This window comes from Pseudomonas sp. L-22-4S-12, assembly GCF_009799935.1.
Classification (GTDB): Bacteria; Pseudomonadota; Gammaproteobacteria; order Pseudomonadales; family Pseudomonadaceae; genus Aquipseudomonas.
In genome coordinates, this window is record NZ_WELL01000002.1 from 490,204 (window position 1) to 545,294 (window position 55,091).

51 protein-coding genes, 4 tRNA genes and 2 pseudogenes (2 of these 57 only partly in view) are annotated in these 55,091 nt (G+C 66.2%); 38 read left to right on the forward strand and 19 right to left on the reverse strand.

The window, feature by feature from the left end; all coding sequences use genetic code 11:
• From F3I16_RS08895 to F3I16_RS08905, 3 genes and pseudogenes are all read right to left on the reverse strand, one after another.
• Positions 1-139, reverse strand: the 5' portion of a protein-coding gene (locus F3I16_RS08895) for a nickel/cobalt efflux transporter (protein ID WP_160493345.1). It extends 995 nt beyond the left edge of the window; the window shows 139 of its 1,134 coding nt (coding positions 1-139); the start codon lies at positions 137-139; its stop codon lies beyond the left edge, outside the window.
• 6 nt (positions 140-145) lie between these two features.
• A complete protein-coding gene (locus F3I16_RS08900) occupies positions 146-433 on the reverse strand; it encodes a metal-sensing transcriptional repressor (protein WP_160493346.1) in 288 nt (95 codons plus the stop codon).
• 92 nt (positions 434-525) lie between these two features.
• Positions 526-747 (reverse strand): annotated as a pseudogene (locus F3I16_RS08905) (FKBP-type peptidyl-prolyl cis-trans isomerase); the annotation flags it as partial.
• Between the two features lie 590 nt (positions 748-1,337).
• Here F3I16_RS08905 and F3I16_RS08910 point away from each other — a divergent pair.
• From F3I16_RS08910 to F3I16_RS08980, 15 genes are all read left to right on the forward strand, one after another.
• Positions 1,338-2,294, forward strand: a complete 957-nt coding sequence (locus tag F3I16_RS08910; protein WP_160493347.1) for an AraC family transcriptional regulator — start codon at positions 1,338-1,340, stop codon at positions 2,292-2,294.
• 284 nt (positions 2,295-2,578) lie between these two features.
• A complete protein-coding gene (benA, locus tag F3I16_RS08915; RefSeq protein ID WP_160493348.1) occupies positions 2,579-3,940 on the forward strand; it encodes a benzoate 1,2-dioxygenase large subunit in 1,362 nt (453 codons plus the stop codon).
• Positions 3,941-4,429 carry a benzoate 1,2-dioxygenase small subunit gene (benB, locus tag F3I16_RS08920; RefSeq protein ID WP_160493349.1) on the forward strand — a complete coding sequence of 163 codons (489 nt, stop codon included), beginning with the start codon at positions 3,941-3,943 and terminating at the stop codon, positions 4,427-4,429. It abuts the gene before it with no gap.
• Positions 4,430-4,510: 81 nt separating this feature from the next.
• Positions 4,511-5,521 (forward strand): benzoate 1,2-dioxygenase electron transfer component BenC, encoded by a 1,011-nt coding sequence (benC, locus tag F3I16_RS08925; protein ID WP_160493350.1) that lies wholly within the window; start codon positions 4,511-4,513, stop codon positions 5,519-5,521.
• Between the two features lie 105 nt (positions 5,522-5,626).
• Complete coding sequence (locus F3I16_RS08930) at positions 5,627-6,397, forward strand: 1,6-dihydroxycyclohexa-2,4-diene-1-carboxylate dehydrogenase (protein WP_160493351.1); 771 nt, start codon at positions 5,627-5,629, stop codon at positions 6,395-6,397.
• Positions 6,398-6,515: 118 nt separating this feature from the next.
• Positions 6,516-7,856, forward strand: a complete 1,341-nt coding sequence (locus F3I16_RS08935; RefSeq protein WP_160493352.1) for an MFS transporter — start codon at positions 6,516-6,518, stop codon at positions 7,854-7,856.
• A 28-nt stretch (positions 7,857-7,884) separates the two neighbouring features.
• Positions 7,885-9,006 (forward strand): muconate cycloisomerase family protein, encoded by a 1,122-nt coding sequence (locus F3I16_RS08940; RefSeq protein WP_160493353.1) that lies wholly within the window; start codon positions 7,885-7,887, stop codon positions 9,004-9,006.
• A 16-nt stretch (positions 9,007-9,022) separates the two neighbouring features.
• Complete coding sequence (gene catC / locus F3I16_RS08945; RefSeq protein ID WP_160493354.1) at positions 9,023-9,313, forward strand: muconolactone Delta-isomerase; 291 nt, start codon at positions 9,023-9,025, stop codon at positions 9,311-9,313.
• A 30-nt stretch (positions 9,314-9,343) separates the two neighbouring features.
• On the forward strand, positions 9,344-10,285 hold the full coding sequence (gene catA, locus F3I16_RS08950) for a catechol 1,2-dioxygenase (protein WP_160493355.1): 942 nt from the start codon (positions 9,344-9,346) through the stop codon (positions 10,283-10,285).
• A 149-nt stretch (positions 10,286-10,434) separates the two neighbouring features.
• On the forward strand, positions 10,435-11,661 hold the full coding sequence (locus tag F3I16_RS08955) for a benzoate/H(+) symporter BenE family transporter (RefSeq protein WP_160493356.1): 1,227 nt from the start codon (positions 10,435-10,437) through the stop codon (positions 11,659-11,661).
• 119 nt (positions 11,662-11,780) lie between these two features.
• A complete protein-coding gene (locus tag F3I16_RS08960; RefSeq protein WP_160493357.1) occupies positions 11,781-13,049 on the forward strand; it encodes an OprD family porin in 1,269 nt (422 codons plus the stop codon).
• Between the two features lie 578 nt (positions 13,050-13,627).
• On the forward strand, positions 13,628-14,095 hold the full coding sequence (locus F3I16_RS21355; RefSeq protein ID WP_372238582.1) for a methyl-accepting chemotaxis protein: 468 nt from the start codon (positions 13,628-13,630) through the stop codon (positions 14,093-14,095).
• Between the two features lie 122 nt (positions 14,096-14,217).
• Positions 14,218-16,593 carry a PAS domain S-box protein gene (locus tag F3I16_RS08970; protein WP_160493359.1) on the forward strand — a complete coding sequence of 792 codons (2,376 nt, stop codon included), beginning with the start codon at positions 14,218-14,220 and terminating at the stop codon, positions 16,591-16,593.
• Between the two features lie 208 nt (positions 16,594-16,801).
• Positions 16,802-17,944: an elongation factor P maturation arginine rhamnosyltransferase EarP gene (gene earP, locus F3I16_RS08975; RefSeq protein WP_160493360.1), complete on the forward strand. Its 1,143-nt coding sequence runs from the start codon at positions 16,802-16,804 to the stop codon at positions 17,942-17,944.
• A 34-nt stretch (positions 17,945-17,978) separates the two neighbouring features.
• Positions 17,979-18,554: an elongation factor P gene (locus tag F3I16_RS08980; RefSeq protein WP_160079282.1), complete on the forward strand. Its 576-nt coding sequence runs from the start codon at positions 17,979-17,981 to the stop codon at positions 18,552-18,554.
• A 59-nt stretch (positions 18,555-18,613) separates the two neighbouring features.
• On the opposite strand, the gene F3I16_RS08985 is transcribed toward F3I16_RS08980, so the two are convergent.
• Positions 18,614-19,573 (reverse strand): LysR family transcriptional regulator, encoded by a 960-nt coding sequence (locus F3I16_RS08985; protein WP_160493361.1) that lies wholly within the window; start codon positions 19,571-19,573, stop codon positions 18,614-18,616.
• A gap of 100 nt (positions 19,574-19,673) precedes the next feature.
• On the opposite strand from F3I16_RS08985, the gene F3I16_RS08990 reads away from it, so the two are divergent.
• Positions 19,674-20,429 (forward strand): sulfite exporter TauE/SafE family protein, encoded by a 756-nt coding sequence (locus tag F3I16_RS08990; protein ID WP_160493362.1) that lies wholly within the window; start codon positions 19,674-19,676, stop codon positions 20,427-20,429.
• Between the two features lie 8 nt (positions 20,430-20,437).
• Here the strand turns inward: F3I16_RS08990 and F3I16_RS08995 are convergent, their stop codons facing one another.
• Positions 20,438-21,292: a LysR family transcriptional regulator gene (locus tag F3I16_RS08995; protein WP_160493363.1), complete on the reverse strand. Its 855-nt coding sequence runs from the start codon at positions 21,290-21,292 to the stop codon at positions 20,438-20,440.
• A 97-nt stretch (positions 21,293-21,389) separates the two neighbouring features.
• Between F3I16_RS08995 and F3I16_RS09000 the strand changes: the two genes are divergently transcribed.
• Genes F3I16_RS09000 through F3I16_RS09010 form a run of 3 tightly spaced genes read left to right on the forward strand, consistent with a single transcriptional unit; the run spans position 21,390 to position 23,118 of the window.
• The gene (locus F3I16_RS09000) at positions 21,390-21,623 is read left to right on the forward strand and encodes a DUF1127 domain-containing protein (protein WP_160493364.1); all 234 of its coding nucleotides are present in this window, start codon (positions 21,390-21,392) and stop codon (positions 21,621-21,623) included.
• A gap of 57 nt (positions 21,624-21,680) precedes the next feature.
• Complete coding sequence (locus F3I16_RS09005; protein ID WP_160493365.1) at positions 21,681-22,625, forward strand: DMT family transporter; 945 nt, start codon at positions 21,681-21,683, stop codon at positions 22,623-22,625.
• A gap of 43 nt (positions 22,626-22,668) precedes the next feature.
• Complete coding sequence (locus F3I16_RS09010) at positions 22,669-23,118, forward strand: DUF3291 domain-containing protein (RefSeq protein WP_160493366.1); 450 nt, start codon at positions 22,669-22,671, stop codon at positions 23,116-23,118.
• Positions 23,119-23,227: 109 nt separating this feature from the next.
• Here F3I16_RS09010 and F3I16_RS09015 read toward each other — a convergent pair whose 3' ends face one another.
• The 7 genes from F3I16_RS09015 to F3I16_RS09045 form a co-directional block, all read right to left on the reverse strand.
• A complete protein-coding gene (locus F3I16_RS09015; RefSeq protein ID WP_160493367.1) occupies positions 23,228-23,980 on the reverse strand; it encodes a M48 family metallopeptidase in 753 nt (250 codons plus the stop codon).
• Between the two features lie 201 nt (positions 23,981-24,181).
• The gene (locus tag F3I16_RS09020; RefSeq protein ID WP_160493368.1) at positions 24,182-25,528 is read right to left on the reverse strand and encodes a class II 3-deoxy-7-phosphoheptulonate synthase; all 1,347 of its coding nucleotides are present in this window, start codon (positions 25,526-25,528) and stop codon (positions 24,182-24,184) included.
• A gap of 122 nt (positions 25,529-25,650) precedes the next feature.
• Positions 25,651-27,441, reverse strand: coding sequence for an amidohydrolase family protein (locus tag F3I16_RS09025; RefSeq protein ID WP_160493369.1), 1,791 nt, complete (start codon positions 27,439-27,441; stop codon positions 25,651-25,653).
• Positions 27,438-28,178 (reverse strand): sulfite exporter TauE/SafE family protein, encoded by a 741-nt coding sequence (locus tag F3I16_RS09030; protein ID WP_160493370.1) that lies wholly within the window; start codon positions 28,176-28,178, stop codon positions 27,438-27,440. The genes F3I16_RS09025 and F3I16_RS09030 overlap by 4 nt, the downstream gene beginning before the upstream one ends.
• Positions 28,178-28,960: an SDR family NAD(P)-dependent oxidoreductase gene (locus tag F3I16_RS09035; RefSeq protein ID WP_160493371.1), complete on the reverse strand. Its 783-nt coding sequence runs from the start codon at positions 28,958-28,960 to the stop codon at positions 28,178-28,180. The genes F3I16_RS09030 and F3I16_RS09035 overlap by 1 nt, the downstream gene beginning before the upstream one ends.
• Positions 28,960-29,886 carry a bile acid:sodium symporter family protein gene (locus tag F3I16_RS09040; RefSeq protein WP_160493372.1) on the reverse strand — a complete coding sequence of 309 codons (927 nt, stop codon included), beginning with the start codon at positions 29,884-29,886 and terminating at the stop codon, positions 28,960-28,962. The genes F3I16_RS09035 and F3I16_RS09040 overlap by 1 nt, the downstream gene beginning before the upstream one ends.
• On the reverse strand, positions 29,867-31,207 hold the full coding sequence (locus tag F3I16_RS09045; protein WP_160493373.1) for an NAD(P)/FAD-dependent oxidoreductase: 1,341 nt from the start codon (positions 31,205-31,207) through the stop codon (positions 29,867-29,869). The genes F3I16_RS09040 and F3I16_RS09045 overlap by 20 nt, the downstream gene beginning before the upstream one ends.
• Positions 31,208-31,310: 103 nt before the next feature.
• On the opposite strand from F3I16_RS09045, the gene F3I16_RS09050 reads away from it, so the two are divergent.
• The 3 genes and pseudogenes from F3I16_RS09050 (at position 31,311) to F3I16_RS09060 (ending at position 35,016) form a co-directional block, all read left to right on the forward strand.
• Complete coding sequence (locus tag F3I16_RS09050; protein WP_160493374.1) at positions 31,311-32,279, forward strand: AraC family transcriptional regulator; 969 nt, start codon at positions 31,311-31,313, stop codon at positions 32,277-32,279.
• On the forward strand, positions 32,276-33,031 hold the full coding sequence (locus F3I16_RS09055) for a spermidine synthase (RefSeq protein ID WP_160493375.1): 756 nt from the start codon (positions 32,276-32,278) through the stop codon (positions 33,029-33,031). Before F3I16_RS09050 ends, F3I16_RS09055 begins: the two co-directional genes overlap by 4 nt.
• A gap of 271 nt (positions 33,032-33,302) precedes the next feature.
• Positions 33,303-35,016, forward strand: a pseudogene (locus F3I16_RS09060) (DEAD/DEAH box helicase).
• Between the two features lie 143 nt (positions 35,017-35,159).
• Here F3I16_RS09060 and F3I16_RS09065 read toward each other — a convergent pair.
• Entirely contained in the window at positions 35,160-35,927 is a 768-nt protein-coding gene (locus tag F3I16_RS09065; RefSeq protein ID WP_160493377.1) for a class III extradiol ring-cleavage dioxygenase, read from the reverse strand.
• Between the two features lie 100 nt (positions 35,928-36,027).
• On the opposite strand from F3I16_RS09065, the gene F3I16_RS09070 reads away from it, so the two are divergent.
• Complete coding sequence (locus F3I16_RS09070) at positions 36,028-36,687, forward strand: thiopurine S-methyltransferase (protein ID WP_160493414.1); 660 nt, start codon at positions 36,028-36,030, stop codon at positions 36,685-36,687.
• Between the two features lie 68 nt (positions 36,688-36,755).
• Here F3I16_RS09070 and htpX read toward each other — a convergent pair whose 3' ends face one another.
• The 3 genes from htpX to F3I16_RS09085 form a co-directional block, all read right to left on the reverse strand.
• The gene (gene htpX, locus F3I16_RS09075) at positions 36,756-37,628 is read right to left on the reverse strand and encodes a protease HtpX (RefSeq protein ID WP_160493378.1); all 873 of its coding nucleotides are present in this window, start codon (positions 37,626-37,628) and stop codon (positions 36,756-36,758) included.
• Positions 37,629-37,717: 89 nt separating this feature from the next.
• Positions 37,718-38,173 (reverse strand): hypothetical protein, encoded by a 456-nt coding sequence (locus F3I16_RS09080; protein ID WP_160493379.1) that lies wholly within the window; start codon positions 38,171-38,173, stop codon positions 37,718-37,720.
• A 47-nt stretch (positions 38,174-38,220) separates the two neighbouring features.
• Complete coding sequence (locus tag F3I16_RS09085) at positions 38,221-39,432, reverse strand: pyridoxal phosphate-dependent aminotransferase (protein ID WP_160493380.1); 1,212 nt, start codon at positions 39,430-39,432, stop codon at positions 38,221-38,223.
• Positions 39,433-39,610: 178 nt separating this feature from the next.
• On the opposite strand from F3I16_RS09085, the gene msrB reads away from it, so the two are divergent.
• From msrB to F3I16_RS09100, 3 genes are all read left to right on the forward strand, one after another.
• A complete protein-coding gene (gene msrB, locus F3I16_RS09090) occupies positions 39,611-40,006 on the forward strand; it encodes a peptide-methionine (R)-S-oxide reductase MsrB (RefSeq protein ID WP_160493381.1) in 396 nt (131 codons plus the stop codon).
• 122 nt (positions 40,007-40,128) lie between these two features.
• Positions 40,129-40,614, forward strand: a complete 486-nt coding sequence (locus F3I16_RS09095) for a glutathione peroxidase (RefSeq protein ID WP_160081188.1) — start codon at positions 40,129-40,131, stop codon at positions 40,612-40,614.
• A 5-nt stretch (positions 40,615-40,619) separates the two neighbouring features.
• Entirely contained in the window at positions 40,620-41,078 is a 459-nt protein-coding gene (locus F3I16_RS09100; protein WP_160493415.1) for a MarR family winged helix-turn-helix transcriptional regulator, read from the forward strand.
• Positions 41,079-41,221: 143 nt separating this feature from the next.
• Here the strand turns inward: F3I16_RS09100 and F3I16_RS09105 are convergent, their stop codons facing one another.
• Positions 41,222-43,540, reverse strand: a complete 2,319-nt coding sequence (locus F3I16_RS09105; RefSeq protein ID WP_160493382.1) for a response regulator — start codon at positions 43,538-43,540, stop codon at positions 41,222-41,224.
• Positions 43,541-43,630: 90 nt separating this feature from the next.
• Here F3I16_RS09105 and F3I16_RS09110 point away from each other — a divergent pair, with 90 nt between their 5' ends.
• Together F3I16_RS09110 and F3I16_RS09115 are read left to right on the forward strand one after the other, a co-directional pair.
• Entirely contained in the window at positions 43,631-44,521 is an 891-nt protein-coding gene (locus F3I16_RS09110; protein ID WP_160493383.1) for an ATP-binding protein, read from the forward strand.
• Positions 44,518-45,000, forward strand: coding sequence for a GAF domain-containing protein (locus F3I16_RS09115; RefSeq protein WP_160493384.1), 483 nt, complete (start codon positions 44,518-44,520; stop codon positions 44,998-45,000). The genes F3I16_RS09110 and F3I16_RS09115 overlap by 4 nt, the downstream gene beginning before the upstream one ends.
• Before the next feature lie 72 nt (positions 45,001-45,072).
• On the opposite strand, the gene F3I16_RS09120 is transcribed toward F3I16_RS09115, so the two are convergent.
• Positions 45,073-45,840, reverse strand: a complete 768-nt coding sequence (locus tag F3I16_RS09120) for a hypothetical protein (RefSeq protein ID WP_160493385.1) — start codon at positions 45,838-45,840, stop codon at positions 45,073-45,075.
• Between the two features lie 219 nt (positions 45,841-46,059).
• Here F3I16_RS09120 and F3I16_RS09125 point away from each other — a divergent pair.
• The 4 genes from F3I16_RS09125 (at position 46,060) to F3I16_RS09140 (ending at position 46,479) form a co-directional block, all read left to right on the forward strand.
• Positions 46,060-46,135, forward strand: a tRNA-Glu gene (locus tag F3I16_RS09125).
• A 5-nt stretch (positions 46,136-46,140) separates the two neighbouring features.
• Positions 46,141-46,216: transfer RNA gene (locus tag F3I16_RS09130), tRNA-Gly, on the forward strand.
• A gap of 106 nt (positions 46,217-46,322) precedes the next feature.
• Positions 46,323-46,398, forward strand: a tRNA-Glu gene (locus F3I16_RS09135).
• A gap of 5 nt (positions 46,399-46,403) precedes the next feature.
• Positions 46,404-46,479, forward strand: a tRNA-Gly gene (locus tag F3I16_RS09140).
• A 329-nt stretch (positions 46,480-46,808) separates the two neighbouring features.
• Here the strand turns inward: F3I16_RS09140 and F3I16_RS09145 are convergent.
• Entirely contained in the window at positions 46,809-47,219 is a 411-nt protein-coding gene (locus F3I16_RS09145) for a PA2817 family protein (protein WP_160493386.1), read from the reverse strand.
• A 195-nt stretch (positions 47,220-47,414) separates the two neighbouring features.
• On the opposite strand from F3I16_RS09145, the gene F3I16_RS09150 reads away from it, so the two are divergent.
• The 6 genes from F3I16_RS09150 to F3I16_RS09175 form a co-directional block, all read left to right on the forward strand.
• Positions 47,415-48,089, forward strand: a complete 675-nt coding sequence (locus F3I16_RS09150) for a transglutaminase family protein (RefSeq protein ID WP_160493387.1) — start codon at positions 47,415-47,417, stop codon at positions 48,087-48,089.
• Positions 48,090-48,240: 151 nt separating this feature from the next.
• Positions 48,241-49,173, forward strand: a complete 933-nt coding sequence (locus tag F3I16_RS09155; protein WP_160493388.1) for an ABC transporter ATP-binding protein — start codon at positions 48,241-48,243, stop codon at positions 49,171-49,173.
• Positions 49,170-49,949 (forward strand): ABC transporter permease, encoded by a 780-nt coding sequence (locus F3I16_RS09160; RefSeq protein ID WP_160493389.1) that lies wholly within the window; start codon positions 49,170-49,172, stop codon positions 49,947-49,949. Before F3I16_RS09155 ends, F3I16_RS09160 begins: the two co-directional genes overlap by 4 nt.
• Before the next feature lie 82 nt (positions 49,950-50,031).
• Positions 50,032-51,057 carry an efflux RND transporter periplasmic adaptor subunit gene (locus F3I16_RS09165; protein WP_160493390.1) on the forward strand — a complete coding sequence of 342 codons (1,026 nt, stop codon included), beginning with the start codon at positions 50,032-50,034 and terminating at the stop codon, positions 51,055-51,057.
• Positions 51,054-54,122: an efflux RND transporter permease subunit gene (locus F3I16_RS09170; protein WP_160493391.1), complete on the forward strand. Its 3,069-nt coding sequence runs from the start codon at positions 51,054-51,056 to the stop codon at positions 54,120-54,122. The genes F3I16_RS09165 and F3I16_RS09170 overlap by 4 nt, the downstream gene beginning before the upstream one ends.
• 218 nt (positions 54,123-54,340) lie before the next feature.
• Positions 54,341-55,091, forward strand: the 5' portion of a protein-coding gene (locus F3I16_RS09175) for a tetratricopeptide repeat protein (RefSeq protein ID WP_160493392.1). Its footprint extends 593 nt past the window's final position; only the first 751 of its 1,344 coding nucleotides appear in the window; the start codon lies at positions 54,341-54,343; the stop codon falls past the right edge of the window.

The window sequence follows — 55,091 nt, forward strand, 5'->3', positions numbered from 1 at the left end:
TGGCGACGATGAACGCCGCCATCATGGTCTTCGAGTGCCCGGGCTCCAGGCCGTGCAGCACGCCCAGGAGGATGGCGCTGGGCACATACAGCCAGGCCTGGGCGGTGCCCTGCTGCAACAGTTGGGCGAAATTCGACATGGGGACCTACAGGTATTTGCTGATTTGCTTGAATTCTTCCAGCGCCGCGTGATCGCCGCTGCCGAGGGCGGCCACGCTGTGTTCCAGGCAGTGGTCGATATGGTCCTGGATCAGGGTGCGCTTGGCCTGGCAGACGGCCTTTTCCACGGCATGCAGCTGCTGGGCGATATCCACGCAGGGGCGGTCGGCCTCGAGCATGCCGATGATGCTGCGCAGATGCCCTTCGGCACGCTTCAGGCGCTTGATGATGGCCGCATGGCTCTGGTGCAGGTGCGGTGCTGGCGGTATGTCCATCGAGGGCCCCGTGCTTTGCCTGGATCGTGGCGCAAGATTATCCCCCTGGGGGGGATGCAGGCAAGCGCAGGGCCGCACCCTATTAGAGAGAGTCAGTCGTCGCGGGTCAGCACTTCCAGCAGCTCGATCTCGAAGGTCAGGTCGGAATGCGGCTTTATCGGCGCGCCCATCTGCCGCTCGCCATGGGCGAGGTGGGCCGGCACCAGCAGCTTGCGCTTGCCGCCGACACGCATGCCCATCAGGCCCTGGTCCCAGCCCTTGATCACGCGGCCGGTGCCGATCACGCACTGGAAGGGCTTGCCGCGCTGGCAACTGCCACGGGGCAAGCGGCGGGGTGAGTGTTTGGCGATGGGGAAGACCGGCCGGCGGCGCGCGGGTAGCGCACCGCTGGCGAGGCCAGGGCGGGGGAGGAAGGCGCCGCCTCGTGAGCATTGCCCTGCCGCGGGCACCCCGGTACCTGACCAGTGACGTATGGGGAGTGTCGACGGCGCCGTCACGGTAAGAGCCGTGCGGGAGGTGGTCAATTAGGTTTGGCGAACTTTGGTTCGATAACCGGTCGCAGTTGGCAATTCGTCGGCAGGCGCCGGAGCCCGGCGGCTGGCGCAGGGGCGCCGCCAGTTGCGTAACCGGCTGTTCCAGCAGGGAGCCAGGCAATCTGTGTGCGCTTATCGAACACTCGGGCGCCGCCCGAATTGCGCCGGGCGCCGTCGATCTCTAGTGTCGGGCCCGGATTCCAGGGCCTGTGCTCGCTGTGCCGGTTGCTCGATCGTGTACCGGGGCTGCAACCGTTCATCCCCTGCCTGCCCGCCGGGGCTGGTGCCCGGCCTGGAATCGGTGACAATCTGACAAGAGGCTGCGACAAAACACCGCGCCGCCCCATAACAACAAACAGAGTGCCTTGCCCATGGACAGTTGCCTGCTGAGTGATGGCAGCCGTGTGTTCGAGCGTGCCGACCCCTACGCGGTGTCGAGCTACGTCAACCAGCACGTTGGTTGCCACGATATCCGCCTGCCCACCGTCGGGCGGCCGGAAGCGTCGCTCAATCACCGCAAGTTCGCCAGCCTGGACCTGTGCCGCATCAGCTATGGCGGCAGCGTGCGGGTCACCTCGCCGGCGCTGGAAACCATCTACCACCTGCAGGTCCTGCTGCGCGGCCACTGCCTGTGGCGCGGGCGTGGCGAGGAACACTATTTCAGCCCGGGCGAGCTGCTGCTGATCAACCCGGACGACCCGGTCGACCTGACCTATTCGGACGACTGCGAGAAATTCATCGTCAAGCTACCCGCCACCCTGCTCGACAAGACCTGCCGCGACAGTCAGTGGCTGCGCCCGGCCGAAGGCATCCGCTTCGCCCCGCGGCACAGCCTGCAGCAGCTGGACGGCTTCATCGGCCTGTTGCAGCTGGTGTGCGGCGAGGCCGAAAGCACGCAGACGGTGCCGCAGGTGCAGGAGCAGTACACCCGCATCATCGCCACCAAGCTGCTGGCGCTGCTCAGCAGCAACGTCAGCCGGGTGTTGCCGGGGCAGGGCGATGCCAGCTTCGAGCGCATCGTCCAGTTCATCGAGGACAACCTCAGGCAGGACATCAGCGTCGAGCAGCTGGCCCAGCTGGCCCACAGCAGCCCGCGTTCGCTCTACGCGCTGTTCGAGCGGCACACCGGCACCACGCCGAAGCACTTCATCCGCCAGAAGAAGCTGGAGCAGATCCGCGCCAGCCTGAGCGACCCGGCCTCGCGCGTGCGCAATGTCACCGAGGTGGCGCTGGACTACGGCTTCCTCCACCTCGGGCGCTTCTCCGAGAGCTACAAGAGCGCCTTCGGCGAGCTGCCGTCCGATACCCTGCGCCGGCGCGAGTCCTGAACTTATCTCCGTGCGCACCGGGGCCCTGTACGGGCTTTCTGGTGCGCACGGCGCACCCTGCGGCGATCCACACCTGCGCAACCCTCTCTAACCTGCCCATCCTGGGCCGGCCGGGCATTCCGTTAATCGTTGCAGGCCGCGTACTCATTGGCTTCTACGACTTTGGTCGCGCCGCGCCGGGTTTTGCAGAAAACGGATAAAGGTCCTGCACAAAGCGGATATTGCCCGTCAGTCCCAAGCCATAGCCTTCATACCGTTGACACAATAACAACGGAGCCATGGCGATGAACCTGGGACTCGACTACCTGAACGGCCTGCTGCAAGAAGACAAAGAACAGGGCATTTTCCGCTGCAAGCGGGAGATGTTCACCGACCCGCGCCTGTTCGACCTGGAGATGCAGCACATCTTCGAAGGCAACTGGCTGTACCTGGCCCACGAAAGCCAGATCCCGCAGAACAACGACTACTACACCACCCACATGGGGCGCCAGCCGATCTTCATCGCGCGCAACAAGGAGGGTGAGCTCAACGCCTTTATCAACGCCTGCAGCCACCGCGGCGCCATGCTCTGCCGCTTCAAGAGCGGCAACAAGGCCACCTACACCTGCCCGTTCCATGGCTGGACCTTCAACAACAACGGCAAGCTGCTCAAGGTCAAAGACCCCAAGGAAGCCGGCTACCCGGACAGCTTCGACTGCGATGGCTCCCATGACCTGAAGAAGGTCGCGCGTTTCGAGTCCTACCGCGGCTTCCTGTTTGGCAGCCTGCGCGAGGACGTGGCGCCACTGGAAGAGTTCCTCGGCGAGTCGAAGAAGATCATCGACATGATCTGCGACCAGTCCAGCGAAGGCCTGGAAGTGCTGCGCGGTTCCAGCACCTATGTGTATGAGGGCAACTGGAAACTGCAGGCCGAGAACGGCGCCGACGGCTACCACGTCACCGCCGTGCACTGGAACTACGCCGCCACCCAGCAGCAGCGCAAGCTGAAAGAGGCGGGCGACGACATCCGCGCCATGAGCGCCGGCGGCTGGGGCAAGAAGGGCGGCGGTTTCTACTCCTTCGAGAACGGCCACCTGCTGCTCTGGACCCGCTGGGACAACCCGGAGGACCGCCCGCTGTTCGCCGACCGCGAGCGCCTGGCCGCCGAGTTCGGCGAGGCTCGCGCCGACTGGATGATCGGCCATTCGCGCAACCTCTGCCTGTACCCCAACCTGTACCTGATGGACCAGTTCGGCTCGCAGCTGCGCGTGGCCCGGCCGCTGTCGGTGGACAAGACCGAAGTGACCATCTACTGCATCGCGCCCAAGGGCGAGTGCGCCGAGGCCCGCTCCCGCCGCATCCGCCAGTACGAAGACTTCTTCAACGTCTCCGGCATGGCCACCCCCGATGACCTGGAAGAGTTCCGCGCCTGCCAGCAGGGTTTTGCCGGCCGTGCCATGGAATGGAACGACATGTCCCGCGGGGCCAAGCACTGGGTCGACGGCGCCGACGAGTCGGCCCAGGAAATCGACCTGCACCCGCTGATGAGCGGCGTGCGCACCGAAGACGAAGGCCTGTTCGTGCTGCAGCACCACTACTGGCAGCAGCAGATGATCGAGGCGCTGCAGAAGCAGCAGGACCAGCTGATCCATGTGGAGGGCGCGTAAATGAGCCTGACTTACGAAGCCGTGCGCGATTTCCTCTACCGCGAGGCGCGCTACCTGGACGACAAGCAGTGGGACGAGTGGCTGGAGCTGTATGCCCCGGACGCCGAGTTCTGGATGCCGGCCTGGGACGACAAGGACGAGCTGGTGGAAAACCCGCAGACCGAGATCTCGCTGATCTGGTACGGCAACCGCAGCGGCCTGGAAGACCGGGTGTTCCGCATCCGCACCGAGCGCTCCAGTGCGACCATTCCGGACACCCGCACTTCGCACAACATCAACAACATCGAGATCGTTGAGCAGGCAGAGGGTCTGTGCCGGGTTCGCTTTAACTGGCACACCCTGAGCTTTCGCTACAAGACCGTCGACCACTTCTACGGCACCAGCTTCTACACCCTCGATACGCGTGGCGAGAACCCGCTGATCAAGGCCAAGAAGGTGGTCCTGAAGAACGACTACGTGCGCCAGGTCATCGACGTTTACCACATTTAAGTCCGATGCAGCGTTGCCGGCGGGAGCCCTGGGCTCCCGTCACGGGTTGCTGCATGCCAAAACTGCCTAGCGAGGTGCGCCATGAGCCACAAGATCGCCCTTAATTTCGAAGACGGGGTTACCCGCTTCATCGATGCCAAGGTCGGCGAAACCGTCGCCGATGCCGCCTACCGCCAGGGCATCAACATCCCGCTGGATTGCCGCGACGGCGCCTGCGGTGCCTGCAAGTGCTTCGCCGAAGGCGGCCGCTACGACCTCGGTGACGACTATATCGAGGACGCTTTGAGCGCAGACGAAGCCGAGCAGGGCTATGTGCTGACCTGCCAGATGCGCGCCGAGAGCGATTGCGTGATCCGTGTGCCGGCTTCCAGTGACCTGTGCAAGACCCAGCAGGCCAGCTTCGAGGCGGCCATCAGCGCGGTGCGCCAGCTCTCCGACAGCACCATCGCCCTGTCGATCAAGGGCGAGGCGCTCAACCAGCTGGCCTTCCTGCCGGGCCAGTACGTCAACCTCAAGGTGCCGGGCAGCGAGCAGACCCGCGCCTACTCGTTCAGCAGCCTGCCCAAGGACGGCGAAGTCAGCTTCCTGATCCGCAACGTGCCGGGCGGGCTGATGAGCAGCTTCCTCACCGGCCTGGCCAAGGCCGGCGACAGCATGACCCTGGCCGGCCCGCTGGGCAGCTTCTACCTGCGCGAGATCAAGCGGCCGTTGCTGCTGCTGGCCGGCGGCACCGGCCTGGCGCCCTTCACCGCGATGCTGGAGAAGATCGCCGAGCAGGGCAGCGCCCATCCCCTGCACCTGATCTACGGGGTGACCAACGACTTCGACCTGGTCGAGATGGACAAGCTGGAAGCCCTGGCCGCGCGCATCCCCAACTTCAGCTACAGCGCCTGTGTGGCCAACCCGGACAGCCAGTACCCGCACAAGGGTTACGTGACCCAGCACATCGAACCCAAGCACCTCAACGACGGCGAAGTGGACATCTACCTGTGCGGCCCGCCACCGATGGTCGAGGCCGTCAGCCGGTTCATCCGCGAGCAGGGCATCGCCCCGGCCAATTTCTACTACGAGAAGTTCGCCGCCAGCGCTTGAGGCACGCAGCCCGGTGCTTTTGTAGGAGCGGCTTCAGCCGCGAACCATTGTGCAAGAGCTTCGCGGCTGAAGCCGCTCCTACGAGTCGAGATTGAGGTGCAACAGATGAACAAGCGTTTCCAAGACAAGGTCGCCGTGGTTACCGGCGCCGCCCAGGGCATCGGTCGCCGGGTCGCCGAGCGGATGCTGGAGGAGGGCGCACAGGTGGTGGCGGTGGACCGCTCCGAGCTGGTCTTTGAGCTCAATGAGCAACTGGGCGGCAACGTGCTGTGCCTGACCGCCGACCTGGAACAGGCCGGCGACTGCCAGGGCGTGATGCAGGCCGCCGTGGCGCGCTTCGGCCGCCTGGACATCCTGATCAACAACGTCGGCGGCACCATCTGGGCCAAGCCGTTCGAGCACTACGAAACGGCGCAGATCGAGGCCGAGGTGCGCCGCTCGCTGTTCCCCACTTTGTGGTGCTGCCACGCCGCGCTGCCGCACATGCTGGAGCAGGGTCATGGCGCCATCGTCAACGTCTCCTCCATCGCCACCCGCGGGGTCAATCGCGTGCCTTACGGCGCGGCCAAGGGCGGCGTCAACGCGCTGACCGCCTGCCTGGCGTTCGAGACCGCCGAGCGCGGCATCCGCGTCAACGCCACCGCTCCCGGCGGCACCGAGGCGCCGCCGCGGCGCATCCCGCGCAACAGCGCCGCGCCGAGCGAGCAGGAACAGGCCTGGTACCAGCAGATAGTCGACCAGACCTTGGACAGCAGCCTGATGAAGCGCTACGGCACGATCGACGAACAGGTCGGCGCCATCCTCTTCCTGGCTTCCGACGAGGCCTCCTATATCACCGGCGTGACCCTGCCGGTGGGCGGTGGCGATCTGGGCTGAGCACGATCCCTGTAGGAGCCAGCTTGCTGGCGATCCGCCGGAGCATCGCCAGCAAGCTGGCTCCTACAAAAGCACCACACGAGTTTTCCACTACAAAAACAACAGAGAGAACCTTGCCATGCGACAGATAGACGTCCACCAAGTCATCGACAACGCGCGTTTCACGCGCTTCCACTGGATGGTCATGTGCCTCTGCGCACTGCTGCTGATCTTCGACGGCTACGACCTGTTCATCTACGGCGTGGTCCTGCCGGTGCTGATGAAGGAGTGGGGCATGACCCCGCTGCAGGCCGGCGCCCTGGGCAGCTATGCGCTGTTCGGCATGATGTTCGGCGCCCTGTGCTTCGGCACCCTGGCCGACAAGATCGGGCGCAAGAAGGGCATCGCCATCTGCTTCGCCCTGTTCTCCGGCGCCACCATCGTCAACGGCTTCGCCAGCAACCCCACCGAGTTCGGCATCTGCCGTTTCCTCGCCGGCCTCGGCTGCGGCGGCCTGATGCCCAATGCCGTGGCGCTGATGAACGAGTACGCGCCGAAGAAACTGCGCAGCACCCTGGTGGCCATCATGTTCAGCGGCTACTCGGTGGGCGGCATGCTCTCGGCCGGCGTCGGCATCTACATGCTGCCGCGCTTCGGCTGGGAGTCGATGTTCTTCGCCGCCGCCGTGCCGCTGCTGCTGTTGCCGCTGATCCTCTGGCTGCTGCCGGAATCGGTCGGCTTCCTGGTGCGCCAGGGCCGGCTGGTACAGGCCCGCGCCATCCTCAATCGAGTGGATGGCGAGCGGGCGATCGGCGCCGATGACCAGCTGCTGCTGAGCGACACCAAGGGCAAGGGCGTGGCCGTGTTCGAGCTGTTCCGCGACGGCCGCGCGCTGCGCACCCTGTGCCTGTGGCTGGCGTTCTTCTGCTGCCTGCTGATGGTCTACGCGCTGAGTTCCTGGCTGCCCAAGCTGATGGCCAACGCCGGCTACAGCCTGGGTTCCAGCCTGTCGTTCCTGCTGGCCCTGAACTTCGGCGGCATGGCCGGCGCCATCCTCGGCGGCTGGCTGGGCGACCGCTTCAACCTGAGCAAGGTGATGGTCGGCTTCTTCGTCGCCGCCGCCCTGTCGATCAGCCTGCTCGGCTTCAAGAGCCCGACGCCGCTGCTGTACGGCCTGATCTTCATCGCCGGCGCCACCACCATCGGCACGCAGATCCTGCTGTACGCCGGGGCCGCGCAGTTCTACGGCCTGTCGATCCGCTCCACGGGCCTCGGTTGGGCCTCGGGCATCGGCCGCAACGGCGCCATCGTCGGGCCGCTGCTGGGCGGTGCGCTGATGGGCATCAACCTGCCGCTGCAACTGAACTTCATGGCCTTTGCCATCCCCGGCGCCATCGCCGCCATCGCCATGTGCGTGTTCGCCATCAGCGCCAAGCGCCGGCAGAGCCCGGCCGCCGAGCTGGCCGGCGCCAAGGCCTGAGCCTTAACCCTCTAACTGGAAGCGTGAAATGAGCCAAGTCCTGATCGAAAGCGTGTCGGCGGTGATCGTCGACCTGCCGACCATCCGCCCGCACAAGCTGGCGATGCATACGATGCAGCAGCAGACCCTGGTGGTGATCCGCGTGCGCTGCAGCGACGGCCTCGAAGGCATCGGCGAGTCGACCACCATCGGTGGCCTGGCCTATGGCAACGAGAGCCCGGAGAGCATCAAGCGGAACATCGACAGCCACCTGGGCCCGCTGCTGGTCGGTCAGGGCGCGGCCAATATCAATGCCGCCATGCTGCGCCTGGACAAGGCGGCCAAGGGCAACACCTTCGCCAAGTCCGGCCTGGAAAGCGCGCTGCTCGACGCCCAGGGCAAGCGCCTGGGCCTGCCCGTCAGCGAGCTGCTCGGCGGCCGCGTACGCGACAGCCTGGAAGTGGCCTGGACCCTGGCCTCAGGCGACACCGCCGAGGACATCGCCGAGGCCGAGCAGATGCTCGATATCCGCCGGCATCGCATCTTCAAGCTGAAGATCGGCGCCAACCCGGTGAGCCAGGATCTCCAGCACGTCATTGCCATCAAGCAAGCCCTGGGCGAGCGCGCCAGCGTGCGCGTCGACGTCAACCAGGGCTGGGACGAGTCCCAGGCCATCCGCGCCTGCCAGGTGCTGGGCGACAACGGCATCGACCTGATCGAGCAGCCCATTTCGCGGATCAACCGGGCCGGGCAGGTGCGCCTGAATCAGCGCAGCCCGGCGCCGATCATGGCCGACGAATCGATCGAGAGCGTCGAGGACGCCTTCAGCCTGGCCGCCGATGGGGCGGCCAGCATCTTCGCCCTGAAGATCGCCAAGAACGGTGGCCCGCGCGCCGTGCTGCGCACCGCGCAGATCGCCGAAGCGGCCGGTATCGCCCTGTACGGCGGGACCATGCTCGAAGGCGCCATCGGCACCCTGGCCTCGGCCCATGCCTTCGTCACCCTGCGCCAGCTGACCTGGGGCACCGAACTGTTCGGCCCGCTGCTGCTGACCGAAGAAATCGTCAGCGAGGCGCCGGTCTACCGCGACTTCGCCCTGCAGGTGCCGCGCACCCCCGGCCTCGGCCTGACCCTGGACGAAGAGCGCCTGGCGTTCTTCGCCCGCAAGTGAAACGGAGGAAATTCCCATGCTGTTCCACGTAAAGATGACCGTCCGCCTGCCGGCCGACATGGACCCGGCCCAGGCCGCCCGGCTCAAGGCCGATGAGAAGGAACTGGCCCAAAGCCTGATGCGCGAAGGCAAGTGGCGCCACCTGTGGCGCATCGCCGGGCACTACGCCAACTACAGCGTATTCGACGTGGCCAGCGTCGAGGCCCTGCACGACACCCTGCTGCAGCTGCCGCTGTTCCCCTACATGGATATCGAAATCGACGGCATCTGCCGCCATCCCTCGTCGATTCACAGCGACGACCGCTAAGCCCCGACAACAACAAGCGAGGAAACCATCATGACCGTCAAAGTCAGCCACACTGCCGAAGTCCAGGACCTGTTCAAGGAGGCCAGCGGCCTCAACAACGACCAGGGCAGCCCACGGGTCAAGCAGATCATGCTGCGCATCATCAACGACGCGGCGAAGATCATCGAAGACCTGGAAATCAGCGACGACGAGTTCTGGAAGACCGTCGACTACCTCAACCGCCTGGGCGGGCGCAATGAAGTCGGCCTGCTGGTGGCCGGCCTGGGTCTGGAGCACTTCCTCGACCTGCTGCAGGACGCCAAGGACGCCCAGGTCGGCCTCGTCGGCGGCACCCCACGCACCATCGAAGGCCCGCTGTACGTGGCCGGCGCTCCGCTGGTTGAAGGCGAGGCGCGGATGGACGATGGCACTGAGCTGGACCAGGCCACCGTGATGTTCCTCGAAGGCGTGGTGCGCGACACCGACGGCCAGCCGGTCGCTGGCGCCGTAGTCGACCTGTGGCATGCCAACACCCAGGGCAACTACTCCTACTTCGACAAGAGCCAGAGCGCCTACAACCTGCGCCGGCGCATCGTCACCGACGCCGAGGGCCGCTACCGCGCCCGCAGCATCGTGCCCTGCGGCTACGGCTGCGCCCCGGACGGCCCGACCCAGGAATGCCTGGACCTGCTCGGCCGCCACGGCCAGCGCCCGGCGCATATCCACTTCTTCATCTCCTCGCCGGGCCATCGCCACCTGACCACCCAGATCAACCTGGCCGGCGAGCAGTACCTGTGGGACGACTTCGCCTACGCCACCCGCGACGGCCTGGTCGGCGACATCCAGTTCGTCGAGGACGCCGCCGCGGCCCGCGACCGGGGCCTCGAAGGCAGCCGCTTCGCCACCCTGGAATTCAACTTCCAGCTGCAGAAGGCCCCGGCTCCGGCCGCCGAGCAGCGCAGCGCCCGTCCGCGCGCCCTGCAGCAGGCCTGAGCGCACCCGGGCTGGGTTACCGCTCTTGTAGGGTGCGCCGTGCGCACCAGGCCCCGCGCACGGGGTTGGTGGTGCGCGCGGCGCACCCTACGGAGCCATTACAACAAGAGTGTTCCATAAGGAACGCCATGCCTACCTTGCGAGGCCCCATGCACGCCTTGTTCCGCGATTTCTCCCTGTCGGCGCTGGTCGCCGGCTTTATCGCCACGGTCATCTCCTACGCGGGGCCGCTGGTGATCATCTTCCAGGCCGCCGACAGCGCCGGCCTGTCCCATGCCGTGGTGGCCTCCTGGGTGTGGGCCATCTCCATCGGCAGCGCCGTGCTCGGCATCGTCCTCAGCCTGCGCTACCGGGTGCCCATCGTCATCGCCTGGTCGGCGCCGGGTTCGGCGCTGCTGGTGTCCTTGCTGCCGCAGGTCAGCCTGAACCAGGCGGTCGGCGCCTATCTGGTGAGCAACCTGATCATCCTCTTGGTCGGCCTGTCCGGCACCTTCGACCGCATCATTGGCAAGCTGCCCGGCGCCATTGCCGCGGCCATGCTCGCCGGCATCCTGTTCAGCTTCGGCGCCCGGCTGTTCCTCTCCGTCGACGAGCAGCCCGGCCTGGTCCTGGCGATGTTCGCCACCTACCTGCTGGTCAAGCGCCTGGCGCCGCGCTATGCGGTGATGGCCGTGCTGCTGGTCGGCACCCTGATCGCCCTGGCCAGCGGCCAGCTGCGCCAGGAGGCGCTGGTGTTCGAACTGGCCACGCCGCTGTGGATCAGCCCCGAGTTCAGCCTGGCGGCGACCCTCAACATCGCCCTGCCGCTGGTGCTGGTGGCGCTCACCGGGCAGTTCGTGCCGGGCATGGCGGTGCTGCGCGCCGCCGGCTACCAAACCCCGGCCAGCCCGATCATCACCGGCAGCGCCCTGGGCAGCCTGCTGCTGGCGCCGTTCGCCTGCCATGGGCTGAATCTGGCGGCGATCACCGCGGCCATCTGCACCAGCCGCGAGGCCCATGAACAGGCGGACAAGCGTTATGTCTCGGCGGTGGTCGGCGGCGCGGTGTACCTGCTGTTCGGCCTGTTCGGCGCCACCCTGGTGTCGCTGTTCGCCGCCTTTCCCCAGGCGCTGATCGCCGCCCTGGCCGGCCTCGCGCTATTCGGCGCGATAGGTAACGCGCTGGCGGGTGCCATGGGCCAGCCGGATGACCGCGAGGCGGCGCTGATCACCTTCCTGGTCAGCGCCTCGGGTATGAGTTTGCTCGGCCTGTCCGCGGCCTTCTGGGGCCTGCTGTTCGGCATCGCCGCGCACCTGCTGCTGAGCTGGCGAACACGCCCGGCGCCGGCCGCCGCCACGCCACTGGTCGAGCCCGCCGCGCCGGCCCGCCAGCCCTGAATCGGCCGCCTGCGCGGGTGCGCAGGCGGCGCTCCATCCCGCCCGATCTTGCGATGCCGGGTCCCGTCAGGGGCCGGGGCGGGTTTCTGCAACCTGGTAATAACAACAAGAGCACTTGCATGAACAACATCCACAAACGCCACTCCAGCCTTCTGTGCACGGCCATTGCCGCGGCGATCCCCGGCCTGGCCAGCGCCGCAGAAGGCGGTTTCATCGACGGCAGCAGCGCGACCCTGAACGCCCGCAACTACTACTTCAGCCGCGACTTCTCCGACATAGTCGGGCCGAACCAGCAGTCCCGGGCAGAGGAGTGGGCCCAGGGTTTCATTCTCAACATCAAGTCCGGCTATACCGAGGGCCCGCTGGGTTTCGGCGTGGACGCCATCGGCCTGCTCGGCATCAAGCTCGACAGCGGCCGCGGGCGGGTCAACAGCGGCCTGCTGCCGGTGCAGGACGACGGCGAGGCGGCCGACGACTACAGCCGCCTGGGCGTGACCGGCAAGGTGCGCCTGTCCAAGACCGAGCTGAAGGTCGGCGAGCTGCAGCCGAACCAGCCGGTGCTGGCGTTTTCCGATATCCGCCTGCTGCCGCCGAGCTACCAGGGGGTGAATCTCAGCTCCAGCGAGATCGCCGGGTTGACCCTGCAGGCCGGCCACCTCAACTCCACCAGCCTGCGCAACGAGGCCGGCGACGACCAGATGATCGCCATGCTCGGCCACCTGCCGCAGCGCGGCGCGGTCAGCGAGGCCTTCAACTATGCCGGCGGCGACTACGCCTTCAATGCCGCGCGCAGCACCGCCAGCGCCTGGTACGGCCAGCTGGAGGACATCTACAACCAGCGCTTCCTCGGCCTCAAGCACAGCCAGCCGCTGGGCGCCTGGACCCTCGGCGCCAACCTCGGCTACTACGACGCCCAGGAGGACGGCGACCGCCTGCTCGGCGACATCGACAACCAGGCGTTCTTCTCCCTGCTGTCGGCCAAGCACGGCGGCCACACCTTCTACCTGGGCTACCAGGCCATGTACGGCGACAGCGCCTTCCCGCGGGTGTTCGCCAACATCGCGCCGCTGGGCAATGAGGTGCCGACCTACGAGTTCGCCTCGGCCGACGAGCGTTCCTGGCAGGTGCGCTACGACTACGACTTCGGCGCCCTCGGCGTGCCGGGGCTGATCGCCGGGGTGCGCTACATTGAGGGCGACAACGTCGACACCGGCCGCGGCTTCGAGGGTGAGGACTTCGAGCGCGACCTGGATATCGGCTACGTGGTGCAGAGCGGCGCGCTGAAGGGCCTCGGCGTGCGCGTACGCAACGTCACCGCGCGCTCCAACTACCGCAGCGACATCGACGAGAACCGGCTGATCTTCAACTACACCTGGAACCTGCTGTAAGCGCCTGATTGGCACACCCTGCAAGGACGTAGGTTGGTGTTGAGCGCAGCGAAGCCCAACGGGCCCCACGGCATGCCCGTTGGGTTTCGTCGCGTTGCTCCTCAACCCAACCTGCACCTGGTTGCCCTTGCAACATGCAATGGGCTCATCGCCTTTCAATTCAAGGAGTGATTATGTTGCGTTATTCCCACGCGCCCTGGTGGCAGGGCCTGGCCGCGCTGTGCGTGCTGGGCGCCCTGTGGCCGGGCGCATTTGCCGTCTGGGCGCTCGGCGCCGCGCTGCTGTGCGGCCTGCTGGCGGCCATCGCCTATGCCAGGCGCGGGCCGTTGCCCGCGCCGCAGACCTTCTATGTCGAGGTGCCGGTGCCCGTGCCGGCAGCGCCCAGCGCCGAGCCGCCGGCTGCGCCGCTGCTGCCGGACCTGGGCCAGCCGCTGGGCGAGTTGCTCGACAGCATCCAGCGCAGCGAGGCGGACATGCAGTACGCCACCGAACTGGCCCGCGCCGGCGGCGAGAAGGTGCAGGCCAGCGCGACCAGCATCCAGGCCGCGGCGGCTGCCATCGAGCAGCTCAGCGGCTACATGGGCGAGGTGGAGCAGCTGTTCAACGAGCTGGGCGCGCAGTCCACGCGCATCGCCGCGCTGGTCGGCGGCATCCAGGACATCGCCCGGCAGACCAACCTGCTGGCGCTCAATGCCGCCATCGAGGCGGCGCGGGCCGGCGAGCAGGGCCGCGGCTTTGCCGTGGTCGCCGACGAGGTGCGCCACCTGGCCACCCGCGCCAACGACTCCAGCGAGCAGATCCGCCAGATCGCCGGCAGCCTGCAGCGTTCGGCCGATGAGGCGCGGCTCGGCATGCAGCAGGCCGCCGACTCCACCCGCAACGGCCTGGGCACCACCGGCGCGGCCCTGCAGGCCATGGCCGAGATGCGCGCCGGCGCCCAGGCGCGCCAGGAGATCGTGCTGCGCATCGTCGCCCAGCTGGCCGGCCAGCGCGAACGCACCCTGCACCTGCAGGCGCTGTGCGCGGCGGCCGACGCTCCCGGCTGAACGGGGCCTGGCGCCGCGCGGGGTGGGCGCCCACTGCCTGCGCGCCGGGCCAGGGATGCTGGACTACTGTTAGGGAGAACCGACACCACTCCCTGCCTCGATCCAGCCCCGGCGGATGCGCGATGAGCGAAGCTGACCTCGATACCACCCTGGCCACCGATTTCGCCCGGGCCCTGCATGACGTCGATGGCGAACGCTGGTTTCGCCAGATGGCCGATGGCCTGCCGCTGATCGTGTGGACCGCCCGGGCCGATGGCGTGGTCGACTATTTCAACCGGCGCTGGTGGGACTACATCGGCTCCAGGCCCGCCACGCCGAGCGAAACCGGCTGGCAGGAAATGCTCCACCCGGACGATCTGCAGCCCACCCTGGCGCGCTGGCGGCAGGCCCTGGCCAGTGGCGAGGCTTATGCCATGGAGTACCGCTTCCTGCGGCCCGCCGACCAGACCTACCGCTGGCACCTGGGGCGTGCCGAACCGCTGCGCGGGGCCGGCGGGCAGATCGTCAAATGGCTGGGCACCTGTACCGATATCGACGACCAGAAGCGCGCCGCCGAGGCCCTGGTCCAGGTCCAGGAGCGCCTGCAGGAACAGGTGCACGAGCGCACCCAGCTGATCGAGCGGGTCAACACCCACCTGCTGGCCGAGGTGCAGAAGGGCGAGTACCTGCTGCGCCAGTTGCAGTCGCACAGCGACAACCTAGCGCGGATCATCGCCACCCAGGCCCGCCTGGCCCAGGCCGAGCTGGATCTCGATCCGTTCCTCGAGCTGATGGTGCAGCAGATGCAGGCGCTGACCCCGGCCTCGGGCGTCGTGGTGGAGCTGGTCGAGGGCGAGGAGATGGTCTATCGCGCGGCCTGTGGCAGCGTGGCGCCTTTCGTCGGCCTGCGCCTGGCGCTGGGCAACAGCCTGTCCGGGCTGTGCGTGCGTTCGGCCTCGGTGCTGATGTCGCCGGATACCGAGGAGGATCCGCGGGTCGACCGCGAGGCCTGCCGGCGGATCGGCGTGGCCTCGATGGTGGTGGCGCCCCTGCTGCTGGCCGGCAAGGCGGTGGGCGTGCTGAAGATCATGGCGCAGCAGGCCAATGCCTTCAGCGCCACCGATGTGCAGACCCTGCAGCTGATGGCCGGCCTGCTCGGCTCGGAGCTGGGCCATCAGGTCGATTTCGAGAACAACCAGCGCCTGCTGGCCGAGCGCACCGCGGAGGTGGCCAAGCGCATGGCCTCCGAGGCGGTGCTGCGCGCCAACATGGAGCGCACCCAGCGCATCATCGAGAGCTCCCACGAGGCCTTCGTCTGCGTCGACCGGCAGGGCGTGGTGTGCGACTGGAACTCCGAGGCGAGCCGGATCTTCGGCTGGACGCGTGGCGAGGTGATCGGCCGCCCGCTGACCTCGCTGATCATCCCCGAGCGCCTGCGTGACGCCCATCACCAGGGCATGGCGCGCTTTCTCGAGACCGGCCAGGGCCCGGTGATCAACCAGCGCGTCGAGTTGCCGGCCCTGCGCAAGGATGGCAGCGAACTGATCGTGGAAATCACCATCAGCACCAGTGGCAGCGGTGCGCAGCGCGAGTTCAGCGCCTTCATGCGCGACGTCACCGAACGCAAGCGCACCGAGCAGGAGGTGCTGCTCAATCAGCAGCTGCTGCGCTCGGTCACCGATGCGATTCCGGCCGTGGTGGCCTTCATCGACACGCGGGAGGTGCTGCGCTACTGCAACAAGCCGTTCCTGCAGACCTTCGGCAAGATCGAGGCGCAGTGCCTCGGGCATACCCTGCTCGAACTGCTCGGGGCGCAGGAGTACGGCTTCATCCAGCCCCATGTGCAGCGGGCCCTGGCGGGCCAGCAGACCTCCTTCGAGCGGGCGCTCAAGGTGCAGGACAACGAGCGCTACCTGGAGGCGCGCTACGTGCCGGAGCGGGATGTCGGCGGTGAGGTGCGCGGCTTCTACCTGATTCTCTGGGACATCACCGAACGCTGGGCGCTGGAGCAGCAGTTCCGCCTGCGCGCCCTGCGCGACAGCCTGACCGGGCTGCTCAACCGGCCGGCCCTGATGGAGGCGCTGGAGCACGCGCTCGCCGAGCACGGCCCCGGCAGCCTTGGCCTGGCCTTGCTGTACCTGGACGTCGACCACTTCAAGGAGATCAACGACAGCCTGGGCCATGCGGTGGGCGACGAGGTGCTGCAGGTCTTCGCCGCACGCCTGGAGCGCCACGTGCGCGCCAGCGACGCGGTGGCCCGCCTGGGCGGCGACGAGTTCGTCATCCTGCTGCAGCACCTGCCGTCGGTCGGGCATGCCTGCGAGGTGGCGGCCAAGATCATCGATGCCATGGCCGAGCCGCTGCACATCCGCCAGCACCAGCTGCAGGTTTCCACCAGCATCGGCGTGGCCATGCTCGACGGGCAGACGCCCTGTGTGCAGTCCTTGCTGGAGAAGGCCGACCAGGCGCTGTACCAGGCCAAGCAGGCGGGGCGCAGTTGCTTTGTCCTGGCGCCCTGAGAACCTGTTTACGATCTGCTGCGCGTCGGCCATACCGCGTTAAAACTGGCCTCAGGATGCTCATTTACAGCTCGTAAACTCCGCTCCCTCGGCCAGTTTCGCCTTGTCTGGCTCTAGCTCGCGAGATCGTAAACAGGTTCTGAGCGGGGGGCTTTCCCTGCGCGGGCCAAGCGCTTAAGGTGCGCCGATTGTTGGCTGGGGACGACCGATGGCGCGTTGGGACATTTTCTGCACCGTGGTGGACAACTACGGCGATATCGGGGTGACCTGGCGCCTGGCGCGCCAGCTGGTGGCCGAGCAGGGCGCGGCCGTGCGCCTGTGGGTCGACGACCTGGCGGCGCTGCAGCGCCTGTGCCCGCAGGCCGATCCGGCGGCGGCGCAGCAGCTCATCGCGGGCGTCACGGTCTGCCACTGGCCGGCCGACTGGGCGGCAGTGGAGCCCGCCGACGTGGTGATCGAGGCCTTCGCCTGCCACCTGCCGGCGGCCTTTGCCGCGGCGATGGCGGCGCGCCCGCGCCAGCCGCTGTGGCTGAACCTGGAATACCTGAGCGCCGAGGCCTGGGTCGGCGGCTGCCACGGCCTGCCGTCGCCGCAGCCGGGCGGCCTGCAGAAGTTCTTCTTCTTCCCCGGCTTTCGCGCCGACACCGGCGGGCTGCTGCGCGAAGGCGACCTGCTGGCCCGGCGCCAGACCTTCCAGGCCGATCCGCAAGCGCGCCAGGCCTTTCTCGCCGGCCTGGGCGTGCCACCGCTGCCCGGGGCCCGGCTGATCTCGCTGTTCGCCTACGAGAATCCGGGCCTGGGCGAATGGCTGGACGTGCTGGCCGCCGGCGCCCGGCCGACCCAGTTGCTGGTGCCGCAAGGGCGCATCCTCGGCGATCTGCAGCGCTGGCTGGGCGAGGGCGAGCTGCTCCCCGGCCACAGCTGGCAGCGCGGCAATCTGCGCATCCAGCTGCTGCCGTTCCTCCGTCAGGAGGATTACGACCTGCTGCTGTGGGCCTGCGACTTCAACGCGGTGCGCGGCGAGGATTCCTTCGTGCGCGCCCAGTGGGCCGCGCGGCCGCTGCTCTGGCACATCTACGAGCAGGACGAGCAGGCGCACTGGGACAAGCTCGAAGCCTTCCTGGCGCTGTACCTGGCCGAGCTGTCGCCGGCCGCGGCGAGCGCCGTGGCCGGTTTGTGGCGGGCGTGGAACGCCGGGCAGGGCATGGGCGAGAGCTGGCTGGCGCTGGAACAGGTCTGGCCAGAAGTGGCCGAACAGGCCGAGCGCTGGGCCGCGCAGCAAGCCTCTCGTCCTGATCTTGCCGCGGCGCTGGCAGAGTTTTACCGAAATTGGCTATCATGCGCGGCTTAGAAATTCGTACCTCCATCAAAATCCGGATATTCGTATGAAAACCGCACAAGAAATGAAACCCAACAGTGTGGCCCTGATCGACGGTCAACCTTGGCTGATCCAGAAAGCCGAGTTCACCAAGTCCGGTCGTAACAGCGCCATCGTCAAAATGAAGCTGAAGAACCTGATCAACGGCTCCAAGACCGAGACCGTTTACAAGGCCGACGACAAGATGGAGCCGGTTATCCTTGAGCGCAAGGAAGTGACCCTGTCCTACATCAGCGGCACCGACTACGTGTTCATGGACCCGGAGTTCAACTCCTACGAACTGCGCGAAGAAGACCTGGAAAGCGTTCTGCCGTTCATCGAAGAAGGCATGACCGACGTCTGCGAAGCCGTGTTCTTCGAAGGCAAGGTGATCTCCGTCGACCTGCCGACCACCATCGTGCGCCAGATCGCCTACACCGAAGGCTCCGCCCGTGGCGACACCTCCGGCAAAGTCATGAAGCCGGCCAAGCTGAGCAACGGTACCGAAGTCAAGGTTGCAGACTTCTGCAACATCGACGACTGGATCGAGATCGACACCCGCGACGGTTCCTACAAGGGCCGCACCCAGGCGCCGCAGGCCTAAGCCTTCCGCCTGTACCGCGTGTGACAAAGAGCCCGGCCATTGTGCCGGGCTCTTTCATTTCAGCTGCCAACTGGCAGGCGGCTGTGCAGGGCCTGGTCCCAGGGCGGCGGGTGGCCGAAGCGTTCGCTGAGGAAGGCCAGCAGCAGACGCACACGCGGGCTGGTTTCGCGCTCCAGGCGCAGGGCGTAGATGCTGCTGGGTTCGGGGGGCGGCAGGCCGTTGTTGCAGAACAGGGGTTGCAGCTCGCCGCGCAGCAGGTATTCGCTGGCCAGCCAGGTCGGCAGGTGGGCGATGCCCAGGCCGTTGCACACGCCGTGGATCAGGGTTTCGCAGTTGTTGCTGGTCATGCGCAGGCGGCCGGGGCGGCATAGCTGCAGCTTGCCCTGGTGGGCAAAGCGCCAGGCGTAGGGCGGCGCCAGGGTGTCCCAGTCGAGGCCGTCGTGGCCAGCCAGCTCCTGCGGGCTCAGCGGTGTGCCGCGTCGGCGCAGATAGGCCGGGCTGGCGCAGGCGATGCGCAGCATCGAGGCCAGCGGCGTGGCGACCAGGCGGCTGTCGCCGAGCGGGCCGATGCGGATCACCACATCGACCTCGCCCAGGTGCTCGCCGTCCAGGTCGATGAAGCTGTCGATCAGGCGCAGTTGCACATCCAGGCCGGGGTTCAGCGCGAGGAAGTCGGCGATGGCCGGGGCCAGGTGGCGGCGACCGAAGGGGCTCGGTGCGTCGATGCGGATCAGGCCTTCCTGGGCGCTGCTCAGCGACACGGCCTCGGCACGGGCCAGGCGCAGTTCGTCGAGGATGCGTCGGCTGCGTTCGGCGAAGGCGACGCCCGCCTGGGTGGCCCGTACCGCGTGGGTGCTGCGCAGGAACAGGTTGACCCCGAGCGCCTGTTCCAGGTTGTCCATGCGCCGTGCCACGGCCGAGGGCGTCAGCTGGTGCAGGCGCGCGGCCGCGGAGAAGCTGCCGCTTTCCAGCACGGCGAGGAAGAGGTCGAGTTGCTCGCTGAGCTGGGTCGGATTCATGGCATGCCTGTGCGTTTATGGCACAGCCATTGTGCATCTTTGTGCGTTTCCGATCCAAGTAGCGCTGATTAGCATGGGTGCCTCTGAATGCGGAGGTCGCATGCTGTTGAGTGAAGTGCTGATCAATATCGGCCTGGGCCTGTGCCTGGGCACCATCGGTGGGCTGTTCGGCATTGGCGGTGGCCTGGTCGCGATCCCCATGCTGGGCCTGCTGTTCGGCCTGGATCAGCACCTGGCCCAGGGTACGGCGCTGGTCATGGTGGTGCCGAACGTGATGCTGGCGCTGTGGCGCTACCACCAGCGCAACCGCCTCAACTGGCGCTGGGCGGGTGTGCTGGCGCTGGCGGGCTTCTGCTGGGCGCTGCTCGGGGCGAGTGTCGCCACCAGCCTTTCCAACAGCCTGATGCGCTACCTGTTCGTCGGTTTCCTGGTGCTGCTGATCCTCTACAACGGCTGGCGCCTGTACCGGCCCCTGGCGCTGGCGGCGCAGGGTGCGCAGACGCCCGGTACGAGGCAGCTGGCGCTGCTGGGTAGCGTTGCCGGGCTGGCTGGCGGCCTGTTCGGCGTGGGTGGCGCGGTGGTGGCCACGCCGGTGCTGACCAGTGTGTTCGGTCTGAGCCAGGTGCTGGCGCAAGGTCTGGCGCTGGCCATGGCCTTGCCGAGTACCGCGGTGACCCTGGTCACGTTCGCCGCCCACGGCCAGGTCGATTGGGGCATGGGGCTGGCGCTGTCCTGTGGCGGTCTGCTCAGCATCAGCTGGGGCGTGCGTATGGCCCATGCCGTGCCGGACAGGCTGCTGCGCCTGCTGTTCTGCGGCTTCCTGCTGGCCTGCTCGGCAGGCCTGCTGCTGCAATAGGCTGGGTTCTAGAGGCGGAAGCCTTCGACGATATGCTCGGCCAGGGTTTCCGTGACCTGCGACTGGCTGTGCTGGCTACGCAGCAGCACGATGCTGGTCATCGGCAGCGTCGGCAGGCCTTCGGCCTCGCCGATGATGCGCATGTCCGGGGTGATCAGGCTCTGCAGCTGGGCGGTGACCGCCAGGCCGGCGCTGACCACGGCGAAGATCGCCGACAGGCTGGGGCTGGTGTAGGCGATGCGGTACTCGCGCTCCATGGCGTCCAGGGCGTTGCAGGCCCAGGCGCGGCAGAAGCAGTCGGCATTGAACATGGCCAGCGGCATGGGCGTCTGTTCGTGGGGGCTGAAGCCGATGGCCTCGGCCCAGACGAAGCGTTCCTGGCGCAGCAGCTGGCCGATTTCCTTGCCCGGCTCGCGGGTGACGATGGTCAGGTCGAGGTCCTGGCGTTGCAGCAGCTGGTAGGACGGCTCGCAGTGCAGCTCCACCTGCACCAGCGGGTAGGCCTGGGCGAAGCGGGCGAGGATGCCGGGCATGAAGCGCATCACGTAGTCGTCCGGTGTGCCGATGCGCACCGAGCCGACCATGTGCGGCTCGCGCAGGGTATTGAACACCTCGCCATGCAGCTTGAGGATGCGCCGGGCATAGCCGAGCAGCACCTGGCCTTCGGCGGTGAGGCGCACCTGGCGGCCGTCGCGCTGGAACAGCGGGCGCTGCAGCACGTCTTCTTCCAGGCGCTTCATCTGCATGCTGATGGCCGACTGGGTGCGGTTGACCGCCTCGGCCGCGCGGGTGAAGCCGCCCAGATCGGCGATGGCGACGAAGCTGCGCAGCAGTTCGGTGTCGATGCTCGGGTAATTGGCCATTGATCAATCTCGCAGATGTCTGGCATAAGAAACATTCGTTGGATTGATCTTAATCCCAGCGCGAGACTGGCGCCAACCCCACAGGGAGGGCGTCGAGATGAAAGGTCAAAAAGGTTATGCCGTAGTCCAATCGATCAGTGCCGGGCGGGTGCGTCCGCTGGCGCTGCTGCTGGCCGCCTGGCGCCAGATGGCGCGCTGGTGGCAGCTGGCCGAGCAGCGTCGGCTGCTGGCCACGCTGGATGAGTCTGCGCTCAAGGATATCGGCCTGAGCCGGGCCGATGCATTGCAGGAAAGCGAGCGGCCGTTCTGGGACGATCCGCTCAAGCGTTGAATGGTTGTGTTATCGAGGAGTGGCAATGGTGTTTTCGATCTGGGCCGGAGCGCGGGCATGAGCAGTACGCGCCAGGGCGCCGATGCATTTCTGTTCCAACTGATGCTTTTGCTGTGCGCCATCTGGGGCATCCAGCAGGTGGCGATCAAGCTGGCCGCGGCGGATATCGCGCCCTTGCTGCAGGTGACCCTGCGCTCGGGCATCGCCGCGCTGCTGGTGGCCGGCGTGATGCTCTGGCAGCGCGACTGGCAGGGCTGGCTGCGCGGCACCTGGCGCGCCGGGGTGCTGGCCGGCGGTCTGTTCGCCCTGGAGTTCTTCTTCATCGCCCGCGGCCTGCAGTACACCTCGGCCTCGCACATGGCGGTGTTTCTCTATACCGCGCCGATCTTCTCCGCCCTCGGCCTGCACCTGCTGCTGCCCAGCGAACGCCTGCGCCCCCTGCAGTGGGGCGGCATTGCCCTGTGTTTCGGCGGCATCGCCCTGGCCTTCGGCGGCGAACTGGACTGGGCCGAGATGGACCAGGACGGGCTGCTCGGCGACGGCCTGGGCCTGCTGGCCGGCATGGCCTGGGGCGCGACCACCGTGGTGGTGCGCGGCTCGCGGCTGTCCGAGGCGCCGCCGACCCTGACCCTGTTCTATCAGCTGGCCGTGGCCTTCGCGCTGTTGCTCGGCTATGCCGCGGCAATCGGGCAACTGGGCCCGATCCGCTGGACGCCGATCAGCATCGCCAGCGTGCTGCTGCAGGGTGTGGTGGTGTCCTTCTTCAGCTACCTGGCCTGGTTCTGGCTGCTGCGCCGCTACCTGGCATCGAACATGGCGGTGTTTTCCTTCATGACCCCGCTGTTCGGCGTCAGCTTCGGCGTGCTGATCCTCGATGAGCCGCTGACCCGCAATTTCGTCATCGGCGCGCTGCTGGTGCTGGCCGGCATCATGCTGGTCAGCAACCATGCCTGGGTGCGCAGGCGTCTGCTCGCCGGGCGATGGCTGGCCAGGCAGGAATGAACAACAGATTGATCGTGGTCGCTTGAAATCAAGGAGAGAGAGCATGTCCCGTTACCACCTGGCGCAACTGAATATCGCCAGCATGAAGGAACCCCTGGAATCGCCGGGCATGGCCGACTTCGTCGCCAACCTGGAGCGCATCAATGCCCTGGCCGAGAGTTCGCCGGGCTTCGTCTGGCGTCTGCAGGACGAGGCGGGCGATGCCACCGCGATTCGCCCGTTCGGCGAGCAGGTGCTGGTCAATCTGTCGCTCTGGCAGGATGTCGAGTCGCTCAGCGACTACGCCTACAAATCCGCCCATAGCGAGATGCTCAAACGCCGCAACGAGTGGTTCAGCCGCCTGGGCGAGGCGCACATGGTGCTGTGGTGGGTGCCGGCCGGGCATCTGCCGGATGTACGGGAGGCCGCCGAGCGTCTGCGTCTGCTCCGTGGGTCGGGGCCGACTGGTGAAGCATTCAGCTTTCGCGCGCGCTTTGCCGCCCCGGCTGGGTAGCCCGGCATCTGAACGATCTGGCGGTTCGGCTTGTGCGGCTGGCGGCGGGACCTGGATTGTCTGCCCCGGGGATGCGCAGGGCTTCGAGTGAAGCCCTGGCGGGTGATGCTTACTTGTCGGCGGCGATGCGCGCGCGGATATGCTCGGCACGCTCCTCGGAGGCCGGGTGCGAGTCGAACATGCTGCTCTCGCCGCCGCCCAGCTTGGCCAGCTTCTCGAAGGCGGTGACCAGGCCCTCGCGCTTGACGCCGCGCTGGGTCAGCAGGTCGAAGGAGAAGTCGTCCGCATCGGATTCCTGGGACTGGGAGAACTGCGCGTTGACCAGTTCCTCACCCAGCTCGCCGATCTGCGAGCTGGACAGGGCCGCGGCGGTGCTGTTGCCCGAGTAGGCCGCGGCATTGCGTGCCACGGAAGTGGCGTAGGCGGTCTGCATGGCCTTCTTGGTGTGGCCGAGGGCGACGTGGCCCATCTCGTGGCCGAGCACGCCTTCCACTTCGTTGTCGGTCATCAGGTCCATCAGGCCGCTGTAGACGCGCACGCAACCGTTGGCCATGGCCCAGGCGTTGACCTCGTCGGTCAGGTAGACCTTGTAGTTCACCGGGGTGCCGTGGATCTGGTTGCCCAGGTTGGCGGCGATCTTGTTCAGGCGCTGGGTGTATTCGCTGTCCGCATCGGCGATGGGTGCTTCGGCGTCCATCTGCATGCAGGCCTGGTCGGCCTGGCTCTTCACCTCGGCATCGCTGAGGGTGGCGGCCTGCATGGCCATCACACCGGTCTGCAGCATGGCGTCCGGGCTCATGTTCTGGCAGCCGCTGAGCAGGGTGGCGAGGGCGAGGGCGGAAAGGGGGAATTGCAGTTTCATCGGTCATCTTCCTTGGTGGGGGTATAAGCCGCGAGTCATTCCCGGCTGGGCGGTGCTTGCAGAGCGCTGGATCACGTTCCGGACTCAAGACACCGGAGCCCGCAGACTGCGCGAATTGTTGCACAGGTGTCTGGGGCGAGTGCTGAAACAGGTCTCACTTGGCGTAGAGGGCGCCGCGCGGCGCCCTCCGGGCCGTGGCGCTTAGCGGCGCACCTGCTTCAGGGTCTCGGCAATCATGAAGGCCAGTTCCAGGGACTGGTCGGCGTTCATCCGCGGGTCGCAGTGGGTGTGGTAGCGATCCGATAGGCCGGCCTCGGTGATCGGCCGCGCGCCGCCGATGCACTCGGTGACGTTCTGCCCGGTCATCTCGATATGAATGCCGCCGGCGTAAGTGCCCTCGGCCTGGTGCACGGCGAAGAACTGCTTCACCTCGGACAGAATCTGCGCGAAGTCGCGGGTCTTGTAGCCGCTGCTGGCCTTGATGGTGTTGCCGTGCATGGGGTCGGAACTCCACAGCACCTGCCGGCCTTCGCCCTGCACCTTGCGCAGCAGGCGCGGGAAGTGCGCTTCGACCTTGTCGGCGCCCATGCGCACGATCAGGTTGAGGCGGCCGGGGTCGTTGTCCGGGTTGAGGATATCGATCAGGCGGATCAGCTCGTCCGGGTCCATGCTCGGGCCGACCTTGACCCCGATCGGGTTGCCGACGCCGCGCAGGAACTCGACATGGGCGCCGTCCAGCTGGCGGGTGCGGTCGCCGATCCACAGCATGTGCGCGGAGCAGTCGTACCAGCCGCCGGTGAGGCTGTCCTGGCGCACGAAGGCCTGCTCGTAGTTGAGCAGCAGGGCCTCGTGGGCGGTGAAGAAGCTGACTTCGCGCAGTTGCGGCGCGCTGTCCATGCCCACCGCGCGCATGAAGGCCAGGGTCTCGTCGATGCGGTTGGCCAGTTGCTGGTACTTCTCGCTCAAGGCGGAATTAGCGATGAAGTCCAGGTTCCACTGGTGCACCTGGTGCACGTCGGCGAAGCCGCCCTGGGCGAAGGCACGCAGCAGGTTGAGGCTGGCGGTGGACTGGTGATAGGCCTGCAGCAGGCGCTCTGGGTTCGGCACGCGGCTGGCGGCGTCGAAGCCGATGCCGTTAACGATGTCGCCGCGATAGGCCGGCAGGGTCACGCCGTCGATGGTTTCGTCGTTGGCCGAGCGCGGCTTGGCGAACTGGCCGGCCATGCGCCCGACTTTCACCACCGGGCAGCCGGCGGCGAAGGTCATGACGATGGCCATCTGCAGCAGCACCTTGAAGGTGTCGCGGATCTTCAGGGTGGAAAACTCGGCGAAGCTTTCCGCGCAGTCACCGCCCTGCAGCAGGAAGGCGCGGCCCTGGGTGACCTCGGCAAACTGGCGGCGCAGCTCGCGCGCCTCGCCGGCGAAGACCAGCGGCGGATAGCCGGCCAGGGTCTTCTCCACCTGCTGCAGGTGGGCGGCGTCCGGGTATTGGGGTTGCTGCTGGATCGGCTTGCTTCTCCAGCTTTCGGGGCTCCAGGCTTGCGACATCAGACTTCTCGGCTATCAGCGGTACATGCAGAGAGTCATGGTAACCGATCGGCCCGAACGCGTAAGCCGATCGGCGTGCTGGCGCCGCTATCCGGTGCTGGGCCCGGGCCTGGCGCTGCGCCTCAGATGGCCGCCGGCTGCCACATGGCGGCGCCGGCCTGGCGCGACAACAGGTCGCGCGCCGGCAGGAAGCAGCCGAAGCCGCGCTGCCTGCCCAGCGCCTCGGGGAACCCGGCGCCACGATGGTAGGCGATGCGGCCATTGATCAGGGTGGCGTCCACCGCCGCGTCGTTACGCTTGACTACCCGCTGCAGGCCGATCACCTCCATCGGCGCTTCATGCATCTCGTCCAGCTCGTCGGTCAGCCCGGCCGGATTGACGATCACCACATCGGCGCGGTCGCCGACGCGGATGGTGCCGGCCTCCACACCGATAAAGTCGGCGAGCTCTCCCGTCAGCCTGTGCACCGCGCGGCCCATTTCCATGAACGGCGTGCCGGCCAGTTCGGCGTCGCGCACGTACTTGAGCAAGCGCAGCGGGAAGTTGTACTGGGCAATCGAGCGCAGATGCGCGCCGGAGTCGGCGAAGCCGGGCTGGGTCCAGGGGCTGGCCAGCAGCTTGTGCATCACCGGCAGGCGCTGGTTGCCGTAGCAGGTGGTCCACTTCAGCGCCTCGCGGTACTGGCAGGCCAGCTCGAAGTAGGCGTCCACCGGGTCCAGGCCGCGGGCGGCGCCGAGTTGCTTGAAGTTCTTGCCGACCAGACTGGCGTCCGGGCACTCGGTCACCCAGCAGTCGGAGAAGTCGCGGTGCCACAGGCCCTTGGTGAGGATGGCCTTGACCTGCTTCTTGAACAGGGCGCGGAACTCCGGCTCCAACACCTTGGCGTACAGCTGGTCCGGGTCCTTGATATTGCGCAGGATCTCGCCGGCGCCGAACTCCTCGAAGGCGTTCACGTTGAGCCCTTCCAGACGCAGGGTGAAGGGTGCTGGCAGGGTCTGCCAGCGAAAGTGGCCACGCAGCACGCGGTTGGCCAGCCAGCCGGAGAGGCGGGTGAAACGGTGCAGCAGCGGCTGTGACTTGAGGTCCAGGGCGGTGAGCATTGAGCACTTCAACGGTTTCCTGAACCAGCCGTGGGCCTGGTAGAGGAAGGCGAATACGTTGACCTTGGTTACCGCGTCCGGCGCACCCTGCAGCACCGCCCCGCGGCGACGCAGCACGGCGAACAGGCGGGAGAACTCGGTCCAGCTGGCGAAGGTCGACGGCAGCGGGCTGGACCAGGCGCGATCGCCGTCCATCTTGTCGAGCTTGGTGGTCATCACCGACAGGCCGATGCAGCCGGCATCCAGCGCCTCTTCCAGCAGCTGTTCCATGCGCTGCAGCTCGGCTTCGCTCGGTTTGATCTTGCGGGTGGCACGTTCCAGGCCGAGCACCGCCACGCGCAGCTCGGAGTGACCGAGGAAGGAGCTGACGTTCGGTCCCAGCGGATGCTGGTCGTAGAAGGCGCGGTAGCCGGCGGCGTCGCGCCAGGTCTTCTTCGCCTGCAGGATCGGTAGCACGTATTCACGCGGCACCGCCTCGACGCGGGTAAACAGGTCTGAGCAGTCCTCGGCATCGGCCAGCACCATGCTGATCGAGCAAGAGCCGATGGTCACGCTGGTCACGCCGTGGCGTACCGATTCCTTCAGCGCCGGCGCGGCGATCACCTCGGCATCGTAGTGCGAGTGGATTTCCAGGAAGCCCGGAGTTACCCAGCGCCCGGCGGCGTCGAGCACCTCGGGGCAGCCGTTCTCAATCAGCGGGCTGAGGCTGACCGCATCGATGCGTCCGGCCTTGATGCCGATATGCCGCAGTGCGCCGGGTGCGCCAGTGCCGTCGAAGTACAGGCCGTTCTTGATGATGATGTCGTAGCTCATAGCAGGCTCCAGGGCGCCAGCAGCAGGGTGCCGGTGACCAGCAACAGGATGTAGATGGCGATGCGGAAATGACGCTCGTCGAAGCGCCGGTGCAGGCGCTCGCCGGCCCACAGGCCGACCAGCAGCAGCGGTGCATAGGCGAGCACCTGCGGCAGCGCCGGCAGCAGGCGGCCGTCGACGAGGAAGGCGGCAGTCAGCAAGCTGTTGAGGGTGAACCAGACGCTGACCAGGGTGGCGCGAAAGCGCGCCTTGTCCAGGCTGGTGCCAGCCAGGCCGAACACCAGCAGCGGCCCGCCGGAGGCGAACAGGCCGTGGCTGAGGCCGGCGCCGAGGGTCAGCAGGCGAGTCAGCCACTGCGGCCGCACTGGCAGCGTGGCAGCATGGCGCAGGCGCCACAGCTCGCGCCCAGCGAACCAGAGGATCAGCGCGCCGAAGCAGCGCTTGAGCAGCGCCTCGTCCAGATACGGCAGCAACAGGTAGCCGAGCAGGGTGCCGAGCAGCATGCCGGGCAGGATGGTGCCGAGCAGCAGCGGACGGTCGATCTGCGCCCGGTGGCGCCAGACCAGGTAGCCGGTCATGCCGATATTCAGCGGCACCAGTACCGGCAGCAGCTGGTCGATAGGCAGCAGCAGGGCACCGAGCGACAGGGCGATCACGATGCTGCCGAAACCGGTGACGGCTTCCAGGGTGTAGGCCAGCAGGATGAATACGCCGAGGGCGTAGGGGGCGAAGGCCATCAGTCCATCTCCGCGGTGAAGCGCTGGCTCATCTGCCGGTAGTACAGCGCCGGCGCCACGCGCCAGAGCAGGCTGGCCAGCCAGCTGCCGCGATCGGGGAACAGGCGTTGCTGGCCGACCGCCAGGCCCTTGAGGATTTCCCCGGCCATCCAGTCGGCGCCGCGCACCTTGCCAAAGGTCGAGCGGGCATGGCCGGCCGGCTTGCCGTCGGCGCCGAGGGCGTTGCGGTCGATAGGGGTGTCGAGAAAGCTCGGGTAGACCATCAGCAGCTGGATGCCGTCGCGGACGATTTCCGCACGCAGCACCTCGAAGGCCTGGCCCAGGGCGCTTTTCGCCGCGCAGTAGCCGGCGCGGCCGAGTACCGGCATCCAGCCGGCCATGGAGCCGATGGCGACGACCTGGCCACGGCTCTCGCGCAGCAGCGGCAGGGCGGTGAGGGTCAGTTCCAGTGGCGCGTGATAGTCCACGGCCATGACCTGGCGAAACACCGCCGGATCGGTGCGGGTGGTCGGCGAACGGTGGGTGATGCCGGCGTTGTTGAGCAGCACATCGAGGCGGCCGAATCGTTCACGGCAGGCCTTGAGCAGCTGGCGGTGCAGCTCGGCATCGCAGATATCGCCGGCGATGCCCTGCACGCGATCTTCACCCAACTCGGCAACCCGTGCGGCCAGGCCGCTGGCGTCGATATCGGTCAGCAGCAGCTGGTCGCCATGGGCGTGGCAGGCCTTGGCCAGCTCCCAACCGAGGCCGCTGGCGGCGCCGGTGATCAGCACTACGCGCATCACTGGGCTCCTTCGCCGAGCGCCACGCTCGCTTGGCCGGCCGGTGGGCGCCGGGCCCAGAACAGTGCCAGCAGCAGCCCGGAGAGCAGCTGCCAGCAACCCCAGAAGGCGGCGATCAACAGCATGCCGCCGGCCTGCGGGAAGAAGGTGAAGATCAGCGCCATGCCCAGGGCCGAGTTGTGGATGCCGGTTTCCAGGGTCACGGCGCGCACGTCGGCCTCCGGCAGGCGCCACAGGCGTGCGCACAGGTAGCCGAGCAGCAGGGCCATGCCGTTGAGCGTGACCACCAGCCAGAAGAACAGGTGGAAGTGTTCGCTGAACTGTTCGAAGTTCTTGGCGAAGGCACCGCCGACGAAGGCCAGCATCACCAGCAGGGAGAAGTTGCGCAGCGGTTTCTCCATTCGGCGTGCAAGCTGCGGGCGGCGCTTGCCGAGCAGCATGCCGGCGATCATCGGCAGGACCAGGACCAGCACGACCATGGCCAGCAGTTCGACCGGGTCGACGCTGATCTCGGTGAGCAGTGCCCGGGTGTTGGGGTTGAGCCCGGCGTACAGGGCGAAGTTGAGCGGGGTGAAGATCCCCGCAGTGATGCTCGACACCGCGGTGACGCTGGCCGACACGGCGACGTTGCCGCGCCCCAGCCAGGTCATGATGTTGGAGAAGGTGCCGCTCGGGCAGGTGGCGACCAGGATCATGCCCAGGGCCAGGCTCGGGTCGATCGGCAGCAGGCTGGTGAGCAGGCAGGTGCTGGCCGGCAGCAGCACGAACTGCACGAACAGGCCGATCAGTGGCGCCTTGGGCGTGCGTAGGATGCGTTTGAAGTCATCGGCGCGCAGCTCCAGGGATACGCCGAACATCATCAGGGCGATGATGGCGTTCAGCGCAATCATCGCGCTGGGGGAAAACTCAAGATTGACGGCAGGCATCGAGGCTTTCCTTTGGCGAAATCGGGGTCAGGTGCTGTTTGAGTTCGGCGATATGGGCCTTGAGCGCGGCGCGGTAGCTGTCCTTGTGCACGTAGTAGGCCATGCGTTCCAGCGGCAGGTAGGCGTAGCCGCCGTCCAGGCGCTGGGCGAAGCGTTGCTCTACCTGCTCGTGGAAGCGCGCGGCCGAGGGGTGGCCATCGAGCTGCTGGCGGATCACCAGGGCGACCAGTTCGGCCTGCTCGGCGCGGCCCTGCCAGCCGAGGCCGGAGGCTTCGATCATGCCGAGCATGAACAGGTCGCGATGCAGCGGGTGGAACACGTTGAGGTACAGCTGCGGCGCGCCGGCGTCCTGTGGCCAGTTCAGCTCGGCACGGTCGATGAAGGGGTAATCCAGTTTGTAGCCGGTGGCCTGGAGGATCAGGTCGTAGTCGGCGCTCTCGCCATTGGCGAAAGTCACCCTATGGCCGTCGACCTTGCGGATATCGCCGCGCGGCTGGATGTCGCCATGGCCGAGATGGTGCAGCACCAGCGAGTTCATCACCGGGTGCGACTCGTACAGGCGGTAGTCCGGATCGGGCAGGCCGTATTGCGAGGGCTTGCCTAGCAGGGCACGCACCAGCAGGCCGTCGACCAGCTGCTTGAGCCGGCGCGGCAGCTTGACCGCGCCGCCGAAGGTGTCGGTGGGCTTGCCGAGGATGAACTTGGGCAGGAAGTGGTAGCCGCGGCGTACCGAGAGGTCGACCGAGGCGGCGCGGTGCACGGCATCCACGGCGATGTCGCAGGCCGAGTTGCCGCAGCCGACCACCAGCACGCGCTTGCCGACGAAGATGTCCGCCGACTTGTAGGCTGAGGAATGCAGCAGCTCGCCGGCGAACGGGCCGGGCAGGGCTGGCTGGTTGGGCGTGTGCAGGGTGCCGTTGGCGATCAGCACGCCGTCGAACTGCCATTCGCGCCGTACGCCGGCACACTCGCTGATCAGGCGCCAACCCTGGTCGAGGTGCTCCAGCTTGAGCACGCGGGTATTGAACTGGTAGTGCTGGCGCAGGCCGAAGTGCTCGGCGTAATCGCGAAAGTACTGGCCGATCTGCTGGTGCCGCGGGTAGTGCGGCACCTCGGCGGGCATGGGAAATTCGGCGAAGGCGGTGGTGCCCTTGGACGAGATCAGGTGCGCCGACTCGTACATGGTGCTGTGCGGGTTGCTGATATCCCACAGGCCGCCGACATCGCTGTGCAACTCGAAGCCGACGAAGGGGATAGCATGGCGTTGTAGCTGACGGGCAGCCGCCAGCCCCATGGGGCCGGCTCCGATAATGGCGTGCATGCAAGGCGTCTCGATTGTCTTTCTAGTGTTATTCCGTGAGCATATGCACCCCCGCGCAGGCCGTAACGGCTCAATCAGGACCTTTCCCGGTTAATTCAGGACCATGAGCAGCACCCCTTCCGTCACCGTGCATTACGCCCAGGCCATCCTCCAGGCCGCCGAGCGCCTGGCCTTGCCGCTGCCGGCCGAGCTGCGCGCGCTGGGTGGCGAGGCGCGCATTCCGCTGGCGCGCCAGGACGCCCTGTGGGAGGCCTTCTGCAGCGCCTCCAGCGATCCGTTGATCGGCCTGCGCCTGGGCTGCGCCCTGCAGGTCGGCCATCTGGACATGGTCGGCGCCCTGCTGATGAGCTGCGAAACGGTCGGCGAGGCGCTGGAAGCCCTGCTCGAGTACTACCCGATCGTCGGCGAGGGCGGCGAGTTCAGCCTGCAGCGGGCTCCCGGGCAGGTACGCCTGGTCTACCAGCCGCATTACCAGGTGCGCCGTGAGGAGCGGGTCGAGGCGGTGCTGGCCAGCCTGCTGCAGATGACGCGCTGGATTGCCGGCAACCAGCTGGGGCCGTTGCAGCTGAGCTTCAGCCATGCCGCCCGTGGCGAGCTAGCCAGCTATGCCGGGCTGCTGGCTTGCCCGCTGCAGTTCGAGGTTGCGGACAATGCGCTGCTGTTTGCCGAAAGTGACCTGCGGGTGCCGCTGATCCAGGCCAATGCGCTGATGCGCGAACACCTGCGCGGCCTCGCCGATAGCCTGCTCGAACGCCTGGGTACGCAGAGCCTGGCGGTGCGCGTGCAGCAGTTGCTGCGCCAGCATCCGCGCTGGGGCAAGGAACGCGTCGCCGAACAGCTGGCACTGAGCGGGCGCCACCTCAACCGCAAGCTGGCCGAGGAGGGCAGCAGTTTCAAGCTGTTGCGCGAGCAGGTGCTGTTTGCCATGGCCGAGCGGCTGCTGCGCGAGTCGCCACGCCTGGCCGACGTCGCCGAGCGTCTCGGCTTTTCCGATGAGAGTGCTTTCGCCAAGGCCTTCCGCCGCTGGAGCAGCATGACACCAGGGCAGTTTCGCCAGGGGCAGAGTGAATGAGTGATTTGCGTGAAGAGCGGGTACTGGCCGAGGTGCAGGACGAGTTCGGTCTGGTCCGGGTACTGGAGGTCGGCGACTACCGCTTCCTCGAATTCGGCGATGCCATCGAGCAGAGCTGCGTGTTCACTCGCGACCCGAAGTGGCTGGAGTATGACTACACCCGCGCCATGCTGCTCGGCGCACTGTGCCATGAGCAGCCGGAAACCGCGCTGTTCCTCGGCTTGGGCGCCGGCAACCTGACCCAGGCCTGCCTGAGCTTCCTGAACCTGGACGATGTCGAGGTGATCGAGCTGCGCCCGGATGTGCCGCGCCTGGCCATGGAATACCTCGGCCTGGCCGACGACCCGCGCCTGACCATCCGCATCGGCGATGCCCTGGAGCTGCTCGACAGCGCCGAGTCGGCCGACCTGATCTTCCTCGACCTGTACACCGACACCGGCCCGGCGGTCGGCCACCTGGCCTGGAAGTTCCTGGAAAACTGCCAGGCCAAGCTCAATCCGGGCGGCTGGCTGGTGATCAACCAGTGGGGCACCGACGACGGCAAGCCGCTCGGCGCGGCGTTGCTGCGCGGCCTGTACCACCGCCATTACTGGGAAATTCCGGTGAAGGAGGGCAACGTCATCCTGCTGGTTCCGGCCGATCTGGAGCAGGAGCTGCAGCCCGAGTTGCTCTCGGCCCGCGCCGCCGAGTTGGCGCCGCGCCTGGGCTACTCGCTGCAGCCCTTGATCGATGTGCTGCGCCCGGCCAGCTGAGCACGGCGACCAGAGGCGGAGGGGTTGTCGGTCGGGCAAACTGAGCGGGGCGTCAAAAAATCTGTCTCGCGGTCATAATTTTCCTGTATGATTCGCGCCCGGCCAAAATCTGGCCAGGTTCAGGTGAAGCAACTCCACGAAGCACTGTCTTCGCTGCTTGTCCGCTGTGCGGACTATCCTTGACGTTATCCATATTAGTTTTCGCAAATCCCCGCCTACACGGCTGCCAGGGTGACCTTCGGGTCCTACATGGCATGTGCAGCTTTGGAACTTGGGTCTTTGCGGATGCACCTAGAGGCAGACCCATGACCCAGGAAGTAACCGGCACTTTCGCCGAACTCGGCCTTCATCCTTCTATTCTCGCTGCGCTGACCGCGGTGGGCTACGAAGAGCCGTCCCCCATTCAAGCCCAGGCGATCCCGGTGATCCTCGCCGGCCACGACATGATCGGCCAGGCGCAGACCGGTACCGGCAAGACCGCCGCGTTCGCCCTGCCTATCCTGTCGAAGATCGACCCGGCCAGGCGTGAACTGCAGGCGCTGATCCTCGCGCCGACCCGCGAGCTGGCCCTGCAGGTGGCCACCGCGTTCGAAACCTACTCCAAGCAGATGCCCGGCCTGAGCGTGGTCGCCGTCTACGGCGGCGCGCCGATGGGCCCGCAGCTCAAGGCCATCCGCATGGGTGCCCAGGTCATCGTCGCCACCCCGGGTCGTCTGGTCGACCACCTGAGCCGCAACGACCAGCTGCTGTCGACCATCAGCCACCTGGTGCTGGACGAAGCCGACGAAATGCTCAAGCTCGGCTTCATGGACGACCTGGAAGTGATCTTCCAGGCCATGCCGGCCAGCCGCCAGAGCGTGCTGTTCTCCGCGACCCTGCCGGCCTCGATCCGCACCATCGCCGAGAAGCACCTGCGCGAACCGAAGCACATCAAGATCGCCGCCAAGACCCAGACCGTCTCGCTGATCGAACAGGCGCACCTGATGGTGCATGCCGACCAGAAGGTCCAGGCCGTTTCGCGCCTGCTGGAAGTCGAGGAATTCGACGCCCTGATCGCCTTCGTGCGCACCAAGCAAGCCACCCTGGACCTGGCCTCCGCGCTGGAAGCCAAGGGCTACAAGGTTGCCGCGCTGAACGGTGACATCGCGCAGAACCAGCGCGAGCGTGTCATCGAGTCGCTGAAGGACGGCCGTCTGGACATCGTGGTCGCCACAGACGTGGCCGCCCGTGGTATCGACGTACCGCGCATCACCCACGTACTCAACGTCGACATGCCGTACGACCCGGAGTCCTACGTGCACCGTATCGGTCGTACCGGCCGTGCCGGTCGCGTCGGCCGTGCGCTGCTGCTGGTCACCCCGCGCGAGCGCCGCATGCTGCAGGTGATCGAGCGCGTGACCGGGCAGAAAGTCGCCGAAGTGCGCCTGCCCAATGCCCAGCAGGTGCTGGATGCGCGCATCAAGAAGCTGACCAACAGCCTGGCGCCGCTGGTGGCCGATGCCGAAGCCAGCCATGGCGAGCTGCTCGACCGTCTGGTCGCCGATATCGGCTGCACCCCGCGCGCCCTGGCCGCGGCCCTGCTGCGCAAGGCCACCAATGGCCAGTCGCTGAACCTGGCCGATGTCGAGCGCGAGCAGCCGCTGGTGCCGACCGTCAGCGCCCCGCGCGAGCGTCGCGAGCGTGATGGCGAGCGCAGCGGCGATTTCGCCCCGCGTGAACGTCGTGCCCCGGTGCCGCTGGCCGAAGGCCGTGCCCGTTGCCGTACCGCCCTGGGCACTCGCGACGGCATCGCCGCGAAGAACCTGCTCGGTGCGATCCTCAACGAGGGCGGCCTAGCCCGCGAAGCCATCGGTCGCATCCAGATCCGCGAGACTTTCAGCCTGATCGAACTGCCGGAAGAAGGCCTCGATCGCCTGCTCGGCAAGCTCAAGGACACCCGCGTCGCCGGCAAGGCCTTGAAGCTGCGTCGTTATCGCGAGGATTGATCCCTTGGGATCGAGCCAAAGCTGAATGAAAAGCCCCGCCAAGTGCGGGGCTTTTCATTTAGTGGTTATCGGTGTGGATTGTGTTGGCGAACTTTGCCGATAAACCAGCTGCAAGTGCTTGCCTTTAGGCAGTCCGGGCTGGCTCAGGCGAAGCTGTAGATATCCATGCCCAGGGCGCCATAGGTGAAGCCGCTGTGCTCGACCTTGAAGGCGCCGCCGGCGCCGCGGGCAAAATACAGTGGCAGCAGGTGTTCGTCGCTGGGGTGGTTGCGCCGGGCGTGCGGGGCCTGGTGGCGGTAGTCGTGCAGGGCCGTCTCGTCGTCGGCCTGCAGTTTTTCCACCATCCAGTCGCGAAATTCCAGGGCCCAGGGCGTGATGATGTCCGGGCCGGCGCGCCAGTCCAGTTCACCGAGGTTGTGGGTGATGCTGCCGGAGCCGATCAGCAGCACACCCTGTTCGCGCAGGCTGGCCAGGGCCTGGCCGACGCGGGTCTGCAGTGCCGGGCCGAGCTGGCTGGGCAGCGACAGTTGCACGACCGGGATATCGGCCTGCGGGTACATCAGCGACAGCGGTACCCAGGCGCCATGGTCGCGCGGGCGCTGCTCGTCCAGGTGCGCCTCCAGGCCGGCGCTGATCAGCAGCTGCTGGGCCTGGCGGGCCAGTTGCGGCGAGCCGGGCGCCGGGTACTGCACGGCGTACAGCGGTGCAGGGAAGCCGCCGAAGTCATGCCAGGTGCGCGGCAGGGGAGCGCTGCCGAGTAGCAGCTCATGGCTTTCCCAGTGCGCGGAAACCACCAGCACCGCCTTGGGCCTGGGCAGCTCGCTGGCCAGGCGGGCGAGGGCAGGGCCACTGGCGCCGGGCTCCAGGGCTAGCATGGGGGAACCATGGGAAATGAACAGAGATGGCAGCATGGGCGGCGCCTTGCAGTAGGATGTGTTCATCTTCCGGCTGGGGGCTGTGGGCTTCCAGCGGAAATTTTGCGGCTTATTGATCGAATTTTCAGGAGGGATGGTGGAGCAGGACTTCTGGCAGGAACGTTGGGCATTGGGGCAGATAGGTTTTCACCTGGAGGAGGTCAATCCCTATCTGCAGCGCCACTGGCCAGGCCTGGCGCTGCAGCCGGGCAGCCGGGTGCTGGTGCCGCTGTGCGGCAAGAGCCTGGATCTGCTCTGGCTGGCGGCCCAGGGGCATGCCGTGCTGGGCGTGGAGCTGGCAGAGAAGGCGGTCGAAGACTTCTTCCGCGAGCAGGGGCTGACGGCCGAAGTGGAGGTGCGCGGGGCGTTCCGTATTCACCGGGCCGGCAATCTGGAACTCTGGTGTGGCGATTTCTTTGCCCTGACGGCCGCCGATGTGGCCGGCTGCCAGGCGCTGTACGACCGGGCGGCGCTGATCGCCTTGCCGCTCGAGCTGCGCGAGCGTTACGTGCGCCACCTGGCGCAGATTCTGCCGCCGGTCTGCGCGGGGCTGCTGGTGACCCTGGATTATCCGCAGGAGCAGATGGCCGGACCGCCGTTCGCCGTGCCGGCACAGGAGGTACGGCGCCTGCTGGAGCCGGATTGGCAGGTGCAGGCGCTGGAAACGCTCGATGTGCTGGGGGAGAACTGGAAGTTTCTCAAGCGCGGGCTGCAGCGGCTGGATGAGGCGGTTTATCGCCTGGACAAGCGGCGGTGATGGCGTTGCCGTTTGCGTGAAAACAAAAAAGGGCGACCCGCGGGTCGCCCTTTTTGTAGGTGTGGCGCTTAGCCGCGCTGGCGCAGGGCGGCGATGCGCTCTTCCAGCGGCGGGTGGCTCATCAGCAGGCCGGCCAGGCCATGCTTCAGGCCGCCATTGATGCCGAAGGCGGTCATGCTGCTGGGCATCTGCACCGGCACGCCCTGTTCGGCACGCAGGCGCTCCAGGGCGCCGATCATCGACGCGGTGCCGGCCAGGCGGGCGCCGGCGTCGTCGGCGCGGAATTCGCGTTTGCGCGAGAACCACATGACGATGATGCTGGCCAGGATGCCCAGGACCAGTTCGGCGAAGATGGTCGCGATGAAGTAGCCGATGCCCGGGCCGTCTTCGTTCTTCAGGATCACCTTGTCGACGAAGTTGCCGAAGATGCGCGCGAAGAACATCACGAAGGTGTTCACCACGCCCTGGATCAGCGCCAGGGTGACCATGTCGCCGTTGGCCACGTGGCCGATCTCGTGGGCCAGCACGGCTTTCACTTCGTCCGGCGAGAAGCGCTCGAGCAGGCCCTGGCTGACGGCGACCAGGGCGTCGTTCTTGTTCCAGCCGGTGGCGAAGGCGTTGGACTCGTAGGCGGGGAAGATGCCGACTTCCGGCATCTTGATCCCGGCATCGCGGGCCAGTTCTTCTACGGTCTGCAGCAGCCACTGTTCGTGGCGGGTGCGCGGTTGGGTGATGATCTGGGTGCCGGTGCTCATCTTCGCCATCCACTTGGAGATGAACAGCGAGACCAGCGAGCCGGCGAAGCCGAATACGGCACAGAAGACCAGCAGGCTGCCGTAGTTCTGACCGGTGAAGCGATCTACCCCCAGCAGTTTGAGGGTGATACTGGCGATGATCAGCACCGCCAGGTTGGTGGCCACGAACAACAGAATGCGCATCATGGTGTAAAGCTTCTCCTCAGGCGAGAGACGTTCTGATAATGCAGGCTATATAGGGGCGTAGCCCTGCCATCTTCAACCCGGTGACTATTTCAAACTATGTCCCGGGCCGGATTTAGAGCGCTCTCGAACAGCAGGCGGGTGAGGCGGGCGACCTTTTCGCTGTTGTGCAGCGACAGCGCCTCGCGCAGCTGCCAGGCCAGGGTGGCCTGCACCCGGCGCACCGCCGGTGGTGGCGGGTTGTCGCCGGCCGGCAGGCTGTGCGGTACGCCGCGGGACAGGCGCAGGAAGCCCTTTTCGCTGAGCACGGCCTGGTCGAGGGCATCGTAGGCGATGGTCGAGTCGTAACGCAGGTAGCCTTCTTCGGCCAGCCACAGCAGGGCGCCCAGGCAGCTCTGGTGGCGCTTGCTGGGCAGGCCGAACTCGTCCGGCTCCTCGCGGCCGATCAGGTCTTCCACGTACAGCGCGATCTTGCGCGGGAAGGCCTGGTAGAGCAGGAGCATGCCGGCGGCGGCATCCTTGTAGAACTCGTCGATCTGCAGATCCATGGGGCGGCTCTTGGATGGCGCGGGCGGTCAGGCCGCCCGCGGGCCGGTTACTGACGGTAGGACTTGAGGAAGTTGCCGATCCGGCCGATGGCCTGTTCCAGCTCGTCCACGCGCGGCAGGGTGACCACGCGGAAGTGATCCGGCCACGGCCAGTTGAAGGCGGTGCCCTGGACGATCAGCAGCTTCTCGGAGAGCAGCAGGTCGAGGACGAACTTCTCGTCGTTGTGGATCGGGCAGACCTTGGGGTCGATCTTCGGGAAGGCGTACAGCGCGCCCATCGGCTTGACGCAGCTGACCCCGGGAATGTCGTTGAGCAGTTCCCAGGTGCGGTTGCGCTGCTCCAGCAGGCGGCCGTTGGGCAGCACCAGGTCGTTGATGCTCTGGTAGCCGCCCAGCGCGGTCTGGATCGCGTGCTGGCTCGGCACGTTGGCGCACAGGCGCATGTTGGCCAGGATGTCGATGCCTTCGATGTAGCTCTGCGCCTTGTGCTTGGGCCCGGAAATGGCTACCCAGCCGGAGCGGAAGCCGGCGACTCGGTAGGACTTGGACAGGCCGTTGAAGGTCAGGCACAGCACGTCGGGAGCCAGGGACGCGGTGGAGATGTGCTGGGCGGCGTCGTAGAGGATCTTGTCGTAGATCTCGTCGGAGAAGATCACCAGGTTGTGCTGGCGCGCCAGTTCGACGATATCCAGCAGCACTTCGCGCGAGTACACGGCGCCGGTGGGGTTGTTCGGGTTGATCAGCACCAGGGCCTTGGTGTTCGGCGTGATCTTGGCGCGCATGTCGGCGAGGTCCGGGAACCAGCCGGCCTGCTCGTCGCACAGGTAATGCACCGGCTTGCCGCCGGCCAGGGCGGTGGCCGCGGTCCACAGCGGGTAGTCGGGGGCCGGGATCAGCACCTCGTCGCCGTTGTTGAGCAGCGCCTGCATGGCCATCACGATCAGCTCGGAGACGCCGTTGCCGAGGTAGATGTCTTCGATGCCGACGCCTTCCACCTGCTTCTGCTGGTAGTACTGCATCACCGCCTTGCGCGCGCTGAACAGGCCCTTGGAGTCGCTGTAGCCCTGGGCGGTGGGCAGGTTGCGGATCACGTCCTGGAGAATTTCCTCCGGGGCTTCGAAACCGAACGGCGCCGGGTTGCCGATGTTCAGCTTGAGGATGCGATGGCCTTCCTCTTCCAGGCGTTTGGCGTGCTTGAGCACCGGCCCGCGAATGTCATAGCAGACGTTGGCGAGCTTGTTCGATTTGCTGACCTGCATGATCCTGTAGTCCCGATAGTAAGTGCCGCGCGGTGCAGCGCCGGACCCGGCGATGAGCACCTTGTCGCGCTGTAACGCAGCAGCCAGACTGGCGTCCAAAGAGGGACGCATGATACGTGCGGCCCGATGCCCGGAAAAGGTACAGGTCGGGCTTTTTTCTACCTCGGAGGTGCACCCCATGGACAAGATCGAGAAACCCCTGGAAGCCTGGCGCGGCGAGCTTTCCGACGAGCAGTTCCATGTCTGCCGGCTGGGCGGCACCGAGCGTGCCTTCAGCGGCGAGTATCACGACAGCAAGGTGCCCGGCATCTACCACTGCGCCTGCTGCGGCGAGGCGCTGTTCGACTCGGATGCCAAGTACGACTCCGGCAGCGGCTGGCCCAGCTATTTCCAGCCGGTGAGCGCCGCGGTGATCGCCGAGAAGGCCGACTTCAGCCACGGCATGCAGCGCGTCGAGGTCAAGTGCGCCAAGTGCGATGCCCACCTGGGTCATGTGTTTCCGGATGGGCCGCGGCCGACCGGGATGCGCTACTGCATCAACTCGCTGTCGCTGAAGCTGGTCCCGCGCGGGTAGCGCGGCACCGGTCGGGGTGGGGCTCGCCGATCGGCGGGCCTTATTTTTCAGCAATCGAATTGTGTGCAATTAAATTGCTAACTATATTAATCAGGATTCCCAATCCGTTCGGAGCGTCACCCATGCACGACAAGTTGCTTGATATCCCGGTCACCACCATCAAGGGCGAGCAGAAGACCCTGGCCGATTTCGGCGGCAAGGCCGTGCTGGTGGTCAACACGGCCAGCAAGTGTGGTTTCACCCCGCAGTACAAGGGCCTGGAAAGCGTCTGGCAGCAGTACAAGGACAAGGGTCTGGTGGTGCTCGGCTTCCCCTGCAACCAGTTCGGCAAGCAGGAGCCGGGTGACGAGGGGGCGATTTCCGAGTTCTGCGAGCTGAACTTCGGCGTCAGCTTCCCGCTGTTCAAGAAGATCGACGTCAACGGCAGCGACGCCCATCCGCTGTTCGTGCAGCTGAAGAAGCGCGCCCCCGGCCTGCTGGGCAGCCAGGGCATCAAGTGGAACTTCACCAAGTTCCTCATCGGTGCCGACGGTCAGGTGGTCAAGCGTTTTGCCCCCGCCACCAAGCCCGAAGACCTCAGCGCCGAGATCGAAGCCCTGCTGCAATGAGCCCCATGAATGACGGCGATGCCGCCCAGCTGCTGCTCGACAACCAGCTGTGCTTCAAGCTCTACGCCGCCTCGCGCGCGGTGACCAGGGCCTACCGGCCGATGCTCGACGAGCTGGGCCTGACCTATCCGCAGTACCTGGCCATGCTGGTGCTGTGGGAGTGGCAGGCGACCCCGCCACAGCAGCCGACGGTCAAGGCCCTGGGCGAGCGGCTGCTGCTCGACTCCGGCACCCTGACGCCGCTGCTCAAGCGCCTGCAGCAGCTGGGCCTGGTGCTGCGCCAGCGCTCGCCGCGCGATGAGCGCGAGGTGCATCTGCGCCTGAGCCAGGCCGGCATGGACTTGCGCGAGCGGGTCCTGCCCCTCAAGCGCCGCCTGCTGTGCGAAAGCGCTATCGATCTCGGCGAACTGGAGGGGCTGCGCCAGCCCCTTGGTAGCCTGCTCAAGCTGCTGGGCGCGCCCTAGCAGGCCGTTGAAAAACTACCTGCGTTGCCGATACTGCGTTAAAAACGGCCTCAAAATGCTCATTTACAACACGTAAACTGCGCTTTTTCGGCCGTTTTTGCCTTGCCTCGGCTGCCTCGCCAACATTTTTCAACGGCCTGCTGCTAGCGGGCCGTGCTGACGGGCAGCCAGTTGTCCAGCAGGGCGGTGAGGTCTTCGCGGCGGAACGGTTTGGCCAGGTAGTCGTTCATTCCGGCGGCCTGGCAGCGCTCGCGTTCGTCGGGCAGGGCGTTGGCGGTCAGCGCGATGATCGGCAGGTTCGGCCAGCGCCCGCTCTGGCGAATGCGCCGGGTCGCCTCGTAGCCATCCATCACCGGCATGTTGCAGTCCATCAGCACCAGGTCGACCGGGTGCTTCTCCAGGTAGCCGAGTGCCTCGCCGCCATGGGCGGTGACGGCGACCTCGCAACCGAGCTTGGCGAGCATGCCCTTGGCCACCAGCTGGTTGACCGGATTGTCCTCCACCAGCAGCACGTGGGCCTGGCGCAGCTTGTCCAGGTGCGGGCTGCTGGCGGGCTCGCGGTTGTCCTGGCGTGGCTGCAGCAGGCGCTGCAGGGCCTGCTGCAGGGCGCTGCGGGCCAGGGGCCGGGCCAGTTGCTCGAACGGCGCCAGTTCGCTGCTCTGTGCGCCGCTGATGAAGCCGCCATAGGCCGCCACCAGCAGCAGCGGGGCGCTGCTGGCCTGGCGCAGTTCGCGCAGGCGTTCGGCACTGTCGCAGATCAGCAGATCGGCCTGCAGGCCGGCCAGGCTGGCATCGCTGTCGTAGCGGTGCAGGCTCAGCCCCCAGTTGCCCAGCCAGCTGCCGAGCAGCTCGACGAGGCCGCTGTTGGCCGGGCAGAAGACCGCAACCCGGCCGCTGAGCTTCGGCCATGCCGGTGCGGCGGCATGGCTGGGCAGGGGCAGCTCGGCGCAGAACTGGCTGCCGAAGCCTTCCTGCGAAGTGACGCCGAGCTGCCCGTGCATGGCCTCGCACAGGCGCCGGGTCAGGGCCAGGCCCAGGCCGGTGCCGCCGTACTGGCGGGTGATGCCGGCGCCGGCCTGGGTGAACGGCTGGAAGATTCGCGACTGGGCTTCCTCGGCGATGCCAATGCCGGTGTCGCTGACCAGGATGCGCACTCCGGCGGCGCTTGGGCTGACATGCACGTCGACACGGCCGAAACGGGTGAACTTGAGGGCGTTGGACAGCAAGTTGCTGACGATCTGGCGTACCCGGGTCGGGTCCCCGAGCAGCTGCGCCGGCAGGCGCGGGTCGATCAGGCAGGTCAGTTCGACATTCGGCCCGGCATTCTGCGACAGCAGGCTGGCGGTCTCTTCGACCAGGCTGCCGAGGTCGAAGGGGATCTTCTCCAGCTCCAGCTGCCCGGCCTCGAATTTGGACAGGTCGAGGATGTCGTTGAGCAGCTCCACCAGCACCTTGCCCGAGTCGTGGGCGATCGACAGCTGCTGGCGCTGCTCGGCATTCAGCGGGCCGTCGAGGGACAGTGCGAGCATGCCGAGCAGGCCATTGAGCGGGGTGCGGATCTCGTGGCTCATGTTGGCGAGGAAGGCGGCGCGCGCCTGGGCCATGTCCAGGGCGGTGCTGCGCGCCTCCTCCAGTTCGCGGTTGGACAGGGTCAGGCGGGCGTTGGTGGCCTTCAGTTCGGCGGTGCGCGCCGAGACGATGTTCTCCAGCTCGGCCAGGTACTGGGTCAGGCGATCCTCGGCCTCGCGGCGCTGGCCGATTTCCTCGTGGATATTGGTGAGCTGGCGGTTGGTCACCGCCACTAGGGTGCCGATCTCGTCCTGCTCGTGGCCGGGCGGGCAGGGCACCGGGGTGAAGTCGCGGCGCGGGTCGCGATCGCTCAGGGCGCGGATCACGCCGATCAGCGGCTTGGTCAGCATGGCGTAGAACAGCACCAGCAGGATCAGCGACAGCAGCAGGCTGCGCACGAAGCCGGTGAGCAGGGTCAGCACCGCGCGGCGCAGGAAGTCGCTGCCGAAGGCGAAGGTGTCGACTTCCAGGCGCAGCTGGCCCAGTGCTTCGTTGGGCGCGTGGCTGACGAACAGCTGGTCGACGAACAGGCGGCGCTTGCCGAACAGGAAGTCGCTGAACAGGCGGTAGCCGCTCTGCGTCGCGGCGCGCTCCACCGAGGCCAGGGTCATGCCGCTGTTGTCGATGATCTCGGCGCGCATCACCGCCGGCGAGCGCAGCAGGCCGAGTACCAGTTCCTGGGCCAGTTCGGCGTCGATGTTGTAGGCGATGCGCGCGGCCGGGTTGTGGCTGATTTCCAGCAGCGAGTTGATTTCCAGGTCGATGGCGGCATCTTCGCTGGCATAATCCAGGCTGACCTGAATCAGGCTGAGCAGGGTTCCCAGGATAAATGCCACCAGCACCGTGAGACTGGCCTGTTTGAACGACAGGCGGTGGGTGAGTGATATATCCATAGAGTGTGGGTGTGTTCCTGAGTCCGTGCGCCAGCCAAGCATAGCCCATCGCACCTTGCTGCCGGCAGGGGCGCTTTTGAGGAGTGAGTCGTGGATTCCCGCTTGAACAGTTTTTTACAGCGCGCCGAAGCGGTGCTGGAACGTCTCGATCCGCTGTTGCCGGTGCGCCGGGTGGCGCTGGACTGGAACCAGACGGTGGCGGCCCGCTGGTTTCGCGAGGGGCATGGCGGCTATCTGCAGCCGTTGCAGGTCAGCCTGGATCTGAGCCTGAACGATCTGGTTGGCATCGACACGCAGCGCGAGCAGCTGGCGCGCAATACCCGCCAGTTCGTCGGCGGCCTGCCGGCCAACCACGTGCTGCTGTGGGGCGCCCGCGGCACCGGCAAGTCCTCGCTGGTGCGGGCCCTGCTGGCCGAACACGCCAAGAGCGGGCTGCGCCTGATCGAGATAGAGCGCGATTACCTGGCCGACCTGCCGCGGGTGGTCGAGCAGCTGGCGGGTTTGCCGCAGCGCTTCGTGCTGTTCTGCGACGACCTGTCGTTCGAGGCGGGCGAGGGCGATTACCGGGTGCTGAAGAGCGTGCTGGATGGTTCGCTGGAGCGCGCCCCGGACAACGTGCTGCTGTATGCCACCTCCAACCGCCGCCATCTGGTGCCGGAGAAGGAGAGCGACAACGACAACTGGCAGCGCGTCGAGGGCGAGCTGCACCCCAGCGAGGCGGTGGAGGACAAGATTGCCCTGTCCGACCGTTTCGGTCTGTGGCTGTCGTTCTATCCCTTTACCCAGGAGCATTTCCTCGCCGTGGTGCGCCATTGGGTCGAGGTGCTGGCGGCGCAGGCCGGCCTGCAGTGGCAATGGAGTCATGAGCTGGAGATCCTGGCCATCCGCTGGGCACTGGGGCGTGGCAACCGCAACGGCCGCTGTGCCTACCAGTTCGCCCGCAGCTGGGTCGGCCAGCAGTTGCTGGGGAGCGCGCAATGATCGATTTGGCCGAGATCGGGCAGGGGCAGTCAGGCTATGCCTTGTTGGCCGCGCAGCTGCAGGCCTTGCTGGCGGGCGAGCGTGACTTCATCGCCAATAGTGCGCAGTTCGCCGCCTTTCTGTTCCATGAGCTGGAGGCGCTGAACTGGGCCGGCCTGTACCTGAACCGCAATGAAGAGCTGCTGCTGGGGCCCTTCCAGGGCAAGGTGGCCTGCGTACGCATTCCTTTCGGTCGTGGGGTGTGCGGGGCGGCGGCCAGCAGCCGGCAGACCCAGCGGGTCGATGACGTGCATGCCTTCCCCGGGCATATCGCCTGCGACGCGGCCTCCAGCAGCGAGCTGGTGGTGCCGCTGGTCAAGGATGGTCGGCTGATCGCCGTGCTGGATCTGGATAGCCCGCGCCCAGGGCGTTTCACGGCCGAGGATCAGGCGGGAATCGAGCGCCTGGCGCAGATCTTTCTGGCGGCGAGCGACTGCTGAGCAGCGCACAAACAAGAAGCCCGGCATTGCCGGGCTTTCTTGTTCGGGAGGCTTGGCGACGGTTGTGCTTATTCAGTCGTAGATGTTCTTCTTCTTCCAGTCGTCTTCCTCGAACGACTTGAGGCCATCGGTCAGCTCGCTGTGTTCGTCGGCTGCCGGCTTGGTCTTTTCCAGCACCATGCTGTTGGCGTTGGCCAGCAGCTGCTCCAGCTGCTGCAGCTGGTTCTTGTAGCGGTTCGCGTCGGCCTGTTTGCGCAGGTACTGCACGCCGCGCTCGTAGGCCAGGCGGGCCTGGCCGGGCTGGCCTTGCTGCAGGGAGTGCTGACCGAGGTTGGTGAAGAACTCGTAATGCAGTTGCACCAGGATATGGCGGATCTCGCCGATCCAGCGCTTGGCCTCGTTGGCGGGCAGCGCGCCATCCTGCGCGGCGCGTGTTACCAGGCCGTGGAAGTTCTCCAGGAGATAGCGCACATCCTTGGCTTTCGCCTCGCTGATGATCGGCTGGGGCGCATTGCGCACCGGGATGTCCTCGCCCTTGGCGACCCAGTCGCGCAGCTCGGCGATGCGGTTGCGCAGGTTGGAGTTCTGTTTGTCCAGCGGCAGCAGGCGGTCGCTGTAGTGCAGTTCGAGGCGGCTCAGGAGGAGCTTCAGGGCCGGGCTCATCAGTTGTCCCGGCATGTTCTCGGAAACATCACGGCTGCGGCGCACGCGGTCATTGAGATCAGCCTTGCGCCGGGCTTTTTCCAGCTTGCTGTTCTCCACCATATGGTTGATGTAGCCGATCGCGATGAGTAGCACGATGCCGACGACGATCAAGGCGGTGATAACGAGTGGGGACACCGGTGAACCTCCCGAACGCTAGTTTTCCCCGAGTGTAGTGCCTTGGCCTCCCTACTCCTAGCGTCGTATCAATTTCAGTAGCGAAGTCATTGATTTAGAAAAAGTTTTGAATGAGGGTTGACGCTCCCCTAAAGGCTCCATAGAATGCGCGCCACTTTAAGCGAGTTAGTGAAAGCTGATTCGCTGGAAGTTGGGATGCTGTTACAAGCTCCTGGCCACGTCCCCTTCGTCTAGTGGCCTAGGACACCGCCCTTTCACGGCGGTAACAGGGGTTCGAGTCCCCTAGGGGACGCCATGTTTGCGGGAATAGCTCAGTTGGTAGAGCACGACCTTGCCAAGGTCGGGGTCGCGAGTTCGAGTCTCGTTTCCCGCTCCAGTTTCAGGAAGTGCTGCTTTTCGGAGCGGTGTTTCGATTAGCGTTAGAGGGTCGATGGCAACATCGCCCGGTAACACCGGAAAGCTGTTGTAAGCTCCGGGGCCACGTCCCCTTCGTCTAGTGGCCTAGGACACCGCCCTTTCACGGCGGTAACAGGGGTTCGAGTCCCCTAGGGGACGCCATGTTTGCGGGAATAGCTCAGTTGGTAGAGCACGACCTTGCCAAGGTCGGGGTCGCGAGTTCGAGTCTCGTTTCCCGCTCCAAATAAACAGAAACGCCGCTCAATCGAGCGGCGTTTTTGTTTGCGCGCGATTCAGCGCCGAAAAGGCCATATGTCCGTTGTGTGCTGCCCAGCTCATCGAGCTTTAGTGGGAGCGGATTTATCCGCGATAAACAGGTTGCTCAGAGCAGGCTCTGATCGCGAATGAATTCGCTCCCAGCAATAGCCGGAGAAACCACCGCAAGAACCGGCCCGCACAACAGTGCTGCGCAGCAACAGGTAGCGGCTAGATGGCTATGATGAAAAAAGGCCCGCCGGTCATGCCGTGCGGGCCTTTTTCGTTGGCGCCCCGGATGACCCGGGGCAGCGCTATCAGTGCTTGGGGCTTTCCGGCGGCAGGGCCAGCAGCTGCTTTTCCTGGGTCCAGTCGAACGGCTGGCCATTGGCCTCGGCTTCGTAGCGGCGCTCGTCGAGGGCCTGGTACAGCTCGATTTCCTCGTCCGGCATGAAGTGCAGGCAATCGCCGCCGAAGAACCACAGCAGGTCGCGCGGCACCAGGTGGGCTATCTGCGGGTAGCGGTGGAAGATCTGGCTGATCAGGTCCTGGCCCAGGTACAGGCTGTTCTCCGGATCTTTCGGCAGCTCCACCAGCAGCTCGTCGTAGCGCTCGAGGAACAGGCCGTGGGTATCGTCTTCCACCAGTTCGGCTTCGCCCAGGGCGACCAGGATGCCGCGCAGGTGGGTGAGCAGGGCGAGGTGGTGGTCGAGGTGGGAGGCAGCCATGGCAATGATCCTGATTGAAAACGAGCGCGGCAGTATAGGGCGCCGAGCGCCTGCTGTCCCGGCTTGCTGGTCGGCCACTTTATAGGGGCAGCGGCTTCGGGCCGACATGGCGACAAGGCCGGTGAGCTTGGCCGGATCGCCGCTTTCGCCGTGCTGATGCGCCGATAGACTGGGACAAAGCCTCGGGAGCGTGCCATGCAGTCCTACCTTCAAGCCGGCCGGTTCATCGATAGCGACCATCCATTGGTGGTCGATTTTGCCGAAACCTGGCGCGGCGCCAGCCTTGACCCGCGCGAGCAGGCGGTCAGCCTGTATTACGCGGTGCGCGACCAGATCCGCTACAACCCCTACAGCTTCAGCCGCGACCCCGAAACGCTCAAGGCCAGCCATGCGCTGGCCGCCGGCGAGTCCTACTGCGTGCCCAAGGCGTTGCTGCTGGCGGCCTGCGCCCGGCATTGCGGCATCCCGGCGCGGATCGGTCTGGCCGATGTGCGCAATCACCTGTCCAGCCCGCGCCTGCTGGAGATCCTGCGTAGCGAGGTGTTCGCCATGCATGGCTACACCGAACTGCTGCTCGACGGGCGCTGGGTCAAGGCCACGCCTGCGTTCAACTTAGCGCTGTGCAAGGTATTCAAGGTGGCGCCGCTGGAGTTCGATGGGCGCAGCGACAGCCTGTTCCACCCGTTCAACCAGCAGGGCGAGCGCTACATGGAATACCTGGCCGATCACGGCCAGTTCGACGATCTGCCGCAGGCGTTGTTCTTCGGCCATCTGCAGCGCTGCTACCCGCATTTGTTCGTCGCCGATTCGGCGTTTCTACGCGGCGATCTGCAGGCCGAAGTGGCCGCCATGCAGGCCATCGATAGTTAACATCAGCATTCGCGACTTTTTTCTTGTGCCCAGGCTGGGTAGGGTGCAGCTCCTGCAAGCTCCGAAGGCTCCGCTAACCTGAAGCAGCAGGTTGCAAACGCCGCGGCGCGTCCCTATCTAAGTCGTTCCTTTTGCTGAGTACCTAGCCCCCATGAGTTCCGCCCTGTCCATCCGGCAGCTGACCAAGACCTACGGCAATGGCTTCCAGGCCCTCAAGGGCATCGACCTGGAAGTGGCCGAAGGCGACTTCTTCGCCTTGCTCGGCCCCAACGGTGCCGGCAAGTCCACCACCATCGGCATCATCTCGACCCTGGTGAACAAGAGCGGCGGCACGGTCGAGGTGTTCGGCCATGACCTCGATCGCGACCCCTCCGGCCTCAAGCGCTGCCTCGGTGTGGTGCCGCAGGAATTCAACTTCAGCCAGTTCGAGAAGGTCTTCGACATTGTCGTGACCCAGGCCGGTTATTACGGCATCCCGCTCAAGGTGGCCAAGGAACGCGCCGAGCAGTACCTCAACCAGCTCGGCCTGTGGGACAAGCACGACGTGGCCGCGCGCATGCTTTCCGGCGGCATGAAGCGCCGCCTGATGATTGCCCGTGCGCTGGTCCATCAGCCGCGCCTGCTGATCCTCGACGAGCCCACCGCCGGGGTGGACATCGAGTTGCGCCGCTCGATGTGGAGCTTCCTCACCGAGCTGAACCAGCAGGGCATCACCATCATTCTCACCACCCACTATCTGGAGGAAGCCGAGCAGCTCTGTCGCCATATCGGCATCATCGACCACGGCAGCATCGTCGAGAACACCAGCATGAAGGCGCTGCTCAAGACCCTGCACGTGGAGACCTTCCTCCTCGACCTCAAGGATGCGCTGCTGGTGCCGCCGCAACTGCTGGGCTATCCGGCGACCCTGGTCGACCCGCACACCCTGGAAGTGCAGGTGGAGAAGAGCCTGGGCATCACCGAGCTGTTCCGCCAGCTGGCGGCGCAGAAGGTCGAGGTGCTGAGCCTGCGCAACAAGAGCAATCGCCTGGAGGAACTGTTCGTTTCCCTGGTGGAGAAGAACCTGGCCAAGGTGGCGAAATGAGTCCCGAACTGCGTTCCAACCTGATCGCCCTGCAAACCATCGTCATCCGCGAAGTGCGCCGCTTCACCCGCATCTGGGCGCAGACCCTGCTGCCGCCGGCCATCACCATGGCCCTGTACTTCGTCATCTTCGGCCGGCTGATCGGCAGCCAGGTCGGCGATGTCGGCCAGTACAGCTACATGGAGTTCATCGTGCCGGGGCTGATCATGATGTCGGTGATCACCAACTCCTACAGCAACGTGGTGTCGAGCTTCTTCAGCAGCAAGTTCCAGCGCAACGTCGAGGAGCTGCTGGTGTCGCCGGTGTCGCCGCACACCATCCTCATCGGCTATGTCGTCGGCGGCATGCTGCGCGGCCTGGCGGTGGCCTTCATCGTCACCCTGCTGTCGCTGTTCTTCACCGAACTGCAGGTGCACCACCTGGGCGTGACCGTGCTGGTGATCACCCTCACCGCCATCACCTTCGCCCTGGGCGGTTTCATCAACGCGGTGTATGCGCGCAACTTCGACGACATCTCGATCATCCCGACCTTCGTGCTGACGCCGCTGACCTACCTGGGCGGGGTGTTCTACTCGATCAGTTTGCTGCCGGAGTTCTGGCAGACGGTGTCGCTGGCCAACCCCATCCTGCACATGGTCAACGCCTTCAGGTACGGCATCCTCGGCGTGTCCGACATCAATATCGGCGTGGCCATCGGCATGATGCTGCTGGCCAGCAGCCTGCTCTATGTCGTCTGCATTCGCCTGTTGCAGAGTGGTCGGGGCATGCGCCAGTAGTACATGGCGTAACACTTTCGGCGGCTTGCACTGCGGGCCGTCGCCGGTAGACTCGACCTCTGATCTGAAAAAGAGGTCGCTTATGGCATCGCACACTGGTTTCCGCTTTCTCGCAGCCCTGTGTGCACTGCTGGCACTGCCTGCCCTGGCCGAGCAGGCGCCCCTGGTCGAAGTGACCCAGCCGGAGCGCAGCCTGGTGCGCGACGAGCTGATCACCTTCGGTTCGCTGCGCTCCGACGAGTCGACCGTGATCCGCCCCGAGCTCGGCGGGCGCCTGGCGGCCGTGCATTTTCGCGAGGGCGAGGCGGTCAAGGCCGGCGAGCTGCTGGTTAGCCTGGATGATGCGATTGCCCGCGCCGAACTGGCCCAGGCCCAGGCCAACCTGGACCTGGCGGAAAAGAGCTTTGTGCGCACCCAACTGCTGTTCACGCGCGGCGCCAGCAATGCCCAGGCCCAGGACGAGGCGCAATCCCAGCAGCAAGCCGCCCGCGCCAGCCTGGCCCTGGCCCAGGCGCGCCTGGACAAGACGCAGATCCGCGCGCCCTACGACGGCGTGCTCGGCCTGCGCCAGGTCAGCGTCGGCGATTACCTGAGCGCCGGCCAGGACCTGGTCAACCTGGAAGTGCTCGACCCGCTCAAGGTGGATTTCCGCGTGCCGCAGAAGGCGGTCAGCCAGGTGCATATCGGCCAGGCCATCGAGCTGAGCCTGGATGCCTACCCCGGCGAGCGCTTCAAGGGCGCGATCATCGCCCTCAACCCGCGCCTGGACGAAGTGGGCCGCAGCCAGGCCATCCGCGCCCAGGTCGACAATAAGGACCAGCGCCTCAAGCCCGGCCAGTTCGTCAAGGTCTCGGTGATCCTCGCCGAGCGCCCGCAGGCCCTGCTGATTCCCGAGGAAGCGGTGATGCCCATGGGCCAGCTGCTGTTCGTCAACCTGGTGGTCGACGGCAAGGTCGAACGCCGGCAGATCCGCATCGGCCAGCGCCTGCGCGGCAAGGCCGAGGTGGTGGAAGGCCTGCAGGGCGACGAAACCCTGATCAGCGCCGGCTGGCAGAAGGTCGCGCCGGGCCGCGAGGTACGCACGGTCAAGCGCGGGGAGGGCGCATGACCCTCTCGGATATCTGCATCCGCCGGCCGGTGTTCGCCAGCGTCCTGTCGCTGATCATCGTCCTGCTCGGCCTGATGGCCTACCAGCGCCTGGCCGTGCGCGAGTACCCGAACATCGACGTACCCATCGTCACGGTCAACGTCATCTACCCCGGCGCCAGCCCGGAGATCATGGAGTCCCAGGTGGCCCAGCCGGTCGAGGACGTGCTGTCCGGCATCGAAGGCCTGGATTTCGTCAGCTCCATCAGCCGCTCGGAGAACACCCAGATCACCGCCCAGTTCCGCCTCGGCAGCAACTCCGACGAGGCCGCCAACGACGTGCGCGACCGCCTCGGCCGGGTGCGCAGCCTGCTGCCCGAGGAGATCCGCGAGCCGCTGGTGCAGAAGGTCGAGGCCGATGCCCAGCCGGTGATCTGGCTGGGCTTCTCCAGCGAGCGCTTCTCCGCCATGGAGATCACCGACGTGCTGGAGCGGGTGGTGCAGGATCGCCTGCAGACCATTCCCGGGGTCTCCGAGGTGCAGATCCGCGGTGCGCGCACCTACGCCATGCGCATCTGGCTCGATCCGGAGAAGCTGGCCGCCCACGACCTCACCGTGCAGGACGTGGAGGACGCCCTGCGCCGGCAGAACGTGGAGATTCCCGCCGGGCGCATCGAGTCGGTGCAGCGCGAGTTTTCCGTGCTGTCGGAGACCGACCTGAAGACCGCGGAGGATTTCAACAAGATCATCCTCGACGACTCGCGCGGCTATCTGCTGCGCCTGGCCGATGTCGGCCATGCCGAGATCGGCGCGGCGGACCTGCGCACCGTGGTGCGTTTCAACGGCCAGCCGGCGGTGGCCGTGGGCCTGGTCAAGCAGGCCACGGCCAACCCGCTGGAAATCTCCGACGCCCTCAATGAGGCCCTGCCGGAAATCCGCGCGCTGCTGCCGGACGGCATGCAGATGGCGGTGGCCAACGACAACTCGCTGTTCATCCGCGAGTCGATCGGCAACGTCTACACCACCATCTGGGAGGCGGTGCTGCTGGTCATCCTGATCATCTTCCTGTTCCTCCGTTCGCTGCGCGCCACCCTGATTCCGCTGGTGACCATCCCGGTGTCGCTGATCGGTGCCTGCGCGCTGATGGCGCTGATGGGCTTCACCCTCAATACCCTGAGCCTGCTGGCCCTGGTCCTGGCCATCGGCCTGGTGGTGGACGACGCCATCGTGGTGCTGGAGAACATCCACCGGCATATCGAGCAGGGCATGGCGCCGATGCAGGCGGCCTTCGTCGGCAGCCGCGAGATCGCCTTCGCGGTGGTCGCCATGACCCTGACCCTGGCTGCGGTCTATGCGCCGATCGGCTTCATGCAGGGCACGACAGGAAAACTCTTCACGGAATTTGCCTGGACCCTGGCCGGCGCCGTGCTGGTCTCCGGCTTCGTCGCCCTGACCCTGTCGCCGATGATGTGCGGCCACCTGCTCAAGGCCCATGTGCCGCAGCAGCAACACAGCCGCCTGTACAACCTGATCGAAGGCTTCATCCACCAGCTGACCACCAGCTACCGCCACGGCCTGGAGCGGGTGCTGCGCGCCTGGTGGCTGGTGCTGGCGTTGCTGCTGGGCATCCTGCTGCTGTGCGCCGGGCTGTTCGCCAGCCTGCGTAGCGAGCTGGCGCCGACCGAGGACACCGGCACCATAGTCGGCTCGATCAACGGCCCGGACGGCGCCACCATCGGCTATACCAGCCGTTACGCCGAGCAGGTGGAGGCGGCCTACGCGACGGTGCCGGAAACCAACCGCTACATGGTCATCGTCGGCTTCCCCACCGTGGCCCAGGGCCTGTCGTTTCTCAAGCTGGAGCCCTGGGACGAGCGCGAACGCAGCCAGTTCGAGATCCGCGACGAGCTGCTGCCCAAACTGCAGGACATCCCCGGCGTACGCGCCTTCCCGATCAACCGGCCGCCGCTGGGGCAGAGCGCGCGCAACCAGCCGGTCAACTTCGTCATCCGCTCCTCGCTGGAGTACGCCGAGCTGCAGCAGTACGTCGACCAGTTGCTGGCCGAGGTACGCGGCTACCCGGGGCTGGAAAGCCTGGACACCGACCTCAAACTCAACACGCCGCAGCTCAAGGTCACGGTCAACCGCGAGCAGGCGGTGGCGGTCGGCACCGACGTGGCCACCATCGGCAGGAGCATGGAGAGCCTGTTCGGCAGCCGCCAGGTGACCCGCTTCAAGCAGAACGGCGAGCAGTACGACGTGCTGGTGCAGCTGGCCGATGTCGACCGCAGCAACCCGGAGGACCTCAACCGCGTCTACGTGCGCGGGCGCAATGACAACATGGTGCAGCTGTCCAACCTGATCGAAGTGAAGGAGACGGTGGCGCCGCGCGAGCTCAACCACTTCAACCAGCTGCGCGCGGTGACGGTGACCGCCAACGTCGGCTCCGGCTACACCCTGGGCGAGGCGCTCGATCACCTGGAGGCGAAGGCGCGGGCAATCTTCCCGCCCGACACCCAGTTCGACTACACCGGCACCTCGCGCGATTTCAAGGACGCAAGCTCGGGCGTGGCGCTGATCTTCGTGCTGGCGCTGGTGTTCATCTACCTGGTGCTGGCGGCGCAGTTCGAGAGCTTCCTCGACCCGCTGATCATCCTGCTCAGCGTGCCGCTGTCGATGGCCGGCGCCTTGCTGGCGCTCAAGCTGTTCGGCGGAACGCTAAATATCTACTCGCAGGTCGGCCTGGTGACCCTGATCGGCCTGATCACCAAGCACGGCATCCTGATCGTCGACTTCGCCAACCAGCGCCTGCGCGAGGGGCTGGCGCTGGAGGAGGCGGTGCGCGAGGCGGCCAGCGCCCGCCTGCGGCCGATCCTGATGACCACGGGGGCCATGGTGCTGGGGGCGCTGCCGCTGGCGCTGGCCAGCGGGGCGGGGGCCGAGAGCCGCCAGCAGATCGGCCTGGTGATAGTCGGTGGCCTGCTGGTGGGGACCTTTTTCACCCTGTTCGTGGTGCCGACGCTGTACAGCCTGCTGCGGCGGTGGAAGCCGCTGGAGGTGGGGCAGGGCGAGGTGGGGGTGGTTTAGGGGGGGGAGGCGGGGGGGCAGCTACCGGCCAGAACCAGCCGCTCAACTATTGGCCGTTCGACCCATTCGAAGAGTCGTGAGCATCTTTGAAGCGCGGACGATCCGGTTCGCCCTCGCTTCGTCGGGAAAGTCTCTCCGAGTCAAATTTGGGAGGACAATCGAGAACGATATTCTCCTCTAAATCATGTACGCCCTGCGGGTGTGACCAAGAGGCAGCCATGAGCAAGCACGACAAGCGTGGCAATCCCGTTTCCTATGGCTCGCATGATGCGATCGATGCTCTGGATAGAGCTTGCGACTTGCTGCATGCCTACCAGGCCGATCCTCTGGCTGCCGCTGACAAAATCATCGAGAAGCATCCGGATTTTGTGCTGGCATACGCCTTTCGTGCTGGCGCGATTGCGACGGCGACCGACAAAGCCTTTGACTCTGAGCTGTACAAGAGTCTGGAAGCAGCCGAGCGGCTGGAACCGAAAGCGAATGATCGCGAGCGGCAGCACATCCACGCAGTACGTGCCTGGTACGACGGTGACTGGGAGCGGGCAATCGAAATCTGGGGGCGCGTGTCGATCGACTACCCCCGTGATCTGCTGGCACTGCAATTCGCCCATTTGGGCGACTTCTATCTCGGTTACTCGCACATGCTGCGTGATCGTGTGGCCCGTGTGATGTCACGCTGGGATAACAACGTTCCGGGTTTTGGTTTCGTTAAAGGGATGTATGCCTTTGGCCTTGAAGAGGCGGGAGATTACCAGCGCGCCGAAGAGCAAGGCCGCGAGGCTGTAGCCCTGAACCCGCAAGATGGTTGGGCAGTGCATGCCGTGACTCATGTCATGGAGATGCAGGGTCGTAGCGAAGAGGGGGATAAGTACCTTTTGGCCAGCGCCAGTGCCTGGGCTCCCAATAGCATGTTTGCCTTCCATTTGTGGTGGCACAAAGCGCTTTTCCTCCTGGAGGCTAATGACGTGG

What these genes read in the sequence shown, in the direction of transcription:
- F3I16_RS09050 (WP_160493374.1), top strand. Translation starts at nt 31,311, where the DNA reads ATGAGCAGCACCCCTTCCGTCACCGTGCATTACGCCCAGGCCATCCTC.
- F3I16_RS08960 (WP_160493357.1), top strand. Translation starts at nt 11,781, where the DNA reads ATGAACAACATCCACAAACGCCACTCCAGCCTTCTGTGCACGGCCATT.
- F3I16_RS08930 (WP_160493351.1), top strand. Translation starts at nt 5,627, where the DNA reads ATGAACAAGCGTTTCCAAGACAAGGTCGCCGTGGTTACCGGCGCCGCC.
- msrB (WP_160493381.1), top strand. Translation starts at nt 39,611, where the DNA reads ATGGACAAGATCGAGAAACCCCTGGAAGCCTGGCGCGGCGAGCTTTCC.
- benB (WP_160493349.1), top strand. Translation starts at nt 3,941, where the DNA reads ATGAGCCTGACTTACGAAGCCGTGCGCGATTTCCTCTACCGCGAGGCG.
- F3I16_RS09000 (WP_160493364.1), top strand. Translation starts at nt 21,390, where the DNA reads ATGAAAGGTCAAAAAGGTTATGCCGTAGTCCAATCGATCAGTGCCGGG.
- F3I16_RS08910 (WP_160493347.1), top strand. Translation starts at nt 1,338, where the DNA reads ATGGACAGTTGCCTGCTGAGTGATGGCAGCCGTGTGTTCGAGCGTGCC.
- F3I16_RS09155 (WP_160493388.1), top strand. Translation starts at nt 48,241, where the DNA reads ATGAGTTCCGCCCTGTCCATCCGGCAGCTGACCAAGACCTACGGCAAT.
- earP (WP_160493360.1), top strand. Translation starts at nt 16,802, where the DNA reads ATGGCGCGTTGGGACATTTTCTGCACCGTGGTGGACAACTACGGCGAT.
- F3I16_RS09150 (WP_160493387.1), top strand. Translation starts at nt 47,415, where the DNA reads ATGCAGTCCTACCTTCAAGCCGGCCGGTTCATCGATAGCGACCATCCA.
- F3I16_RS09010 (WP_160493366.1), top strand. Translation starts at nt 22,669, where the DNA reads ATGTCCCGTTACCACCTGGCGCAACTGAATATCGCCAGCATGAAGGAA.
- F3I16_RS09080 (WP_160493379.1), bottom strand. Translation starts at nt 38,173, where the DNA reads ATGGATCTGCAGATCGACGAGTTCTACAAGGATGCCGCCGCCGGCATG.
- F3I16_RS09025 (WP_160493369.1), bottom strand. Translation starts at nt 27,441, where the DNA reads ATGAGCTACGACATCATCATCAAGAACGGCCTGTACTTCGACGGCACT.
- F3I16_RS09170 (WP_160493391.1), top strand. Translation starts at nt 51,054, where the DNA reads ATGACCCTCTCGGATATCTGCATCCGCCGGCCGGTGTTCGCCAGCGTC.
- F3I16_RS09040 (WP_160493372.1), bottom strand. Translation starts at nt 29,886, where the DNA reads ATGCCTGCCGTCAATCTTGAGTTTTCCCCCAGCGCGATGATTGCGCTG.
- catA (WP_160493355.1), top strand. Translation starts at nt 9,344, where the DNA reads ATGACCGTCAAAGTCAGCCACACTGCCGAAGTCCAGGACCTGTTCAAG.
- F3I16_RS09115 (WP_160493384.1), top strand. Translation starts at nt 44,518, where the DNA reads ATGATCGATTTGGCCGAGATCGGGCAGGGGCAGTCAGGCTATGCCTTG.
- F3I16_RS09035 (WP_160493371.1), bottom strand. Translation starts at nt 28,960, where the DNA reads ATGCGCGTAGTGCTGATCACCGGCGCCGCCAGCGGCCTCGGTTGGGAG.
- F3I16_RS08995 (WP_160493363.1), bottom strand. Translation starts at nt 21,292, where the DNA reads ATGGCCAATTACCCGAGCATCGACACCGAACTGCTGCGCAGCTTCGTC.
- F3I16_RS08985 (WP_160493361.1), bottom strand. Translation starts at nt 19,573, where the DNA reads ATGAATCCGACCCAGCTCAGCGAGCAACTCGACCTCTTCCTCGCCGTG.
- F3I16_RS09030 (WP_160493370.1), bottom strand. Translation starts at nt 28,178, where the DNA reads ATGGCCTTCGCCCCCTACGCCCTCGGCGTATTCATCCTGCTGGCCTAC.
- htpX (WP_160493378.1), bottom strand. Translation starts at nt 37,628, where the DNA reads ATGATGCGCATTCTGTTGTTCGTGGCCACCAACCTGGCGGTGCTGATC.
- F3I16_RS08940 (WP_160493353.1), top strand. Translation starts at nt 7,885, where the DNA reads ATGAGCCAAGTCCTGATCGAAAGCGTGTCGGCGGTGATCGTCGACCTG.
- F3I16_RS21355 (WP_372238582.1), top strand. Translation starts at nt 13,628, where the DNA reads ATGGGCGAGGTGGAGCAGCTGTTCAACGAGCTGGGCGCGCAGTCCACG.
- F3I16_RS09105 (WP_160493382.1), bottom strand. Translation starts at nt 43,540, where the DNA reads ATGGATATATCACTCACCCACCGCCTGTCGTTCAAACAGGCCAGTCTC.
- F3I16_RS09095 (WP_160081188.1), top strand. Translation starts at nt 40,129, where the DNA reads ATGCACGACAAGTTGCTTGATATCCCGGTCACCACCATCAAGGGCGAG.
- F3I16_RS08955 (WP_160493356.1), top strand. Translation starts at nt 10,435, where the DNA reads ATGCACGCCTTGTTCCGCGATTTCTCCCTGTCGGCGCTGGTCGCCGGC.
- F3I16_RS08970 (WP_160493359.1), top strand. Translation starts at nt 14,218, where the DNA reads ATGAGCGAAGCTGACCTCGATACCACCCTGGCCACCGATTTCGCCCGG.
- F3I16_RS08935 (WP_160493352.1), top strand. Translation starts at nt 6,516, where the DNA reads ATGCGACAGATAGACGTCCACCAAGTCATCGACAACGCGCGTTTCACG.
- F3I16_RS09020 (WP_160493368.1), bottom strand. Translation starts at nt 25,528, where the DNA reads ATGTCGCAAGCCTGGAGCCCCGAAAGCTGGAGAAGCAAGCCGATCCAG.
- F3I16_RS09085 (WP_160493380.1), bottom strand. Translation starts at nt 39,432, where the DNA reads ATGCAGGTCAGCAAATCGAACAAGCTCGCCAACGTCTGCTATGACATT.
- F3I16_RS08990 (WP_160493362.1), top strand. Translation starts at nt 19,674, where the DNA reads ATGCTGTTGAGTGAAGTGCTGATCAATATCGGCCTGGGCCTGTGCCTG.
- F3I16_RS09065 (WP_160493377.1), bottom strand. Translation starts at nt 35,927, where the DNA reads ATGCTGCCATCTCTGTTCATTTCCCATGGTTCCCCCATGCTAGCCCTG.
- F3I16_RS08980 (WP_160079282.1), top strand. Translation starts at nt 17,979, where the DNA reads ATGAAAACCGCACAAGAAATGAAACCCAACAGTGTGGCCCTGATCGAC.
- F3I16_RS09145 (WP_160493386.1), bottom strand. Translation starts at nt 47,219, where the DNA reads ATGGCTGCCTCCCACCTCGACCACCACCTCGCCCTGCTCACCCACCTG.
- F3I16_RS09100 (WP_160493415.1), top strand. Translation starts at nt 40,620, where the DNA reads ATGAATGACGGCGATGCCGCCCAGCTGCTGCTCGACAACCAGCTGTGC.
- F3I16_RS09055 (WP_160493375.1), top strand. Translation starts at nt 32,276, where the DNA reads ATGAGTGATTTGCGTGAAGAGCGGGTACTGGCCGAGGTGCAGGACGAG.
- F3I16_RS09160 (WP_160493389.1), top strand. Translation starts at nt 49,170, where the DNA reads ATGAGTCCCGAACTGCGTTCCAACCTGATCGCCCTGCAAACCATCGTC.
- F3I16_RS09045 (WP_160493373.1), bottom strand. Translation starts at nt 31,207, where the DNA reads ATGCACGCCATTATCGGAGCCGGCCCCATGGGGCTGGCGGCTGCCCGT.
- benA (WP_160493348.1), top strand. Translation starts at nt 2,579, where the DNA reads ATGAACCTGGGACTCGACTACCTGAACGGCCTGCTGCAAGAAGACAAA.
- F3I16_RS08900 (WP_160493346.1), bottom strand. Translation starts at nt 433, where the DNA reads ATGGACATACCGCCAGCACCGCACCTGCACCAGAGCCATGCGGCCATC.
- catC (WP_160493354.1), top strand. Translation starts at nt 9,023, where the DNA reads ATGCTGTTCCACGTAAAGATGACCGTCCGCCTGCCGGCCGACATGGAC.
- benC (WP_160493350.1), top strand. Translation starts at nt 4,511, where the DNA reads ATGAGCCACAAGATCGCCCTTAATTTCGAAGACGGGGTTACCCGCTTC.
- F3I16_RS09005 (WP_160493365.1), top strand. Translation starts at nt 21,681, where the DNA reads ATGAGCAGTACGCGCCAGGGCGCCGATGCATTTCTGTTCCAACTGATG.
- F3I16_RS09165 (WP_160493390.1), top strand. Translation starts at nt 50,032, where the DNA reads ATGGCATCGCACACTGGTTTCCGCTTTCTCGCAGCCCTGTGTGCACTG.
- F3I16_RS09015 (WP_160493367.1), bottom strand. Translation starts at nt 23,980, where the DNA reads ATGAAACTGCAATTCCCCCTTTCCGCCCTCGCCCTCGCCACCCTGCTC.